Genomic DNA, 57671 nt, shown 5'->3' on the forward strand with positions numbered 1-57671 from the left:
GAGCTGGTCCCACTGGCGCAGACGCCACCAACACCGCGCCAAACAAGCCCACTACCAGCGAAGACAGACACAACATCACGAACTGCGGCTGGAGTACTAAGCCGCCATCATCAAAGCAGGCCACGTCGGTCGGACGACCCGTTTTGCCACGAGCACGGGCATTCGTCCGAACACACACCTGCGTCAAATCACCCGCTGGTACGAGCAGCTGTCCCTAGTTGTTGCGGGTCGTGACGTTGGTGACGGCGGGGCGGGGCTGAACGGGCGGACAGGTCTTCCGACGGCAGGATGAGAAGTGCGACCAACTCGTCCGCCGCGCAGAAAGACCCGTCCGTGAATCTCCTATGTCAAGCGGCGGCAGGCTGACCGTGGGGCGTAGGGCTGGTGTGCCTGAGCCGGTGGTAGACGATGTCGGCCAGGTGGCGTCGCAGGACGCGCAGGGCTTCGGTCTTGGTGTCGCCTTGGCTGATCCGTTTGTGGTTCTCCCGCCTGGCCTACACCGAGGCCCTGCCCGACGAGAAAGCGGTCACCGCGATCGGGTTCCTGCACCGGCCAGGGCGTTCTTCGCCGCCCACGGCATCGGCCACATCCACCGCATCATCACCGACAACGGCTCCTGCTATCGCGCCCACGACTTCGCCAAGGCCCTGCTCGGAGCCCGCCACCAGCGCATCAAGCCCTACACCCCGCGCCACAACGGCAAGGTCGAACGCTACAACCGCATCCTCACCGAAGAATTCCTCCACGCCCACGTCTGGACCAGCGAACAGCAACGCACCGACGCCCTGGCCGTCTGGAACGTGCACTACAACTACCATCGACCCCACACTGCCGCTGGAAACCAACCGCCAGTAACCCGGCTTCTCGACGGCGTCATCAACGTCATGGCCTCGCCTACACGCCGAGGTCGAAGCCCTGCACCGGCCTCCCTCCGCCGACACGCCCACGACGTGACCACCGCCCTGCAGATGGGGTGCGCGGTTCAGCACACCTACTGGGTCTGGTCAGCCAGGCAATCCACGCGCTGCATTCATAACCGAGACGCACGGACCCCACCACATCAACGAACTGCGCCCAACACCCGCCAATGCATGCCAACTGCGGAGAAGTGCAGCTAACAGGAAGCAGAGCCTCACTCCGCCAGTGCTGTTCCACAAGTGTTCTGACCAGCACAAACAGAGAACCAGCACGTCAGCCGGCGCAGTTCACTTCCGTTCGGAGCCGTCGCACGTCGCTGAACTCTTCCGTCTGCTCCAGATTTGCTCCACACACCGCAGTATGAACGGCGCCAAAGGGTGCCGGCCTCAACCGCCGAACACACGGTCCCCACGCGCGGTGTGGAACTCGATCCGCACCGGCAACGCCGCGGCCAACCGCTCAACCAACCGCTCACCCCGCTCATGCCACGCCGCCGTGGTCGCCTCGTCGGGGAAGCCCGAGCTCTCCGGATCGCTGCGGTTGTACACGGCCTGGAACTCGTCGTCCCACACGTCGATCGCCTTCGCCAAGTCCTCAGGTGCACCGAACTCGGCCACGAGCCGCTCGGCAGAGCAGTTGTCAGCGATAACCTCGTCCGCAGTACGGACCCAGAAGGGGTAGCACTCCCACTCCGGCGCCACTCGGACCGAGATCAGTCGGCTCATTCTCCCCATCCTCGGTAGTTCGGATCCGCCTCCGCACGCGGGTCACGTCGCGCGTCCTTGAACGGTGTGGACGCACTGCGGATGTTGGCGCCGACGATGAAGCCGTTGTCGCCCACCGACACCGTGATGTAGTGCGTCTGGCCACCGTACTGGACCTCGAAGATCGGTCGTCCGGGCGGCTTGCCCTGGTAGTAGCCCGTGTACTTGCCTTCGGCGGCCGCTCGGTGCACCACCTCGGCGATCTTGTCCTCAGAAATCCCCGCGGCGGTGAACTCCTCCTTGTGCTTCATCACGTGCGCAAGGCCGGACTCCTTGTTGGTACGCGGATTGACCCCGCCCTCCTCCAGAAAGACGATCTTCCCGTTGGGGTCCCTGCCGATTTCGACGACCTTGTCCGGAGAGATCTTCACGCCGTTGTCCTGAGCTTCGGCGATAAGTTCCTGCTTCTCCTGCTCCCGACGTTGCCGGTCGGCCTCGCGCGGGTCCTTGTGCTGCGGATCCGGGTCCTTCCGACGGAGCCTGTCGACCAACTCCTTGAGCTTGCGCCATGCCATGCGCAGCACCTCGGCGAGCCCGTCGAGCCGTCTTGCCACGTTGGAAATGGTCTTGAGCAGCTTGCGCACCACGTCCGCGATCTTGGCGGCGTACTTGGCAACCAGGCTGGTGGCCTGCATCGCCACCACCGGCGCCGCGGCACCACCCGTGACGAGAAGTTCCAGTCCCCAGACCACGAGCCTGCCGACCGCGTCGGCGATCAGGTCGCGCACGAACTCCCGCACCGCCGCCACGATCTCACCCATGACCGTGACCACCGCGCCCACACCGCTGCACACCCTCGACGCACCACGCAGCGCGTCGACCACTTCTCCGGCACGCGCCCGATACGCGTCACCTGCGGCACCGCGCCACCCGGCAGTGCGGTCACGCGACGTGGTCTCCAGGTCACCTGCCGTCCGTTCGACGCCTTCGCTGATGTTCCGCCAGGTCTGCGCGTAGGCGCGGATGACCGGCGGTGTCCCGGCCAGGTCGTTCAACATGTCCTGCAACGGCTGGACGTGCTCGATCAACCACCCGACCCCGTAGGACGCCAGCGTGCCAACCGGGTCCATGTAGACACCGAGCGCTTCAAGCCCGGCACCGACGATTCCCAGGCCTGCCTCGACCCAATCGCCGTTGTTGATCCCGTCCAGCGCGGCCTGCCCTGCCTCCAGCAGGCCGATCCCGGTGATCGCGGTGGTGTCGTCCTCCGGTTTCGCGACGAACGGGTTGTTCACCCGTGCCCCAACCTGTCGAACCGGTCGACGTTGTCACTCTCGACCTGCTCGTAGACCTCGGCGGTCACCTTCAATGACTCCGCCATCGAGTCCAGTGCCTCGGCCGCCTGGGACAACGCCTCCACGCCCCACTTCTCCAACGGTTCGAGCATCAGCGTGAACGGTTGACACAGCACCCCGTACGCATCCGCGGACATCGACACCTGACGCGCCGCGTCCAACGCCTGCGCCAACACGTCCCCCTGCCCCTGGACCTGCTCGGCGTGCTCCCGAACCTCACCGGGCACCACCTCGAACGCCACCCGAGCCTCCGGTCTCGTCGGCGGTACGAACAGCAGCCTTTGTACGCGACAGGCCGACGGACGACCTTCGGATCGAGGACAGGTAACCCGATCAGTCGAACCGACGTGTCACACATGCCCGGATAGCTCTTGACGACCGGTTCCGCGCCCACCGCAGGTATTACCGATTCGCGTTCGAAGTACCCATCAGCCGTACATACAACTAAAAGCGCCGTGAGTTCTCCTGGAGATCTTGGCCGTTCTCTGCTTTGACAGGAGCAGACGATGCCTACTCGCCGCACGCCGAGGACCAAGCCCGACGCCATCGACTTCGACAAGGTCATCGCCACGTTCGGCCGCGAAGTGACCAAGAAACTGCGGACCCACGACGGCTCAGCCGAGGACCACCTACGCGGTCCTTTCGAGCGCATGGTGTCCAAGATCGCCGAAAGTCTCTTCCTGTCCGTCACCATGATCGGTGAAACGCGGCTGCCCGACCTGTCGGTCCGCCCGGACTACGCAGTGGACGTCAACGGCGCACGCATCGGGTACGTCGAACTGAAGAAGCCCGGCCACGGCACACCGGAGAACTGGACCTCTCCCAGCAAGCACGACCTCAGGCAGTGGGAGGCGCTGCGCTTGCTGCCCAACGTCCTCTACACGGACGGCGAGCAGTTCACGCGCTACACCTTCGGGAAGCTCCAAGGCAGGGTGGCGCGTCTGGAGCCGGGCCTCGATCAAGCCGGAAGCAGGCTGCGGGCGGTCGGCATGGACTTCGCCCAAGTGATGACCGGCTTCCTGTTCTGGCAGCCCGAACAACCCCGTTCACTGGACGAACTGGTACGGGTCGTCGCCAACCTCTGTCGCCTCCTGCGGGACGACGTCGCCGCCGAACTGGCACGAGAGCTGTCCGGGGCGTCGACCAGCGGAACGTTCACCGGGCTGGCGATGGACTGGCGCCAAGCGCTGTTCCCCAACGTGACCGACCTCGAGTTCGCCGACCAATACTCGCAGACCGTGACCTTCGCCCTCCTGCTCGCTCGAGTAGAGGGCGTCGACTTCAACGGCAAGCCGATCCGGGAGATCGCGAGGCTGCTGGGCAAGAAGCACTCGTTGATGGGCCGCGCGCTCACCGTCCTCACCGACCAACCCGAAGACGAGCACAGCGTGGCGCTGACCACGATGCTCAGGGTGCTCGAAGTAGTGGACTGGGCACCGTTCCCGGACGACTCCTACGCCACGTTGTACGAGAACTTCCTGGCCGAGTACGACCCAAAGCTCCGCAAGAAGAGCGGCGTCTACTACACACCCGCGGAGCTGGTCTCGTTCACCACGAGGTTCGTCGACGACATCCTTCGCTCACGGCTCGGCCGCAACCGGGGCTTCGCCGACCGGGACGTCATCGTGGTCGACCCGGCCATGGGCACCGGCAGCTTCCTCGCGGAGGTCGTCAACACGGTGGCGCACACCGTGGAGGCCGAGGAAGGCCCTGGGGCCGTCGCACCCCACTTGCGCGAGTTCTCCGACCGCTTGATCGGTTTCGAGAACCAAGCCGCCCCCTACGCCGTCGCCGAGCTGCGCATCCACAGCCTGCTGAAGAAGCGGCATCAGGCCGAAGCTCCGGCCAAGGAACGTCGCTTCCTCGCCGACACCCTGGACGACCCTCGCGTGCAGATACTCCAGATGGGAAGCATGTACGGAGCGATGGAGAAGTCGCGCCGCGGCGCGAACCGCGTCAAACAGGAAGAGCCGGTCATGGTCGTGATAGGCAACCCGCCATACGTGGACAAGGTGCGTGGCACGGCGCCGTGGATCGAAGGCCGGTCGAACAACAGGATCGCGGTGCCCACCCTGGACGCGTTCCGGACGGCCGACAACGGCAGCCGCGAGTACACACTGCACAACAAGTACGTCTACTTCTGGCGCTGGGCGACGTGGAAGGTCTTCGACGCCCACCCCAAGCACCCCGCCGGGATGGTCGCGTTCGTCTGCTCAGCCGGTTTCACCACCTCTCCCGGGCTCGCGGGCATGCGGCGGTACCTGAGAGAGACAGCCGACGAAGGCTGGATCATCGACCTCACTCCCGAAGGCCACCAACCTCCGGTGAACACCCGCTTCTTCCCGGAGAACCAGCAACCCATCTGCGTGGCGGTCTTCGTCCGCCGTGGCCAAGCCGACACCACTACCCCAGCCCGCATCCGGCGCATCGCCGTGACCGGGACCGTCGCAGAAAAGGCGGCCGCCCTGAATGCCCTTCACCCGGACTCGACGGGATGGCAAGCCTGCTCCGACGGGTGGCATGATCCGTTCCAAGCACCCGCCCGCACGCAGTGGCTCTCCATGCCGACCATGACAGATCTCATGCCCTGGGCGTCCCCTGGCGTCAAACCCAACCGGACCTGGGTCTACGCACCCGACAAGGAAACACTGGCCCAACGGTGGCGCACCCTGGTGTCAGCGCCCCTGGCAGCCAAAACCGCTTTGTTCCGAGAAAGCCGTGACGCGAGCCTTCGCCGAATCAATCCACCTCTTCCAGGCTTCCCTCACAACCCAACGGCCTTCCTCTACGAGCAGAGCGAAATACCCAATCCGGTTCGTGTTGGTTACCGGAGTTTCGATCGCCAATGGTTGATCCCCGATGCGCGTTTGATCGCGACGCCACGCACAGCGCTCTGGTCGACGCTCAGCGACCAACAGATCTTCCTCATCGAGCGACACGCGGACCCGATCAAGACCGGTCCTGCCTTGGTCTTCACCTCGCTCCTACCCGACATGGACCACCATTCGGGTCACGGAGGCGGCCGTACACTACCTCTGTACCTGAATGCCGGGGCATCTGCTCCGAACATCACGCCAGGACTGCTCGCCTGCCTCGAAAGCCGGCTTGAGACCCAGGTGACGGCCACCGATCTGGTCGCCTACATCGCCGGAATTACCGCTCACCAGGCGTTCACCCGTCACTTCGCGGCAGACCTCGCGACACCGGGCGTCCGTGTTCCACTAACCTCCAATCCCCGCCTGTGGGACAACGCTGTACGCACCGGCAAAGAGGTGGTTTGGCTCCACACCTACGGCGAGCGCTTCGTCGACCCCGCAGCTGGCCGCCGCAGTGGACCTCCTCGGATGCCTGATGATCGACCTAAGGTTCGGCTTGGCATACCGGACACCGAACACGGCATGCCGGAACGCATCACCTACGACGAAAGCACGAGAACACTCCACATCGGTGCCGGCACCGTTGCCCCGGTCGCGCCCGAGGTGTGGAACTACGAGGTCGGCGGCATGCGGGTGGTCAGACACTGGTTCGGATACCGCAAGAAGAACCCCTCCGGCAACCGCAGGTCAGACCTTGACCACATCGTCCCCACCACTTGGACTTCCTCGAACACGAGCGAACTGCTCGACCTCATCCACGTGCTTGGACTCCTCGGAGCGCTCGAACCTCGCCAGGACCGCCTGCTCCGAGACATCCTCGAAGAGCCGCTCATCACCGTGGACGACCTGTCAACCGCAGGCGTCCTCCCGGTACCGATCACCGCGAAGAAGCCGCCCAGGCCAAGCACGCAACCCGACCTGTTCTCAACAGATTAGGTCTCGGAACCTACTTACCGGTCGGTCGTCAGGTATCCGGTGAACCTTGTCGTCTTTGCGGACCTCGTCACCCCGCGTCATACCTTCGACATGCCGGCCAGCAGTTCGAGCACGTCGAACGCGGACTGCCGGGTCAGCTCCTCATGAAACCGCTGGTTCCGATATCCGCGCAAGCAGCCGTAACAAGAGGTCTCGGCACCGCAGTCGCAGTCGCGGACCCGATCCCGCGCCGCCTCGACGACCCCGTCCAGCGCCTCGGCGATGCGCAGTACCCCACCGGCACCTCCGGGAACGGTGTCGAACAGGACGATGCCGATACCGCCGCCCGGACGCGGGTGAAGGGTGCCGTCGATGTCATCCCTGTTCAGCTCCAGTCGCTCGGCCGCACCTTCGAGCAGGGCGTACAGCAGCGATCGCCAAGCACCAGGGTCGGGTGTCGGAGGCCCGACCAGGGGACCGAAGGTGATATTCATCAGGTCCGTCTCGTAAGGGTGAGCGAGTGAGCGCTGCCTCATCGGCCCCGTGCACTCGGTGCCCCGGAGCAGGTGCTCGTGCGTCGATTTCGGCCTACTGCCGTCGAGCGCACGACCGGCACCGCACCAATCGCAGATCAGGTATCCCGCGCGGTTAGGCCCCTCGGAAAGGGCGATCAATCGACCGCGCGACCCGGCCACTACATCCAAGGCTCCACCGCTGGGCGCCAGCCAGGTGGTCGTGGTAGTCGCCTCGGCCGCCAGCGCGAGGACGTGGGTCGCCCCGTTCCAGCTCCGCTTCGGCGGCGTGGTGGTGGTTCGACGCGGTTCCGGCTCCGCGACGAAGCCGAACTCGGGGACGTAGTACTGCCTCGGCGCGCGGGTCGCGAGCACCGAGCATGAGGGACAGGTCGGATCGATGTCGTCTTCGCCCTCCCAGTAGTGCCGGCAGTGCTCGCACACGAAGTAGTGCTTGCCGATCAGCTCCCGGTCGGGAAGCCTGTAGACGCCTCCCGAGCGCCACAGGTGGCCACCTGCCACGACCTCGCCACCTGGGGCGTATTCATGAATGGCCGCGGACAGGTCGCGTGTGAGTTCCAGCTTGCGGCCGACCGGGGAGCTCGAGTAGGTGGTGCGCAGCTCGACGGTGTCGACGGGAAACCCGTACTTCGGCAGGACGTTCCGGTTGGCGAGGAAACCCAGAAGATCCCGCTTGGTGAGCGTGTTGATCGCCATCTCGTAGCGGGTGACGAGGTAGCCCTTCCGGTCCTCGAAGGCCCGCAGCCTCCGCTCCTCGAAGATCGAAACGTCCTGAACGAGCTGGGCGCGAACCTCCTCCAGCAGCTTCCCCAACTCGTCCACCCACGCGTCGGTGTCCACGCCAATCTCATCCCGGACTCGTTCGGGAAGGACGCGCACCAACGACTGGCGGACCTCCGGTGGAACAGGCGAGAGGAACGCGTGGACGCGAGTGGACGGCGCCCGGTCACCGAGGAAGAAGTCACCAGCGGTCGACCAGGTCTCACCGGCGGTCCGCTTGGCGTGCCGGAAGAACGCGGACAGCGCGATCGAGTGGGCGTGGCGCCGGTCGATCCGCTCGTTGCCGAGGGGCACGTGTGGCGCCCGGGTCTCGCCCGCGATCATCGAGACGGGGTCGGCGTAGCGCGTGAGGTCGTGGGAGCGCCGCTGCGCGTAGGTCACCACCAACGCCGCCGAGTCGGTGCGCCGGCCCGCCCGACCGGCACGCTGCACGTAGTTCGCGGTCGTCGGGGGCATGTTCCGCAGGACCACAGACTGCAGTTCCCCCACGTCCACACCAAGCTCGAAGGTGGTCGAGCACGACAGGACGTTGACCTGTCCGTTGACGAACCGCTGTTGGATGTCAGCGGCTTCCTGGCTGGTCCACTGCGCGGTGTGCTCCATCGCCAGCATGGGCACCGGGTTCATCGACGCGTACATCAGCCGATAGTGGTTGTCGTCCTCGGCTGCGGGCGGAAGGGTGAACTCGTGGAGCCGCCCTGAGCACCCGAGCGTGGGGCAGACGCCCCGAACCGAGAGTGACGTGATCCGCCGGCAGAGGTGGCAGCGGTGCACGGGACGCGTCGTCGATGCCAGCTTGAGCCAGGTGTGGTCGATTCTGCGGACCGTGCCGAGTCCGCGGATGTTCTCCGTGGTCAACCATCCATCCCGCCAGCTGGTGATCAGTTTCCAACACCCGCGCAGGAGTGCGGCGGCGTCCATGTCCGAACCCAGCGCCCGCAGGACGCGGTCCGCGTAGTCGAGCCGACGGTTCACCCCTCGCGTGGGCAGCCAGCTCAGCACCTTCCGCTTGCGTTCGGCGCCGTCCTCGCGAACGTAGATGGGCCCTCGGCGTGGATCGAACGCCTCGTCGTTCGGGTCGACCCCCTCCGGCATGTCCAGCACACCTTGCTGTCGCAGGCTGCGCAGCAGTTCCTCCAGGAACGCCCACCCCTCGTCCTCCGTGAGCCCGAGGGCACGGAGAGGTGGGGGAAGCTGCCAACCGCGGCCGCGACCCATCTCGACCCGGAGCAGTCCCAAGCCCTCCAAGGACTGGCGGTCGTCGACGGACACCAATTCCTGCATGATCCACAACAGGACTTCGCGCTCCCGCTCTTGACGAGACATGCGGCGGGTGAAGACGCCGGCGCGATCGGCGGCTTTCGCCGTGTGGAAGGCCAGGTCGGGGATACTGGCCGACTCCTCGTCACCGGTCGCCGCAGCCAGTCCTTTCAGCAGGAGCGTGCGGTACTGGATGCTCGAGTAGCTCGTTTCCAGGTAGGGCGCGAAGTACGCGGCAGCTTGCCTGCTGTCGCTGAACGTCAGCAGTTTGCGGCCTTCACCGGGCTGATCGGCCAGGTCGTCGTCGGGTGACGGCGGTTGCGCTTGGTAAAGAGCGGTCGCCAGGACGGATACCGCCGCGTCGTTACCGCTCTCGAACAAGCGCACCATGCCGGACTGGCCCCTCGCGCCGCACGAGGCGCACCCGCTGGGTGAGTCCTCGTGCGTGTCGAGCAGCCGGACGGGCCAATGCAGGTCACCGGTGCAGCCCGCCTTCCCGCAGTCGGTGCGCGGGGTGGTGTGGAGCGTGCCGCAAGACACGCAGAGATAACGGTCCTGAGCGGCGAGGGGTCGAGTGTCCTCGAGCGCGTCGTCGTCCTGGTCCACCAGCATCGGCGCGTCACCGAGCAGCAGCCAACCTTTCCTGCCCTCTCCGCCGGCGCGCGGGACGAACCGGTCACCGTTGAGCACTGTGCCGGTGAGGTGGACGGCTCCGCACCGCTTGCAAGCACCGAACTCGAATACCGCACCATCACAGGACGGGCACGTCTCGTGCCGGCCGAGGGACACGTGCGGCCCGGATGCGGTCAGGCAGGTGAACGCGCCTTCGGTGGCTCGGGCGAACAGGTGGTAGCGAGCGGACAGCACCGGGGAGCCACCGCTGTCGTGGACCGCGCTCCCCACCGCGACCATCGCCGCCAAGACCTCGCGCCGGTGTTCCTCCTCCGGCAGGAGTTCGACGGCGAGCGTGTCTAGAGTGTCCGGACGTTGAGCCAGTTTGGTCCGCAGCTCGGCCATGCCGAGTTCGTGAGCGAGCGCCGCGCCGGCGTCATCGGCGGCGAACCCGTGCTCCTTGGCGAGTCGCAGGATCTCTGCCCCGGGATCGGTTTCGAGGGAGAGTTCGAGGTAGGTGGACCCGGAAAGCGGTCCCCAGAACGGTCCCGCCGGCATGTCCACCCGGGCTGCCCGCACCAGGTCTTGGCGGGTCGTGTCGTCCTCCACCCAATCGAAAGGGGCGTCGAACAGCTTGGTCGCGAAAGTCATCACCTTGACCGGGTCGTCCCCGACGGTCGCGCTCGTGGCAATGCACTGCACTTTCGCATCCGGTGCCACCCGGTCACGCAGCCTGCGCAGCAACATGGCGACCTCGGCGGCCTTGGCCCCGTCGTAGACGTGGGCTTCGTCCAGGACGATGTACCGCCAGCTCCGTCCCTCGAACAGCTCCAGGTCAGCCGGTCGGAGCAGCAGGTACTCCAACATCGCGTAGTTGGTCAACAACAGATGCGGGGGCCGCGCCCGCATCTCCTCGCGGCTGAGCAACTCATTCGGCAGGCGCGACTCCCCTGGGTTGAGCGCCTCGAAGGACTCGACACCTCGACGAACGCTGTCCGGCGTGTCCCCCGTGTAGCGACCGAACGTGATGGCGGGGATGTCCGCCAGCAGACTCCTGAGCCGCTTGAGCTGGTCGTTGGCGAGGGCGTTCATCGGGTACAGAAGTAGGGCGCGCACCCCCGGTCCGAGCTCGCCGCGTGCGTGTTCGCCGACCAACGAGTCCAGGACGGGGAGCAGGAAGCTCTCCGTCTTGCCGGATCCCGTGCCCGTGGCCACCACGAGGTTGCGGCCTTGCGCCGCCTTGTGCAGCGCCTGCTCCTGGTGCCGGTAGAGCGGACGGTCGAGAGGCAACGCCCGGCTCCCCAAGTCAGCGAAGGACGGGCTGAGGACGCCTTGGTCGATCAGCTGGCGCAAGGTGGCCCCGGTGGCGTACGGCGGTGTGGCTTCGAGCAACGGCCCCTTGGTGAGCATGGGGCTCCGGGCGATCTCCTGTGCGAGTGCGTTCGCGATCCGCGGCTCCCGGACCGGGAGCAGGGACCCCAGGTACCGCCGGTAGCTCTCGACGATGAGTTCACTGGTCGCCAGGGAATCCAAGGTGCGGCTCACTCCGCCCCTCCTCTTCATACGTGATCAACAGCTCGGCCAGGACCAGGTCGAGTACGGCCAGTTCGGGAGCGATTTCCGCCAAGCGCGCCCACACTTGACGGAATCCCCGCTCGACACTGCGACAAGCTGGAACCCCTCTCGCCGCGAGCCTCGCGACGATGGCGAACGCGGAGGACGCGGCCGGGATGGCCCACCACCCCGTCCTGCCCACCGGTGGCTTGCGGGCCTCGATCTGGGCCCGGAGCACCGGTCGGTCCGCCACCAGGTCCGGCAAGCTCCTCAGCCACGTCGAGGCCGACTGCCCGACCTTCCTGACACCGTCTTCGTCACGCCGGTCGAACAGCCGGCGGGCGGCCACTGCCCTGTTGTCGGCGTCCAGCAAGCCGTGCGGCACCACTTGTGCGGCCCGCCACAGGCCCTCCAACTGCTGGGGCGACATGGCGGTCAACGGAACCACCTCGGGGCCGAACCGCCCCACACCCGCGTGCGGGTCTTTCCCCTCGGCGACGATCACGTCGACGGAGTCACCGCACTGACGGCGGGCGGAGTGGAGGCACTCTTCGTCCGCGGCGGCTCCAACCAGGGCTCCGGCCAGGGGTGACATCGCCCAGAGCCGCCGTGCCGCTTCCGCGTGGTGGCTACCGGGCACGAGAGACGATGCCAGTCCGGCCGAAATGACGGCGGTCACGGTCTCCTCCGGCGTCAGGTGCAGGCCGACCAGCGCCTCGAGCGCATGGATGGTGTTCCACCGCAACGGGCGCGCGCACGCGTCCCGGAACTCCACGACCTCATGGACTTGGCGCAGCCGGGGTGCCAGGTGGATCAGCGTCCACAGCCGGCTGAGGTCCTGGACGTTCCCTGGGAAGTCGCTCCCACCCGCGACGAACCCGGACAACGCCTCCTCTTCCGGATCCTCGGAGGCCAGGTGTCCTTCGCCGGGCACCGTTGTGTACCGCTCGGGCCAGCTGGGCCACTCGACGGGCACCCAGGGGTCGTCAACGCGCAGCTCCACCAAGAGGGCCCCCGCGTGGCGCAACTCCGGTGGCAGAAGCACACTGCCGTCGCCGGCTACCGGCACGACAGTCGGACCGCGCCACGGCGCCGTGGTCGCATAGATGCCCGCGGTGAGTCCTTCTATCAGGACCGGCTCGACCAGCTGGAGGCGGTCGTCCGCTCGCCGGATGCCCTCCGCGAGCCGGCGTGGCCGGACGGTCGCCACTCTGACCGGCGTCCCACCGAGATCGAGCACCAGCTCCGCGCCGTGGTGTTCGGCGACTGTGTCCGCGATGCGGACCAGGCTGTAGCGCGCCGTACCGGCCTCGACCCGACCACTCGGCGGCACCGTCTGGACGACCGCACCGGGCGCGACCACCTGGAGCGGTGGGATGGTGGCAGCCCCAGGGATGCGGACCAGCAGCTCGCCTGGTTGATCGGCGAACACATCGGCGGCGATGCGCAGCGACCCAGCCGACCAGACCAGCGACTGATCGGCTTGCTCGTGCATCACCTCCAGGTGCGGCGGCATGACGACCAGGGGTTCAGTCTCGGTCGAAGTGCGGTACTCGACGACCTCAGCCTTCACGTCGGAGGCGAAGTCGAGGACGCGTGGAGCAGCCGTGGCCCCGACCGGTGCGATCAGTTCCGCCCGCCCGCGTTCGAGACCGCGTCCCTCGAAAAGGCGGACCCCGGGCTGAAAACGGCTCTCCAGCCCTTCCGCGACGAACAACGTGCGGTTCGCCCCGCGACCCAGCGGTCCGCGCACCGTGATGTCGAAGGACCCCAGGACCGGTCGCGGCAGGTCGTCCCACAATTCCGCGAACGACTCCTGTGCTCTCACGGTACGGCTCGTGGACAACACGGGATTGTCATCACCGCTTCGTCGGAGCTCGATGGTCCACTTCGTTTCCGCGTCCTCACGACCCGGCAGCCAGATGACGGGAAGTTCAGAGTGCACAGGGGTGCCGTACGGGGTGGTGATACCGACGACCGGACGACCGACCTCGATTCGCGGCCGTTCATGACCGCGGATGGGACGCCGCGTGGCCGGGATACCCGCCAGCTCCAGGGAGCGGACGCCGGCCAGGCGCATTTGTCTGAGCCTCCAGCCGATCCATCCGAGTGGGAGTTGGCCCTCGATGGTGATCCGAAGTGGACCGTCCGCGACCAGTTCGTGCTCGTCCGGGTGGACGACCCAGACGTCGTCCGGGGGCAGGGGCATGTTGGCGGCAAAGCGCCTGCCGTCGGCCGCGAAGACCAGGAGCGGTGACTTGGCGTCCACGACCGTCAGCTCTGTCCGGTCGGCGTCACCGTCCGTCGCAACCACCACCGTGCGGACCGGCTGCAACAGCGTGAATGCGGAGGGCGGCACCGACTCCGCCAGGCCTGCCCACTGCGCCTGGCTGCGCACCGTCCTGGTGGTGCCGTCGGCGGTCACCGTCCACGCAGCGGAACCGCCGACCATGTCATAGAGCGCAGGCAGGATCACCTCGACGCCGCGTCCGAACGGGTCGAGCCCGATACGCGGCCGTTCGGCGCGACGGCGGCTGGACGCGCTGGAACGGCGCGGCTGGGGCTGCAGGACGCCGGAGGAAACGAGTTCCTGAGCGCGGAGCACCACCCGTGTCGGCAGTGCCACGCCCTCTAGGTCTGGGGTGAAGTCGCCGAGCCGGTCCAGCAGGTCGTAGGTGCGGCTCACGAAGTCGAGTGCGTAGTCGCTTCCGTACTCCAGGAACCGACGGGCCGGTACGTCCAGTTCGTTGAGCCTGTTGGGCACCGCGGTCGCCCAGTCGAGGAATCCTTCGGGGTCGAGATCCGGGTCGAGGGCCCTGCGGCGCGCGACGAGGTGGAAGTAGTCGTCCAGGCAGTAGGTCGGGATGCCCGTGTGCATGAGGATCGGTCCCACGTACTTGGTGCGCATCTCCGCGAAATCGGGCATGCCGAGCCGTCGGACCGCGCTGTGGAACCCCTGCCCCCAGGTGACCCGATCATGCTGGTCGCCGTCGTACGCCAGGCTTCTCCACAACTCCGGCCACAGTTCACCCTGTCGGTATTCGCGGGCGGCGATCCCCGTGAGGGCAACGGCGACGCAAGCGGGCCAGCGCGTGAAGAGGACTTCCGTGTGTCCTCGAGCGACCCACTTGTCGTACATCCGACCGAGGGCCTTCGCCGCCTGTCGGGAGTGCTCGTCCTTGACCTCCAACTCCGCCACGAGCGAGCACCCCCGAAGGCGGTCAGACCACTGCCTTTCCCGAATGTCGAGCAGCTCGTCGGACGTGACTTTCCGGGGTGTACCGACAGCCGCGCCTCGCCCTACGACCATCGGCAGCCTCCTCGCACGGTCAGGACTGTTGACCGACTCATCGCCAGGGCGGACCTATCGTTACACCGCGCATCCGAAAGACAACGATGCCTCACAACAACAGCAGCAGACAGTCCGTCTGCTCGCAAACCTGGCCAAGCGGTCCGCGAGTGACGACCGGGCCGGCACAGAATCGCGAATATGTCTTTCTTACGACGGAACGAGCCTTATTCACGTCGCGCGCACAACCTGACGGCGGCCCAGCTCACCACCGGCGAAACGAAGGCCGCAGCGACCCACCTAAGGGAGGCAGCCGCCCTGCTCGCAACCTCCGACGATCCGGCGGCGCTGCCCCAGCCGGACTTAGAACACTCTAAAGAGCCTGCCACACCCCGCAAAATGCAATATCCTTAACAGCTCCACAACTGCGCCCAAGATCGATCCGATCCTCACACTGGATCAAAAGAGCGTGAACGAGTTTCACATTCTAGATGCCAATGAACTGCATCCAACATCCGCTAATGCATGCCAACTGCGGCGAAGTGCAGCCAACCAAGCTGAGCCTCAGTCCGCCAGCATGGTCCGGCGGTTTCCCTGACCAGCGCAAACAGAGAACCCGCACGTCAGCCGATGTCGTTCACTGCCGTTCAAAGCCCTCGCACGTCGTTCAACTCCATCGCCTGCTCCAGATCTGCTCCACCAACCGCAGCATGAATGACGGCAGCGCCGACGCCAGCCGCCCGGCCAATCGCGCGCCCCAGTCGTGCGACGCCTCCGACGTCGCCTCGCCGGGAACGCCCGAGCTCGCGGGGTCACTCCGGTCATCGACAGCGGGAACTCCTCGTTCCACGCATCGATTCGCCGCGGCCAGGTCTGGCGGCACAACGGGTTCGACCACGAGCCGCTCAGCAGATCAATTGTCGGCAATCGCCTCTTCCGCAATGCGAACCCAGAACGGGAAGTATCCCACTCCGGTGCCACACGGATCGAGACCAGTCGAATCATTCACCATCCTTGATAATTTGACCAAGTCAAGCTCCATGTCCACCTTCGGCTTCTACCGCTGACGCCTGCGTCCGAGCCAGAACCTTCTCCACCGCAGCCAATGAGGACCTGTGAAAGCACTCGATCGCTCCGGCAACTCTGCCGGAGCGATCGAGTGCTGGAGGCAGCGGATGTCAGCCGATGTTGGCCAACGCTCGGTGGAGGTCCGTCTGCCCCGCATCCGGGCGAACAGGGCTGCCGTAGGGACCCGCAGGGTCGCCGCCCAGCCGGTTGAGGCACTCGGTGAAGATCAGCGCCTTGCCGTTGACCCAGCGAGGAAGGGTCGGGCGCCAGCTCTCGAGTTCGTACGTGGGACCGGTCACCCAGTTTCCTCCCTCACGCGGCATCGGGATCCACGAGTTGAGCTGGTGGCACTCCAGCTGATCCCAGATCGTGTCGGCCAACTTCCCGTGGAGCCCCGGCACGCAGCGCTGGACCGCGTGCCACTGGTCGACCACAGCGTCACGCGGGTTCAACGCGAAGGCGGCGTGTCGCCGAGCCTCGCCCGTCGGCTTGAGCACGATCTGGAAGTGCCCCTTGTCCCACTCGGCGACCTTGATGCTCTCCACGAACTTGCTCGGACCGCAGTACGGGGCGGCACTCGCGGGCGGAGCAAGGATGACCAGACCGAAGGTCGCAGAGGCCAGGCTCGCAGTCCAGGAAATAAGCTTGCGCAAATCGACGCGGAACCTCTTCTTTCGAACCATGGCGACACAAACCCTTTCAGTCGGTGACAGGTTGACGATCTTACCCTGAAGCGCGCACAGCAACCCCTTCTAAAATCGATTGGCGTACTACAGCAGGACAACGTCGATAATTCCATCTTGGCGGCAGATTTCTACCCGCGAACTCGAAGTTCGTACAACTTCGCACACGCCACACAGCCCTTGCCTGCACCTCATGTCATTCGGTGGCGCACGGCGACTGGTACGGCTTCCCCGGGACGTGCTTCGCCCATTCGTCCTCGGTGATCGGGTCGCCGGTGGTGGCGCAGACGAGTTCGGCGGCACGTTCCGGGTCGGTGTGCCACAGCCACGCGGTGTTCGAGGCCGAGCCCGCCGCCAAGACGTCGGTGCGTGGGTGGAAGTCGAGGGTGTAGACCGCGTCCGTCGGCAGGGTGAGAGTCGCCTGGTGCACGGGTCGGTGGCGATCGCGCATGTCCCACAGCCACACCGTCCCGTTCGTGACCGCAGCGGCAAGGGTCGTGCCGTCGGCGTTGAAGGACAGGGCGTGCACATAGTTGGTCGGCCCCGTCAGCGGCGCGCCGAGCACCTCGGGTCGGGCGGGGTCGTCGAGGTCGTACAGCCGGACGGTGCTATCGGCGCTGCTAACCGCCAGCGTCCGCCCGTCGGGACTGAACTCCGCCGAATATGTGTAGTGGTTGGTCGGGGTGAAAGGCTCTCCCAGCAGGGCGGGGCGAGCGGGGTCGGTGACGTCCCACAGCCGCACCGTCTTGTCGAAGCTCGCCGTGGCCAAGAATCGCCCGTTCGGGCTGAAGCTCAACCATGACACGGTGTTCTGGAAACCGGTGAGCGTGGCCAGTCGCACGGGCCGCATGGGGTCGCGGACGTCCCACAGGTGAGCCGCTCCGTCCTGGCCGCCGGTGGCCAGGACGTCGCCGTCCGGGCTGAACCTCAGCGCCTCGACCTGCTGCTCGTGAGCGGGAAGCAGCGGACCGAGCGGAACGGGGTCCGAGGGGTCGGTGACGTCCAGAAGCCGCACCGTACCCGACTTGCCCTGACCCGCGGCCAGCACATGGCCGTCCGGCGCGAAGGCCAGGGTTCCGTTGAACGCGTCTTGGTTGCCCAAAGGTGCGCTCAGCGGTGTGGTGCGCATCGGATCCGCAGTGTCCCACAGCCGGGTTTCCGCGCTCCCGACCGCCAGTGCGTTCCCGTCGGGGCTGAAGGCCACCGCACTCACCAGGTAAGTCATGCCGCCGAGTACCGGCGCCCCGAGCGGCCACAACCTCGCGACGCCGTCGTTGGCCCCGGTCGCGATTGACTTGCCGTCGGGGCTGAACTTGACCGCGGTGGCGGGCGCCGGGTGCGGCATGGTGGCGGTGACCCGCATGGTGGCCGCGTCGAACACCCGCACACCCAAGTCCGCGTCGGAGCTCGCCACGGCCAGGGCGGTGCTGTCCGGGCTGAAGGTGACTGCGTTGATCCAACTCGTCGCACCGGTGATCGGTGGGGTCGACGCTACGGGCGCCCGGGGGTCTTCCACGTTCCACACGTAGGCGGCGAAGTCCGCGCTCCCCGCCGCCAACAGGTGACCGTCGGGGCTGAAGGCCAGTTGGCCGATCGCCTTGGTCGGTCCGGCGGGGCGGGAGACGACCGAGGGGTTCGCCGGGTCGGTGATGTCCCGGATCTCCACCGCGCCACCCTGCGTACCGATGGCCAGGAACCGCCCACTGGCGTGGAAGGACACCGACTTGGCCGCGCTGCCCTCGATCCGGATGGGCGCGCCGGTGGCCCTCACCGATCCATCTTCCTTCACCTGCCACAGCTGCACCGACCCCTGGGAACCGGTCGAGTCCGCCGCAGCGGCGGTGGCGAGCGACCGCCCGTCCTGGCTGAACACCACCGAATACACCTTCCCACCGAGTCCGGTGAGCGGGAGCAGCGGAACCGGCTCGGCAAGCACCCTGGTATCCCACAGCCGGACCGTGCCGTCGGCACACGCCGCCGCGAGCAGGCTTCCATCCGGGGCGAACGACGTCGCGTAGATCTTGGCGTCACCGGCGAGTTGTCCGCCGAGTCGGGGCCGGGCCGGCTCGGCGGTGTCCCACAGGCGCACCGTCGTCTCCGCCGCGGCGGCCACCACCTCGCCCGAGGGGTGGAACGAAACCCCGGACATGATGCCCGTGTCGTCGCCGGCGAGCATCCGTACCGCGGGCCGCATGGCGGACGCGTCCAGCAGCGCCGACCTCGCCTCCGCGGTCGGCGCGGTGCGGTAGGCCGTCAAGGCAAGTTGGCGACTGAGCGTGACGTCCTTGGTGCGCAGTTCGCCGGCGCGGATCGCCAGCATCCGCGACAGCGCGTCGTCGCGTTCCCGGATTGCCGTGGCGCGTTCGGTCAGGGCGCTTTCGCGCTGCTGCCACGCCACCACGCCGGATGCCACGGTAAGCACCAAGAGCGAAACCAGCGCGACGATGGTCCGGTACAGCCTGCGCGTGCGGCGCCGGGCGTGCCGGTTGCTCGCGTCGATGAACTTCACGGCGACCTCGGGCAGCTCGCCGGAATGCTCGGAGGCCCAGGTCCGCGCGGCCACCAGCCTGGCGCCCCGGTACAGCAGGCCGCGCTCCCGGCCGTCCCGGTCCCAGTCGCGCGCGGCGGTCTTGAGCCTCTGGGCGAGCAGCAGACCGGTGCGATCGGATTCCAGCCATTCACGCAGCGTCGGCCAACTGGCGATGAGCGCGTCGTGGGTAATCTCCACCGCGTCCGCGTCGACCGTGATCAGCCGCTCGGCGATGAATCGGTCCAACAGCTCTTCGACGTCGTCGTCCCGCGTTTCTCCACTGCCCCCGGTCAGCTCCTCTGCCAGCTCCACACGTGGTACCCGGCGGCGAGTCTCGGCGCTGTCCGGGTGGATTTGCACCAGGCTCAGGAACAGGCGCCGAGCAAGTTCCCGCTGATCCGGCGCAAGCCCCGTGTAGACCTTCTCCGCGCTGTGCTTGATCGCGCCGTCGAGGCCTCCGATGGCGCGGTAGTTCTCGGCGGTCAGTTCGTTGCCACGGCCCTGCAACCAGGTCATGTGCAGAGCGTGGGACAGCAGGGGGAGCACACCGGCACTGTGCGCCGCGCGGCCGCTGCGGGAGGAGATGTCGTGCAGGAGCGCGGCCATGAACTCCGGGCCCACGTTCACGCCCGCCTTCGTCGCAGGCTGAGTGATCACTTCCTCCAGTTGCCGTTCGTCCATCGGCCCCAGGGTGATTGGGCGCTGGACGGCGGTGGCGAGCGGCGGGTGCGCCAGAGCAGCGGCGTAGAAGTCGGCCCGCAGCCCCACCACGACCAGCGCTGCATCCGGGCCGGTGGCTGCCGCGCAGAGAGCCGCGACGAACGGATCTGCGGTCCCGCTCCCGTTATCAGCCGACCGGCTCTGATCATCGTGCCCAGCGAGGACTTGCTCGAACTGGTCGACCACCAGCACCATTCGCCGCGTCCGGGGTGGTACCGCTCCTTGCGCCTGGGTCAACCTCCGCACGTAGTCGCCCGCCACAGCCGGGTCTGCCCGCAACCGCGCCTCGACGCCCGCCCGATCTTCTCCCAGTGCATCGGCGAAGACCTCGACCAAGTGGTCGAGCGGACGGGGCGCGGCGGGCAGCAGGATGGTGGTCCAGTGTTCGCTGCCAGGCAGCCGGCCCCGCGACAGCGCGGCCATCACCCCGGCACGCAGCAGGGAGGACTTGCCCGCCCCCGAAGCACCGACGATCATCAGCACGCCGCCCGACGCCCGGTCCAGCTCCGCCAACCGGTCCAGCACAGCGGTCACTTGTTCATCCCGGCCGAAGAACCACTCGCTGTCCTCGACCCCGAAGCTCTGCAGCCCCCGGTACGGCTCGACGCCGAACGGGGTGGCGCGGCCCACTCGGCGACGCCGCGCCGACCGAAGCCGCCGCACCGCTTGGAGCCAGCGTTGAACGACGTCGTCACCGGTGACGTCGAGTTCGTACAGGAGCCGGACGAAGACCTGCTCACTGCCCTGTTGCGGCAGGCCGCCTTTGAACCAGTGCTCGATGGTGTTGTGGCTGACGCGGTGCATGCCGGCCGCCTTGGCAACCTGGTCCGCTAACTTCCGCAGCGGCAGGCCGCTGATCTCGCGCAGCAGGACCATCGCGTCGGTGAATTCATTTCGGGAAACAAAACGATCCGGATCGGGTTTTTCTGAGTTGACCTGCAGGACATCGGTCACCGCAACTCCTCATGACTGCCAACCAGCGGATTGCAGTCACGCTACGGCATTGGCCAACCGGCGGGTGTACGAGCCTGCCCGAAACCGAGGCAATTCCTGTTCACAATGGAATATCTGCAGAGTTCCGCGGTTCAGCCTCCGTGGTCGCGGCGCGAGTGCCGCGACCACGGAGCCCGCGTCAGGCGCAGGTACCGACGCCAGGGATCCGGTACGGGTATCCGGTATCCAGGTTAGCGTCCGCCACGTAGCCCTCGGGACGGTTGGGCCCACCCTCCCAGACCACGTAGTTCCACAGGTCAGAGGTGCCGTAGTAGCCGGTGATGGACTGCCCTTGGCGCTGGCATACAACGCGGACCTGAGTCCAGGCCGGCACAGTGATCACGGGCTTGCAGCCGAGGTTCGGTGGCAGGTTGACGGGGTGGTAGCAATCCCTGATCGTCGCTCCGTCCCCGCCTGCGGTGGCCGCGTGCCAAGCCGCGCTCGCGGGCAGGGCGGTGAAGGCGATTACCGATGCCGCCACCGCTCCGACCGCAATAGTGCGGCCGAGCAATTTCCGCAAAAGTCGCATTTCAACTCCTCACTTATTGGATTCAGAACTGATGGGAGTTCGACGCTCCCCGGCGTCGTCCGTTTGATGCGTCGCTCGCTCATTCCACAGCTCGGGTTCCGGCGATTTCAACGATTTCACCGGCTTTCGGACACCTTCGAACTGCCTCGGACGACATCGCGTGACAAGTGCCGCGACGGTTCGGGGAAGGTCGAACCAACGCACGACAGCCCCGTCCAGCGAAGGACACGCCCCACAAGGGACTGCCCAGCCCGGACAGGGCTGTCGTACTCCCGGATGAGCCAGTCGCCTTCCAACGCGACCAGCGATGTCAGTACAGTTTTCGCACTGCCTCCCGGCCGTACCACTCGGGTCGCACGGTTTCGGGCGCGGCCACGTCAGGGGATGGGGGCTGGGACTGCAGGTTCCCCGTCCTGGTCAGCTCGCCCAAGGCGTTGATCTGCACCGTCTCGCCCGCGCGCACTGCTCGTTCGACCGCGTCGGCCAGGCCGTCCCGACCGGGTCCTCCCTCTGCGGCGAGGTCCCGACCGACCTGGTTGTTATGCAGATCCATGGCGTGCCTCACCGGGCCGCCCGCGGCGTTCTGCTCGTGGGCGGTGGTGAACTGCTCAGCGAACCGTTCACCGAACTCCCGCACGAGCAGCGCGTTCCAGTAGGTGTGCCGGAACGCGTCACCCCGGCCGTCAACCGTTTCCTCAGGGAAGCGGTCGACCGCCTCCTGCCTCGCCAGCTGGGAGACCTCGTTGAACCTCAGCAGGTCCGCACCAAGAGGTAACGTGATTCCGGCGATGGTCCCCGCCAAGCCACCGAGCCAGGCGCCTGGGACGTCACGCCCCAAGCTCAGCAGGGCGTCGGTCTCGCCCCGGTTGAGTCGCACGCCTTCATCGCTGCTCGCGAACTCCGCCAGCAGCGAGCCCAAGAGCGTCTGCGGACGGTGGTCGGCCTCGACGTGGAAGTCGTCCAGCAGGCGGGCGTGAAGCACGCTGCCCCACACGTGCCCCGCCGCCGCCGCGTCACCGAGCGAATCCACCTCTTGCGGCACTCGCACGTCGCCTCGCAGCACCTCGTCGAACAGGAAGGAGAGATCCTCGTCGATCCGCTCGGCGCGCTCCAGCACTGCCCGCACCCGCATCCGCACCTGCCACACCGGGGAATCCAGGAACGTGGTGAACAGCAGCGGTTGCCCTCCGTCCTGGGGTCGCACCTCCCCATCGTCGCCGATGGCGTGCTGGGCTCGGCAAGCGAGATCCTCCACCTCTACGACTTCCCGACGAAGCCCTTCAACGCGATCCGCGACGTCGATCAACCCCCTCCTCACGCCGGCAACCGACGCGACGAAGTACTCCATGCGGGTCTCAAGGTCTCCATGAACCTCCGCAGCCTTGTCCGCAGCCTCCGACATCCAGTTGGACAGGGGTTCCGCAGCCGTGATGTCCTCGTTGAGCGCCACCAGGGCCGCTAGCTGGCTATTGAGGACGCGGATGACCTCCTCGAGCGGCTCAGCGGTCCACTCTCGGACCTGCCCGTACGAAAGACCTCTGTTCACTCGTCCGTTCCCCATTCGAGCCGAAGGAAGCTGCGCTGCACCTCTTCTTCCTGCTGTTCATAACAGTCGGCACTGTCGACGAGCTTTTCCGAGTAATCGGAAACAGCCGCACCCCAACTCTTCACGAAGTTCCGCCAAAATTCGGCGAGGTCATCGGCGCAGTCCGCCGACTTAGAACCGGGCAGAGCGCGAGCTATACCCTCGCACAAGACATCGGCCGCATCCAGGACCTCCGCCGCCTCACCGGCGCTGCGCGCGGCGGCGGCGGCTTCCTTCAGCGCCCCGGTGAGCACCTCGTACTTACCCAACACCGTGTTTCCCCTGATCGAAGTGACTGATCCCGGCATGACAGCACCGCTACGCGGTGCAGCGGTAGCACTGGACGCACTCTCGGACAGATTCGAACACGGCCTGCCCGGCGTGAGGCGCAGGTCCCGGGCGATAGGACGAATGCCTGATGTAGTACGAACACCACCAGGATGCTTGAAACCTGACCCTTCACCGAGTTCACTGAGACCAACACTGGATAAGGTTGACCAACCATAAATCAGCACGGACGGACGGGCAAATGAAGATAATATGCTCACCCAGCTTCATAGCACGACTCACAATTATCAGCTTCCTCACAGGCACTCTTACCGCTTCGTTCATCTTCTTGCGATGAACACATCGTCGTGACAATGTTGCCCATCGTTGCCCGCCTCCGAACTGGCGAGATCAGGCGTGGATCATCCGTTTTGAGGACTCGCCACCTGCACTCCCAGCCGCAACGACCTCGAACAGTGAAGACTGCTGGAGGTCAAGCGTGTTCCACATGACGGCGATTTCGACTATCGCCGGATATGAAACCTCGACTGAGTTCACCTGGAACGGTCCGAAGATCCACCCCTGGCCGGACGCGAGCTTCCCAGCCATTCAGCCAGTAATGAACAAGTTTCAAATTCTAGACATCAACGAACTGCACTAAACGCCCGGCAATCCATGACAACTTCAGCGAAGTGCGGCTAACAGGTTGAGCCTCAACCCGCCAGCATGGTCCGGCCGTTCCCTGACCAGCGCAAACAGAAAAGCCGCACGTCAGCCGGTGCCGTTCACCGCCGTTCGAAGCCGTCACACGTCGTTCAACTCCACCGCCTGCTCCAGATTTGCTCCACACACCACAGCATGAATGGCGGCAGGAGCTGAACTCAACCGTCGAACACGCGTTCTCCGCATCCGGCATGAGACTCGGTCCGCACCCCCGGCGCAGCAGCCAACCACTCGCCCGCTGGCACAGCGCCGAAATCGTCCGCTATCCGCTCAGCCGAGCAATTCACCGAGCCCGGATCGCCGCCCTCACGCACCACCAGCGGGTCAGTGGGGAGCGAGCTACACGAAATCACACGCGGTCACAGGCGTGGCAGGTAGGCGGCGACCTCGGCAATGGCATCGAGGGTGTCGTGGTCGAACTGCCCGCCAGCTGCATTTTCTGCCTCGGCGACGGTAACCGCCGCACCGTCGCGGTCGCTGCCGTAGCGCAGCCCGGTGAACTCGACGTGCCCCAACTCCAACAACGCACCGCCGAGCGGAGTGATGTCGCCGCTGCCGTGGATCTCCATGAGGCTGTCGAACTCGCGTGCATTGCGGGCGTTCATCAAGCCGACCCAGGCCACCGACACCACCGCGGTGTTGCCCGCCTCGTCGGCTACCGCGAACAGCACCCGCTCCAGGTGGGTGCAGCGGTGGGCGGTGAAGAACTGCTGCACTTGTCCGAAGGAGACGGCGACGCACTCGGCCTGCTGCTTGGCGGTGCGCTTGACCTGCCTCAGCCCCATCCGCTGCCACGCGCCCTCAGACCCTTCGCGCCGAGCAGCCTTTTGCCCCTCGCTCTTGCGGGCCCGCAACTGCCCCGACGAACCTCCCAGCCGCACCGACCCGACCCCGACCTCAGCCGCCGCTGGCGCCGCCGCCCCGACACCGCCCAGACCGGCAGCTCCCCCGCCGCCGGCGAACGCCGCCATCGCAGTCACGCCGGCAACCACCACCCCGATACCGCTCTTCTTCTTCGTGATCGGTCTGACGCGGCCTTGGCCATCGGTGAAGAAGTCCGGCATGGTCCACCCCTGGATGGATTCAACTGATCGACCCGGTGACCGATCACACACTCAGGGTAGCGACGGGGTCCGACACGGTGAGTGGCGGATCGTCGTCGTTGCGGTCGCACGACTGCTGCGTCTGTTACCAGACCAGGAGGTCCAAGATCGCTTCCGCTTGTTGCCGGACGATTCGAGAGGCACCGTCTCCGCCGATCATCTCGATCACTACGACATGTCCCTTTCGACGTGACGCGACCGGTGAGCAGTCTGTGCTGACGCGCAGTGCTCAGCATCCAATCCAGGTCAGCCGTCGCCGTCCTGTCGGGTGTGCTGCTCGTCGGAGGTCTCCTCCTCGAGGATCTCCGTGATGTGGAGGGTGTCGTCGACCTGGCCGAGATCGGAATCCTTCGTGGTCACGGTGACATCGACCGTGTTCAGGTTGTGCTTCTCACGCAAGAACCGCTCGCGGTAAAGATGCTCGGCATCGCCGGCCAGATTGGACAGCAGCCGGGCGTTGAGCCCTGCGCCGATCGCGATGCCGACGACCGGCACAGCCTGTCCGAGCTTCTGCTTAGTCAGCCGCAGCGCGAATCGCTCGTAGAACGCTTTGACGATCCTCGTGACGCCGTTCTTGTTCAGCTGCGACCACGTCGCCCTCCGGGCAAGGTCGTTCACGATCTTGTTCAACTGGACGTAGGCGATGCTCTTGCCGGTCTGCTGGGCCATCCCGAAGTTGAGGACACCGAGTGCGAAGACCCTCTCCTGCGGCAACTCGGTGTCATAGCCGTAGTACGCGGCGGTGTGCGCGATCGCCCTCGTCATCGTACCCAGCACGAGCACAGCGTCGGCCGCCATCGCCGCGGCGACCGTGCCCGCACCGGGCGCCGCACCGGCGCCCGCGCCGAATATGCCGCCGGCTGTCGCGAGCAATTCGCCGCCGGAGACCGCCAGGCCGGCACCCGCGCCTTCGATCGCGCTGAAGGTCGTGTAGCTCAGACCCAGCCGAGGCTTGACCTTGTCGATGTCGCTCAGGTCGAGGTCGTGGATGTCGCTCAGCTCGCCGACAGTGTGCTCGCGCTTGGCATAGGCCGCGACGACCGCCTTGCGCCGAAGCGTCGCTTCGCTGGCCTTGTTCACCAAGTTCAGCAATCCGTCGACCGAGTTGTGGACGATCGCAGCCATCTGCTCCGAGCCAGGCACTTGCCCTAATCGCTTCTTGGCGATCTCGCGGCCCTTGACCAGGCGATTACGAACGCGCTGCGGTAACACGTGGCGCTCGTCGGCTGCCAGCCGCTCGTCGCGCCAGCGCTGGATGTCCTCCCACGCCGCACGCTCATACGGGCTCATCTGATCGATGCCCACGGCCACCCCTTCGACGGCGAAGACCGCTCCGCCTGCCGCTGACGAACTCATCGGCGCATGGTAGGCGGTTCCGTTGCCGACAGCGCCCAGTGCAGCAGTAGACGCTGCTTCGAGTCTGGTTTGACCACGGCTTGGAACTCGTCGTCCCATGCGTCGACGGCTGCCACGAGGTGAACGGACACGCCGAAGTCCCTCCCGAGCTGTTCGGTGGAGCAGTTGCCGGGATCGGATCGCTGTCCCCGCGCACCCACGACGGGCCAACGCCCCGCGCGGGCGTCAGCTGTATCTGGACCACTCCCTTCAGGGCTTACCTTCGATGGTTACGTTCGCCTCGCCCATTACTTTCATAACCGATCTATCCACTCGGCCACCAACTCGGCGGTTGATCTCTCCAAAAGCACACCCAGTGGTACGCGATCCGGTAACCTTCACGTCTTCGGCAACGACATGCCCACCGCACGTGACATGTCGCCGGAGTAAGAGGAAGAGCCGCTCGTGGCCCTCGACAGCCCAAAGCTGCGCGAACTGCTAAAGAACGTCGCTGCAGCCAAGATCCAATTGCCGGACTTCCAGCGCGAATGGAAGTGGGACGACGAGCGCATCAGGGCGCTCATCGCGACGGTGACCCTGGACTACCCGCTCGGCGTCGTCATGACCCTGGAGACAGGCGGTGCCGCCCAGTTCCGCGCCCGCACGCTCGCCGGTGTCAAGGCCGAAGCCGGCGTCGTCCCCGACCTCCTGCTGCTGGACGGTCAGCAACGGCTGACCTCCCTGGTCCAGGCCCTGTATCTGGACCAACCCGTGGCAACCGTGGACGCACGTGACCGCAAGGTCGAGCGTTGGTACTACCTCAACATCGACAAGGCCATCGACCCGGAGGCCGACCGGGACGATGCAGTCGTTTCGGTGCCGGCCGATCGGGTGCTGCGGGAGGACTTCGCGCGCCGGGTGCGCCTCGACCTGAGCACGAGGGAGGGCGAGTGCCAGGAGGGCTACTTCCCGCTCCGCCTGGTCTTCGACGATGACGCGGTCAGCGCGTGGCAGAAGTCCTTCGTGAAGTTGGCGGATGAGAACTGGGACCGGTGGACGGCGTTCAACGCTCGAGTCCTCAACAACATTCGCGAGTGCCTGATCCCGATGATTCGACTCGACTCCACCACGCCTAACGAAGCGGTCTGCTCCGTGTTCGAGCGGGTCAACACCGGTGGTGTCGCGCTCAACGTCTTCGAACTGCTCACCGCCACGTACGCGGGTGATCGTAAGCACGCCGAGGAGTACGGCACGGAGTACGGCCTTCCGGACGTCTGGCGCGGCACCAAGGAGAAGCTCGTCAGCCAGTACCCGGTGCTCGGTCAGGTGGAGAGCGGTCGTGACGAAGGGCTGACCAACGTCGACTTTCTTCAAGCGGTGAGTCTCGTGCTTTCCTTCGAACGCAAGCAGGCAGGGAAGGCGAACTCGGTGGCCTGCAAGCGGCGCGACCTGCTCGCGCTTCCGCTCGCGGACTTCAGGCGGCTTGAGCCCGTCCTGGCGGAGGCTTTCGCCTGGGTTGGGGAGTTCCTCGGCACCCAGGCGATCTTCGCGATCAGGGACCTGCCCTACCGCACACAACTCGTGCCACTGGCCGCGGTCAGGGCGCTGCTAGGGGACCGGGCCGACGAACCCGACGCGGCGGAGCGGCTTACCCGGTGGTTCTGGTGCGGGGTGCTCGGCGAGATGTACGGCGGGTCGGTCGAGAGCCGCTTCACAAGGGATGTCGAGCAACTGGTGGCGTGGATGAATGGTGATCCGACCGAACCGGACACCGTCGTGGAAGCGGCGTTCCTCGCCGAACGGCTCAACACCCTCACCACCCGCAACAGCGCCGCCTACAAGGGCCTCCAAGCGCTGATCATCAACCAGGGCGCGGTGGACTGGCTCCACCCCGAGGAATTGCAGATGACCGGACCGTTCGTCATCGGGCAGGGCGTGGCGATCCGCCACGTGTTCCCTGCGAGCTGGGTCACGAGAAACGGGCATCCCAAGGCACGTGCCGACTCGATCGTGAACAAGACGCCCATGTCGCACCTCGCGAGCCGTCGGATGACGGGAGCGCCGTCGACCTACGTCAGCGTGCTGGCCCGGGAGACCGGGACACCCGACGAGTGGTTCGACGACATCCTCGGCACCCACCTGGTCGACCCCGTCGCGCTCAGGAGCGATGACTTCAGCACCTTCTACACCGACCGTTACGAGCGCCTCCTGTCCCTGGTGGAGCGCACGATGGGCAAGCGGGTCGTGCGTCGGGCGGGTGAGACGGCGTGACCGACGGTTTCCAGGCGGTCGAGCCCGCAGCGTTGGTGAAGATGGTGGGGAAGACGATCCCGACGGCAGAGTTCCTGACCATGTTCGGCGTACGCGTGCGCAACCACGACAACGTGGCGCGGATCAGCGCGTGCCTTGCAGAGGCGGAGGTGGGCACCATCCCGTCCTTCACCACCTGCGCCGGCACCGCCGAGCTCCACCTCGTCAAAACCAAACCGACTGCCGTGTCCACCGAGCAGGACGAGGACGAGCTGTCCCCGACGGCGATGCCGCACCGCGCGCTCCAGGTCGGCGATCTGCCCAGCGCGCGCAACGGAGTGGAGTCGGTGTCGCCGGACACCGATCTCGCCGCCGCGACCATGTTGATGAGAGTCAAGAACTACTCGCAGTTGCCAGTCATCAACGGCACGGCCGACCTGCGCGGGGTACTCACCTGGAGCAGCATCGCCGTCAACCTGGAGACAGGGAAGCAACCGACCCTGAGCAGCGCGATGGTGAAGAACCCGGTGTCGGCTGAAGTACACCACCAGCTGCTCGCCCACCTGCCCACCATCACGGAGCACGGGTACCTGCTCGTGCGGGCCAACGACGGGAAGTTCTGCGGCATCATCACCTCCGGGGACGTCAGTGGCCACTTCGAGACCATGGCCCGACCGTTCTTCCTCGTCGGCGACATCGAAGCGCGGCTGCGCAAGTGCTTGGCCGTCCTGGACCAGGAGGCCGTCAAAGCCGTCCAGAAGAGGAAGACCGGGAAGATTGCCGACCTGACCTTCGGCGAGTACAAGTACCTCATCAACAATGAGGTCAACTGGAAGCGGATCGGCTGGACAGGGGTGCCCCGCGACCAGTTCGTGCACAGGTTGGACAAGGTGCGCGTGATCCGTAACGAGATCGCCCACTTCCGGCCCCAACCCCTCACCAGCGGTAACCTAGCCACCTTGGAGGAGTTCGCCGGACTGCTCAGGCAATATGTTCCCTGATGTATTGCTCATGAGTCGTCCCGGCCGCACAGGCCGCTGCTCCTTGGCGTCGTGGTGGGAGCAGCGGTCTCGTGGTCAGGTGGTCCTGCCGGAAGCACCGTCGTCCGATTCCGCGTTGGAGAAGTAAAACTTTCCTGCGGATAACTTCTCGACCATCACAGTGGCCTGAACGTGTCCAATAACGATGTTCAGCCCAATTCGCCCATTCCCTAATTTTCGGCACACCGAGCCGCGCCGATGGGTGAATTACCCGCCTACATCCCACCTTTATTCGGACACCGCAGGGCCAAGTGGTGATCATCAACGACACCTTGCTACACGTCGCCGCATTTGACAGGAGCTGCGACCATGGCCGCCATACCCTACGACGGCGACTATCGCGCCGCCTCAACGATCCCCTTATAATCAACTGCCCGATGTCGGCCTGGAGTTTATCACCGCGACTAGCGAGAAGATTGAATAGCACTCGCGAAACTCGAAAGATTCAAATTTTCATTGGTCTTTGATGTATCTGGTGGACAGGTCGACGTAAGTCGCGCACGTCGTTGCATCACCGTTCCGGTCGGTAGAGTGCGCTTGGGGCAGGGGTAACGCCAGGACGCAGGGGGGCGATCAGCAGATCATGAGCACTATGCCCGCAGAGATCGGCCGCTACACGGTCGAGCGGGAACTCGGCTCAGGCGGCATGGGCGAGGTGTATCTGGCATTCTCGCCAGCCGGGGACCCGGTGGCGGTGAAGCTGATCAGGGAGGACAGGCTCGACCCGGTCGCACGCAAGCGCTTCGAGCGGGAAGCCGAGATCGCCCGCACGATCGTCGGCACGAACCGAGTGGCCCGCTTCCTGGAGGCCGACCCGTTCGCCGACCGCCCGTGGCTGGCCATGGAGTACATCCCCGGACGGACACTGCAAGCCTATGTCGAGGCGTACTCACCGTTGTCGCCTGCTCTGACATCGAGCTTGGGTGCGTTGCTCGCCGAGGGACTGGCTGCCGTGCACGACGCCAACCTGCTGCACCGCGATCTGAAACCGCAGAACGTGATCATGGGCGCACATGGTCCGATGTTGATCGACTTCGGCCTCGGAGCATTCCTGGACGCCGGTCACGACTCCCTGTCCCGCGGCGGCATCGTCATCGGCACGGTCCGGTGCATGTCATCTGAGCAGGCGGACGGGGACACCTCGCAGCTCACGACTGCCTCGGACGTGTACGGGCTGGGCGCGGTGCTGTTGTTCGCCGCCACCGGCCACTACCCGTATGAGGGTGCGAGTTGGGGAGTGATCCACGCGCAGGTGGTCAATCCGGATCGGCAACCCGACTTGGACGGTCTGCCGCCCGTGTTGTATCCCCTGGTGTCGACGATGCTGGCACACGATCCGGCGGCACGGCCGACGCTCGACGAGGTCACTGACCACTGCACTCGGGTGATGGCGGAAGCGTCCCTATCGCCGGCGATGGCTCGCCATGCGCTGATCGACCTGACAACCCGTGATGGGATGGCCGCCGCCCACGTGGCACCGTCGGCATCGGTAGCACGGCGCCTGTACCAGGCTGCGGTCGAGGGCAGCGGATCCGTTGAGGAGCAGGCCGCCAACGAAATCGAGTCGGTCGTCGCCGAGGCCGAGGTCGTGGCGGAGACTGGTACGTCCAGCGAAGGCGTGCCATCGACCCCGGTTCGCCGAACGAGGACGCCGGCTTCGCGCAAGGTTGCCGATAACTTGCGGCAGCGGTACGCCATGCAGTCCGGCCTCTGACCGGTACAGGCAGTGGTGGCAGGACAACGTGAATGGAGAGCGGTACTTGACCGGCATGACGGGGACCGAGGACGGCCACCAGGAGACGTCTGAGGCGGCCCAGCTCTCACCGGGCGTTCAGGTCCGAGTCCGGGACGAGCAATGGCTGGTAAGGAAGGTCGTTGGCACCCGGTGTGACGGCTGGATGCTGGAGGTGACCGGCGTTTCCCCGTTTGTCCGGGGCACGGAGGCGGTCTTCTACACCGGACTCGATCACGTCGAGGCGCTTGACCCGCGTCGGACGCGGCTGGTGGCGGACGACTCGCCGAACCACCGACGGGCCCGCCTCCACCTGGAGGCAGCGATCCGGAAGACAGCACTGCCGCAAACCGAGCACGGTCTGGCCTTGGCCGACAGCTTCCTCATGAACCGTCAGACCCACCAGTTGCGGCCGGCGGAACTCGCTTTGTCGATGAAGAATCCGCAGCCCCGCGTTCTCATCGCGGATGTCGTCGGTCTGGGCAAGACGCTGGAAATCGGTCTGCTGTTGGCCGAGCTGATCCGCCGTGGACGTGGAGAGCGAATCCTGGTGGTTACGCCCGCGCATGTGCTGGAGCAGTTCCAACGCGAATTGTGGACGCGATTCTCCCTACCTCTGGTGCGATTGGACTCCACAGGTATCCAGCGCATCCAGCAGGACATTCCGGCGGGACGCAATCCGTTCGCCTATTTCAAACGGGCGATCATCTCGGTCGATACGCTGAAGAGTACGGTGTACGCCTCGCACCTGGCCAACACCGACTGGGACGCGGTGGTCATCGACGAGTCGCATAACCTGGTCAACCGCGGCACCCGAAACAACGACCTGGCCCGGCTGCTCGCACGCCGCACGGATGCCCTAATCCTGGCCTCCGCCACCCCGCACAACGGCAACCCGGAATCGTTCGCGGAGCTGATCGCGCTACTGGACGAGGCCGCCATCGCCAACCCGTCCGACTACGAGGTGCGCAACCTCGAGCACCTCTACATCAGGCGAACGAAGACCTCACCCGAGGTCCGCGACTCGCTCAAGGGCGTGTGGGCTGACCGCGGTCCATCCAGCCCTGTGCTCGTAGAGGCGACCGATCCGGAGCGGAAGGTGTTCGCCGAGTTGGCGGAGCGGTGGATCCCGGCCGACCGAGAGATTCCGTCGGTCAGCGCCGACCCGTTGTTCCCCTACACCCTGTTCAAGGCGTTCCTCTCCTCACACCAGGCGATGCTGGAGACAATCGGGACGCGCCTGACCACCCTCGACAAACCAGCAAACGGCCGCAACGAGCAGGCCAGGCGGGCTGAGCGGGCGGCGTTGCAGGATCTCCAAGCTCTAGGGACGGCGATGACCGATGCCGACTCGGCGAAACGAGCGGCGCTAGTCGAACTGCTGCGGGAGATCGGCGTGGGCCCGAAGTCCGACACCAGGGTCGTCGTGTTCTCCGAGCGCATCGCGACCCTGACGTGGCTCGCCCAGGTGGTCCCCGTCGCGCTGGGTTTCCGCGCGAACGGCCCGCGTGACGACAAGAAGCCATGGTCGTTGTTCTCCGGTGCCGTGCAGGTGATGCACGGCAAGGCGACGTCCGACGACGAGCAGAAGATGATCGTCGAGAAGTTCGGGCTGCGTGACGATCCAGTACGTATCCTGTTCACCGGCGATGTCGCGTCCGAGGGCGTCAACCTGCACCAGCAGTGCCACCAGCTCATCCACTACGACCTGCCGTGGTCGCTCATCCGGATCGAGCAGCGCAACGGCCGGATCGACCGCTACGGACAGGAGTATCCGCCGGAATTCCGGGCGATCCTCCTGACCAGTGACGTCGAGTGGAGGCAGGACGAGAACGAGGAGCCGTTGTGGCTGGATGATCGGCTGGTCGGCCTCAAGCTGCTGCAACGGGAGGAGCAGGCACACCGGATCGAGGGTTCGGCCGAGGCCGTGACCGGTCTCTACCGGGCGTCCGAGGAGGAGAACCGGCTCACCAAGGACCTGGTAGCGGGCAAGACCACGGAGAAGTCCGTCGAGGAGTCCCGTGCTGAAGGCATCGGGTTTCTCGCGGATCTGATGGGCAACGTGGGTACCGAACACGTTCAGGAGGAAGTTCCGATCGCGGACGTGCCGACGCTGTTCGATTCGACTGAGGCGTACTTCGACGAGGCGCTGCGCCAGATCTGCCGGATCAGCCCCGAGGACGAACTGGAGCTGCGCCGCGACGACGATGGCACGATCGCGTTCGAACCGCCCCCGGATCTTCAGTATCGCCTCAAGGCTCTGCCCAAGTCCTACCTGGACGAGCAGGGCATCCTGCCCAAGGCCAACGTGCCCGGCCGGTTGCGGATCACCTTCGACAAGACGCTCGCCGAGCGGCGGCTGAAGATCGCCCGGGACTCGTCGAAGACGTTGTGGCCGAGCGTTGGCTATGTCTCCGACATCCACCCGGTCCTCGACTGGGTCACTGACAAGGCGCTCGCCTCGATCCGGCACGACGAAGCGTTCGTCCTGGCCTTCCAAGCGGATCGGGCCCGTGCGCGCCAGTGGGACGAGCGGTTGGCCGCCGAGTTGGACGGCCCGGTGTTCCTCGTCCAGGGCATTTACTCCAACGCGCTCGGCCGTCCGACCGTGGTCGAGTGGATGGCTGTCCTCGGTTTGCCCGGAACGCCGAGGGTGGTGCCGATGGACAAGCGTTTGCTCGACGTGTGCGGCGTCGGCCCGCAGATGCCGGGACGAGCGCACCTCGGGGACGGAGACGGGCTGAGCCGACTCGTGCCGCAGGCGATCGACGAGGCCGAACAACACCTAGTGCAGCGTAAAGACCAATACGACGCACGGATGGACCGTGTCCTCGAGCCGTACAGCCGCCGGGTGCGGGAATGGCGCCAGGAAGCTTTGTTCGGCCCGGCCAAGACGAACAAGGAACGCGTAGGCCTGACCGCGGACCGCAGGGAAGCGCTCATCAGGTCGCTGAGGACCTCGGGGGCGCCAATGCTGCGTCTGCTTGCAGTCCTGGAGCCGCTGTCCGTCGTGGAGGGAACCGTCCGATGAGCGCCGACTTCGACTCGTTGACCAACCGCGGTGAGTACCTGTCCGCGCACTATTTCGCCGACCAGCTCGCCGTGGACCTCCGCAAGGGCATCCTTGGCCTTTGGACGACGCGGGAAACCGACGAGCACTACGAGATGCCGACGCCGCGGAAGCTGGTGCGCGAGCTGCGCGGCACCTACCTGTCCGAAACGTGCCGGGAGTACTTCGCCGACCTGGTCGACAAGGATGCGGACGACGAACGCGGTGACGTCCGGCTGCACACGTACGGCAACCCGGACTGGGTAAAACGGCTTGCCTCCTGGCACCAAGACGTGCTGACCGCCCTCGGCTACCTCGATCCACCCGCTGAGCCGGACGACGCCGACGGGCCCGCTGACGGTATCTATCAGCAAATCGAACCGACCGCCCCCGAGCCTCCTGTCGAGTTGGCCGTCCACCGGGCCGGTCGCGACCACATCGTGCACACCGCGTGGCACGGCGACGGAATTGTCGCGCTGGACTGCGGCTGGACCGCCGTCAACGACGGTGCCCTCGACGCCGACGGAGCCGGACGTCTTCTGTACCCGCTGAGGGTGAACGCGTCGGAGAGCTACGAGACCGGCGCGGCATTGGCGACCTGGCTGTTCCAAAGCGAACTCGGCGGACCGAGTGGCGAGCCGCCCAGGTTCGTGCTGCTGCTGTGCGGTGGTGTCATCGTGCTGGCCGACCGGAACAGCTGGGGTGAGGGCCGGTACCTTGCCGCGAACCTCGACGCCGCCCTGGAACGCAACGACCGCAAGCAGACTGGCGAACTGGCGACGATCGCCGCCCTGTTCAGCCGCGAGATGCTGCTACCCGCGGAGGGCGACGCAGGGGCGCTGTGGATCGACGAACTGCTCAAGAAGTCCACGGACAACGCGGTCGGCGTATCCGGTGAGTTGCGCGAAGGCCTGCAACGCTCGGTGGAGGTCATTGCCAACGAGGTACTGGCCCGGCTCACCCAGGCCGAGGTAGAGCCGTGGGAGGTCGAGGACACCGCCCTCCCGTTCGCCCGCGAACTCACCCGGGAATCATTGCGCTACCTCTACCGGATCTTGTTCCTCCTCTACGCCGAGGCCCGACCAGAGCTGGGCATTCTGCCGGCCGACGACGGCTCGTACGAGGCGGGCTACTCGGTGGCACGCCTGCGCGAGCTGGTCGCGCGCGACGAGCAGCTCGTCGAGGAGGAGGCCAAGCAGGGCTTCCACCTGTTCGAGTCGCTGGACGTCCTGTGTCGGCAGATCAACGACGGCCACCGCCCGTACGGCACCGAACCCGACACCCCCAAGCCGACGACGACGAGGAGACCGCCGCCGCGAAGACCAGGCGTCGCAGCGAAGACCGCGGTCTGCGCTTCGAGCCGTTGCGCAGCGAGCTGTTCGAACCGAAGGCGATCAGGCTCATCGGTTGGACCCTGTCACACCCCCGCGTGGAGAATCGTCGACTCGATCTGCGGCTGCGCAATGAGGCTCTGCACGAGGTGCTGCGGCTGCTGACGATGAAGAAGGGCGCGCGCAACGGCGAGCGGGGCGGGTTCATCTCCTACCGAAACCTGGGCATCAACCAGCTCGGCGCGGTGTACGAAGGGCTGATGTCCTACACGGGCATCATCGCCGAGGAGGAGCTTTGCGAGGTCGCCAAGGGTGGTGACCCGGAGAAGGGATCGTGGTTGATCCCGGCACGGCGGCAGACCGACTACCCTGAGAAGACGCTCGTCATGTACGACGAGCACGACATGCGCAAAGGTCTGCGCGGCCCGAAGCGCTACCAGCCGGGCACGTTCGTCTACCGGCTCGCCGGTCGAGACCGCGAGACATCCGCGTCGTACTACACGCCCGAGTCGCTGACGAAGGTCACCGTCGAGCTGACCCTGAAGCACCGCCTGGATCAGGAGAAGGACGCCGACAATAATGTAATCCGGACCCGTGCCGCCGAGCTGCTGAAGTACCGGATCTGTGAGCCCGCGCTCGGGTCGGGGGCGTTCCTCAACGAGGCGATCAACCAGGTCGCCGAGGAATACCTGCGGCGGCGGCAGGAGGAACTCGGCAAGTCGGTGCCGACGGCCGACGCGTTGACCGAGAAGCAGAAGGTCAAGGCTTACATCGCGTTGCACAACGCCTACGGCGTCGACTTGAACGCGACCGGTGTCGAACTGGCCGAGGTGTCGTTGTGGCTCAACACCATGCACCCCGGGATGCGCGCGCCGTGGTTCGGTCTGCACTTGAGGCGCGGCAACTCGCTCGTCGGCGCGCGGCGGGCGGTATTCTCGGGCGAGGACGTGACGTCCGCCGAGAAGGCGTGGCTGAAGACCAAGGGCGCACTCGCGCCGACGCCGCTGCCATTCCTGAAGGACGGTGTCGAGCAGCCGCTGCCAGCCAATGCCGTGCACCAGTTCCTGCTGCCCAGCCCTGGGTGGGCAGCGGTGGCCGGGGCGAAGGAGGCGAAGCAACTTGCCAAGGACGATGCGGAACGGCTCGCCAAGTGGAAGCGCGGGGTGCTGCAACGCCCCAAGCACAATCCGGCCGACCTGAAGCCGGACGCCAAGAAACGTGGTGCACCCTCGCAGTTCGCTAGGCTTCGGGATGCCGCGAGGCGGGTCGAGTTCCTGTGGGGGTTGGTCGTAAAGCGGATGGAGATCTCCGAGGACGCGATCGCTCGGAAGATCGACGTGTGGGGTGCCGATCCGGACGAACCGGAGTTCGACTTCCTGCGCAGGCCAGAGCACGCGGTGACGAAGGAGCAGGTGTTCGAGGACCTGTTCAACGCCCCGGACACGCCGTACTGGCGGCTCAAGGTGGTGATGGACGCCTGGTGTGCCCTGTGGTTTTGGCCAGTGGACAAGGCTGGGCTGCTGGACGGAACCGCCAACGACTACACCACCATCCCGAACATCGACCTCAGCGAGTTGCTCGGTGAGACAGCGCCAGCGGCGCCGCCGAATCCTGCTGTATCCGAACCGACGCCCGTCCCCGAGCCGGCCGGTCCGATCGTGGTCGAGCAAGGCGCGTTGTTCGGTGTCGGTGGTGAACAGCTGTCGCTCGGCGGCACCGATGACGAGCTAGTCGAGCGCAAGCTGATCACTCGGTCGGAGCCTGCCAAACCGAAGCCGAAGAAAAAGGAGTTGCGTTCGCGCATTCCGTTGGTGGACTTGGACGACTGGCTGGACTTCGTCGAGGCGATGCTCGGCAGTGAAGACGTGCCGGATGGTTCGGTTATCGACGGGTTCGACACGCTGGACAAGCTGAAGCTGTACGAAAGTTTGCTGCCCTCGTTCATGGGGATGGAACAAGGCGAGCCGGAGCAGCGCTTCCCGTGGCTGCACGAAGTGCGGAACATCGCGTCGCAGCAAAACTTCCTGCATTGGGAGCTGGAGTTCGCATTGGTCTTCGCGCAGGGCGGTGGCTTCGACCTCCAGGTGGGTAACCCGCCCTGGGTTCGCCCGGAGTGGAAAGAGGACAGTGCCCTCGCGGAGCACGAACCCTGGTTCGCGCTGACGGAAAAGCCGAAGGTGGCCGACAAGGCTCAACGTCGTAGTGCGGAACTCGCCAAACCCCGAGTTGAGAAGTACGTGCTCAGGGAGTTGACGCGGACCCTCTCGATGGCTGCTTACCTAGCCGACCCGCAGGTGTACCCGTTGATCACGGGCAGTCAGCCCGACCTCTACCGGGCCTTCATGTGCCAGACGTGGATGCACTCGACGCAGTACGGCTGCACCGGGTTGATCCACCCCGACACCCACTTCAGCGGGGACAAGGAAGCACGGCTGCGCGAGCAGGCGTACCGACGACTACGGCTGCATGCCGACTTCGTCAACGCAGGCAATCGGTTCTTTCCCCCGCCAGTTGGCCGATCAAGCCACTTCGGCGTGCACATCTATGGACAGGTTGGGGAGATCAAGTTTGACCACCTCTCGTGGTTGTTCTCAGTCGACTCGCTGCGCCTGTCCAGGGAACATGATGGCACGGGTGACGCGCCCGGCGTGAAGTACAAGGGCGACTGGGATACACGGCCGCACGCCACGCGAGTTGTCGAAGTGACGGAGGAAACCCTTGCGAGATGGCGGCAACTAGCCGGTGACGAAGAGTGGGCGACCACGCATACGCGTCTCCTCACCCCAGTGAGCACATCAGAGGATCCTGCGATCGACGCCCTTGGCGCCTACCCGCTTCGATTGAGGGCATTCCATCCGCAGATCGCCCGAGGGTTCGATGAATCCGTCGCAAAAAAGTCGAAGCACGGCCCCGATGGCCAGTCTCCCTTGATCGACTACAACAGAGGAGATAGTGATCGGCCGGATTATCAGGTCGAATCCTGGGGTGAAGTAATTCTTCGAGGGCCTCAGCTCGGCGTCGCAAACCCGATGTTCAAACAGCCGAGTCAGGGTGGGGGTGAAGTGCTCGGCTTAAACCATCGGACTCTCGCGGTCAATGCGACGCCAGAGTCGGAGTACCGGCAGGTTGTAGACGACACGATCTATGTCGACGAGCAAGAGAAGTGGGTGGATCGAGAACTTCTTGGCAGGCTCCAAGCCTCCGACGAGGCTGTCGCTGACGCGCGGGCGGAGCTTGCCACAGCGATGGCTGTGGAGCCTAGTGATGTGAACGACGAGGCTGTCGAACTCTACTTGATCGGTCGTGCCACCAAACCCTACACGCAATTCTACCGCGCAGCTTGGCGAGAGATGATTGCACCAGACACGGAGCGGAGTCTTTACGTCGCTTTGCTTCCGCCTGGCCCAACTCAGGTCAATACGGTTCGAAGTTCGACGCTTGGCTCCACGGTCGACACTGCCCTGTTGGCTGGATTCTGGGCATCCATGCCGCTTGATTACCTGTTGCGGACGACCGGCGTTGGGCATTTGGACGTAGCGCGTGCCCAGCGACTGCCTGCGCCCCGCCGTGACCACCCGCTTGCCGGTGCGCTGCTGCTGCGCACGCTGCGGTTGAATTGCCTTACCTCTGCCTACGCCGACCTGTGGAACGAGCTGTACCTGGTGATGGACCAGGAGGGATGGGCATGTGACTGGCGAGGGCTTACGCCTCTCACGCCCGTCTCTCCCACCTGGGAGTACGACACCCCGCTGCGCACAGAGCGTGCTCGGCGGTCGGCGTTGGTAGAAATCGACGCGCTCGTCGCGGTGTGGCTGGGCATCTCCGCCGACACGCTGGTCACCATGTACCGGGCCCGTTTCCCGATCATGCAGGACTTCGATCGGGTCACCTGGTTCGACGCCGACGAGCGGAAGATCGCGGGTGACCGCTACACCTACGGCCACGGGCAGACAAAAGAGCACTGGAAGCAGTTCGAGGAATACCTGGCGAGGGGCGAGAAGCCTCCGGTTCCTGAGGGGTACACGGCTCCCTTCTACAAGGCAGACCGCGAGAAGGAGATGCGGGACGCGCACGCCGTGTTCCAAGCTCGTCTGGACGCCGCCGTCGCTCGTGGCGAGTGGGACCCGGTGAAGCAGGAGGTGCCGCAGCCGTGAGGCCAACGCTGGAAGCGCGCGGGCTGAAAGAGAGCCTGTTGCAGTACCTCTCGACCACCTACGCCCTCACGGACGAGGGCGCGCGTGAGTCGCTGCACCGGTTCCTCGGCGACGAGACCGCTGGCATGTTCCGCGGCCCGTTTCTGCGCATCCGCACGCCATTCACGGCCGCCGCCCCGGGCTGGGAGCGCCTGCTCGACTGGTTCCCGGACAACTGGACCCCGTACTCCCACCAGGCTGCCGCCTTCGCCCGTCTGACCAGCGCCAACGGTCACGACCCACAGCCGACGATCGTGACGACCGGCACGGGTTCGGGTAAGACCGAGGCATTCCTGTACCCCGTGCTCGACCACTGCGTCAGGGAACGTGCCGCTGGCAACCACGGTGTGAAAGCGGTCCTGCTGTACCCAATGAATGCCCTTGCCACGGACCAGGCGGAGCGCATCAACACGCTGCTCGCAGACAATCCGGTGCTCAAGGACCTCCATGCTGGCCTCTATATCGGCGAGCAAGCGGCGAAGCCTCTCTCCCACGTTTACACCCGCCGTTCCGAGATGTGGCTGTCACCGCCGGACATCCTGATCACCAACTACAAGATGCTCGACCTGCTACTGCAACGCTCCTCGGACGATGCGCTGTGGCAGGGCTCGGACATCCGCTACGTCGTGGTGGACGAGTTCCACACCTACGACGGCGCGCAGGGCACCGATGTGGCCATGCTGCTGCGCCGCCTGTCTGCTGCGGTGGGGACGCCCGAACCGGACCGCCCGCTGGGGCGCATGTGCCCGGTCGCGACGTCGGCGACCCTCGCTTCCGGCACGGGTCCGGAAGGAGAGGGCAAGCTCCTCGAGGTTGCGACGCTGGTATTCGGCACGGAGTTCACCGAGGACGCGGTGATCGGCGAGCGCCGTCAATCGGTTGACGACTTCATCCCGGTCGCGTCCTTCGACCCGGAACTGCCGTTGCCCAAGCCGGAGGAATTGGCCGTCCTGCCCGACCCGACGCGGGATGACGGGGCGTTGGCGGACCTGCTCGAAGCCGTCACCGGCGAGCGCGACCTAGATCCGTTCCAGCTCGGCGCGATCCTCAAGCGGCACGTGCTGACCGCGGCCGTCATGAAAGCTCTTGCCGATAGCGGGGTGTACTCGAACGACGACATCCTCAACGTGATGTGGCGGCATGGCGCCCAGCCGTGGGCCCGGGACATCACACAGCGGCCCGAGATGGCGGCGGTGGCGTTGGCCCGGTTCGTCGCGTTGCTGTCGATCGCACGAAATCCGGACTCGACACCGGCAGAACCGCGTCCCCTGGTGCACGTCGAGGTCCACCAATGGGCACGTGCGGTGTCCCGGTTGGTGCGTGGCGTGCTGCCATGGCCACAGGCAGAGTTTCGGTGGGACGCGGCGGGTGCGGTCGACGTCTATGGCGGAGGTCATGCCCGTACTGCACCAGCGACGGTGATGACGTCCGGGCAGTCGGCGAACGTGTTCCTGCCCGCGATCTACTGCCGTGACTGCGGCCGTTCGGGTTGGGCGGTGTTCTCGCCGGAGAGCGACGACCAGGCAGTCGAGTTCGACACGTTCAAGATCCGTCGCGCGTCCACCAGCCAGGACAAGGTGCGGGTGCGCAACCTGATCGCGGCGACGAACTTGGAGGCCAAGGAGGTCGTCGCGCCCAAGCCGATGGCGGTGTCGGCGCGCACGCGCGGGAACCGCTCGCCGCTCGACCACGGTTCCGGTGGAACGCTGATGGTGCTCGACGGACCGGGCTCGCAACTGCGCCCGCCCAACCAAGCAACCGACTACGACGAGGACGGCCAACCGCGCCTCAAGGCGGCAGACTCGGCGTTCGTGCTGGTCATAACCGGTCCGACGGCGAACACCGCAGCCGGGCAGGACTGGTGTCCGGCCTGCGGCGAACACAATGCGATCCGCTACCTCGGTACCGGGTCGGCGGCACTCGCGGCGGCGTCGATCACCCAGCTGTTCACCGGCGGCGAGCTGAACGAGGCGCTGAAGGAGGACAAGCTGCTGATGTTCAACGACTCGGTGCAGGACGCCGCGCACCGGGCCGGGTTCGTCGCCAGCCGCTCCTACACGTTCTCATTGCGCGCGCTGCTGAAGAAGCACCTCTCCGAGGAGCGACCAACCGCGCTCAACGACCTCATCGCCAACGTGATCGACAAGACCACGGACCCGAGGACGCTGAGAGCGGTCGTGCCGACGGACCTGCACGACATGAGAGGCGTGACTCGGCTGCTCACTGGAAAGGGACGCGGCGGTGATCTGGCAACGTGGGAGCTGATCGGCGAACGCTTGGCCTTCGAGGCGTTGATGGAGTTCGGTTTCCGCTCCCGCAACGGCCGGACGCTGGAGCTGACGCGCACTGCAGCTGCCCAGGTGTTCATTCCGGATCCGGCGGCCGCGGTGGCGCTGGTCAAGGAGATCCACCTCGAACTCGGGCACAGCACCGCGATCCCAGCACCGCAGAGTGACGCGCGCTATCTCGCCTTCCTCCGGATCTTCCTGGAGCGCCTGCGGTCTCGCGGCGCGGTCAAGCACACCTGGCTGAAGGGCTATCTCCGGGAGAGCGGCACCAGCCGCTACCAGGTCTGGGGCGGCCGGCCACCGGGCATGCGCGCTTTCCCGAAGGGCGTCGCGGCCCCGCGGTTCCTGCTAGCCCACCCCAAGGCGGGTAGCGAGTTCGACGTGGCGACAGGCCGACTGTCCTGGCACGAGCGTTGGGCGCAGCGCTGCCTCTTGATACCACGTGAGCAGGTGCCGGAGCTGTGGAACCGGCTGCTGCCTGCGTTGGCATCCGCGGGCATCCTGTCCGTAGGCACCCCGAATGACAGTTCGGTGCGGATCTATGGCCTGCAACCGGGCAACATCGAGATCCAGTTGCTCACCGACGACGAGGTGAACCTCGCGTTCGTACGCTGCAAGGTGTGCTTCTGGGAGCAAACCGTGCACCCGTCGCTGCTCGACCAGTGGCACGCCCAGCCGTGCCCGTCCTACCGGTGCCAGACCGGCCGGCTCGTCGCCGGCGACCGGCCGGAGGAGCTGGGTATCCACCTGCGTGACCGTGACTACCGCAACGACTACTACCGCCACCTGTATCGGCGAGCAGGCACGTACCAGGTCATCACCGCCGAACACACCGGCATGCTGAAGCGGGCCGATCGGGAGCGGGTCGAGGCCGCGTTCAAACGCGGCGACGGGTTCAAGGACCCCAACGTGCTGTCGTGTACGCCCACGTTGGAAATGGGCATCGACATCGGTGACCTGTCTGCGGTGGTGCTCGCCGCGTTGCCCCGCCGTCCCGCGAACTACGCGCAGCAGGTCGGCCGGGCCGGACGCCGCACCGGCAACGCGTTCCTGCTGACGGTGCCCGGCCGAAGCAGACGGGACCTGTACTTCCTGGACCAGCCGAAGGAGATGATCGCGGGACAGGTAGTGCCGCCCGGCTGCCATCTGTCAGCGATCGAGATTCTGCGCCGCCAGTACCTCGCACACCTGCTGGACCTCGCCGCGCGGCAACGCCTGATGCGGACCGAGGACTCGCCGCTGCGCGCCGTGCCGGGGAAGGCTCCGGACTTGTTCGGCCCTTCGGGCTACCTGAACGACCTGGTCGAACTCGCCTTGGAGCAGGGAGAACGATTGGTCGACGGCTTCCTCAGGTTGTTCCCGACCGGAGTGACCGACGAGGTCAAAGCCGAACTCGAGCAGTACGCGACACATGATCTGCGTGGCGCCGTCGAGCACGCCGAACGTGAGTGGCACCGCCGTCTCGACGCCTTGCGGACGCGTGCGCGGCTGATCGGCGAGGCGATCGCCGAACTGCACGACACCGACCCGGAGCAGGCCGCGCGGAAGCGAGAGCTGGAGGCGGATCTTCGGAGCACCGGCAAGCAGCTCGGCGCACTCGGACAAACCACCGCCCAGAACGCCCTGTGCGACCTCGGGCTGCTGCCCAACTACGCACTCCTCGACGCGGTGACCACGCTCAACGCGACGCTGTACTGGTCGGAGGACACCGCCGACGGCGGGAAGCGGTACGGGGCCAAGATGTACCCCTACGAACGTCCCCAGCGCTACGCGTTGTCCGAGCTCGCGCCGGGCAACACCTTCTACGTCAACGGGTACCGGCACCAGATCACCGGCATGGAGATCGGGACCAGCGCGGACCGGCAGTGGAAGGAGTGGCGGTTCTGCCCGGACTGCGGCTACGTGCGCACCGAGAACGCCCGTGAGGACCGGACACCATGCTCGCGGTGCGGCAGCGTGCGGATCGCCGACGACGGCTCCTGCTTGCACAACGTGGTCAAGCCGACTGTCGTCACGTCTCGGGACAAGCGGGAGGACGCCCGCATCAGCGACGACAAGGACGACCGCGACCAGCGGTACTACACGGTCGTGGACGCGGTCGACATCGAGGTGGCGGACATCGAACCCGGCACGTCGTGGCGGCACACAGGCCAGACGTTCGGGATCGACTACTGCCGCAAGGCGATGATCCGGCGGGTCAATGTCGGCCCGGCCCGGTTCGACAAGCACACCGAGGACCAGTTGGCGGGCAAGTCGGTCCGGCTCAGCCCGTTCCACGTGTGCACCGGGTGCGGTGCGGCCACCGCTGACGGCAAGCCGGTGTTCGACCACGACACCGACGCGCTGGCCTCGTCGGTGGCCCGAGACCCGAAGCTCAAGCACCACCTGCCCTGGTGCCCATTGCGGCGTGGCAAGCGGCCCGCCGACGTGCCTCAGGAACCGGTGTTGCTCGTCCACGAACTGCGCACCGAGGCGCTGCGAGTCCTGCTGCCGGCGTCCACGGTGCTCGTCGACCAAAAGGTGCACTCGTTCCGAGCGGCGCTGCGGCTCGGCGTGGACCGGCAGTTCGGCGGCGATCCGCAGCACCTCGACACCACGGTCGCGTCGATGCCCGATCCCGGCACCGGTGAACGGCGCCACTTCCTGGTCCTGTTCGACAGGCTGCCCGGCGGCACCGGCTACCTGCACAAGCTCACCGATGAAAAGGCGTTCAAGGAGACCCTGACCCATGCGCGGCGCGCGCTGAAGAAGTGCCCATGCGCTGGTGAGGGACGTCGAGCTTGCCACCGCTGCCTGCACCGGCACACCGAAGAGGCCTATCAGGACATCGTGTCCCGGCAGGAGGCTTTGAAGATCCTGGACGGACTGCTGGGGCCCTGTGACGACGACGGCGAGATGGTTGTCGACGAATGGGACGTCGACCCTCTGCCGAACACCCAGGACATCGGCCTCGACCAGCAACTGGAGTCGGACCTTGAGACCAGGTTCCTCGCGGCCCTGCGGCAGTGGGTCGCCCGTGAGGACCACGTCGCGCTTGACGAAGACGGCCAGTCCAGTAATTACCTGCGGTTCGCCGATCCTCGCGGTGTGGTCAGTTGGCGACTGACCGCACAGCGGGTCATGGCGCACACCCGCACCGATTTTACGTTCGAACGGATTGACGGCCCGAGGCAGACCGTCACCGCCTACCTGGACGGCTACCGGTTCCACGCGACGAGCGAGCACAACCGCATCGCGAGCGATTGCGACAAGCGGAACGAACTCAGGGCGGACGGCCGGGTCGTCTTCCAGATCACCTGGGACGACGTCGAACTGTTCGAGCAGCGACCCACTCGCGCCGAACCGGTGTGGCCGCCCTACCAGGGGCGTGCGCAGGACAAGGCCAAGGACGTGTACGAACAGCTCGGTGGGCAGCGCGCGCACTTGGCAGACGCCGTGTTCGGTAATCCGATCGCCTCGCTACTGGCGTACCTGCGTCAACCTGACCCGGAGAACTGGGGACGGCGAGCCAAGGCGTTGATCGCCGGTCTGACCATCGCGTCGACCCCGGTCGCGACACAGGTGGACCGTGCCAAGGTGCCAGCAGTACTGCGGGCTGCGCTGGGCGATAGCCGTGCTCGTGCCGTGTCCGGCGGCGGCCCGGTGAACGTGCTGCGTGGCACTGATCTACGCGGCCTGCCGATCGTCTACATACTCGACGCTGCACGGGGCACGACGCCGGGAGAACTCAGGTGGACCGCACTCACCGTGCTCGACGATGACGGTGACGCCCTCGACACACCAGCGCACAAGCTGCGCTGGCGGGCGTGGCTGTACTGGTCGAACTTGGTGCAGTTTCTCGCCTACGTCGGTGGTGACGGTGTACAGCTGGCAGAGAGTAGGGCACGGTCCTATCCCGTGGAGACGCTCGCGGTGTGCGGCGGCGTGGGCGAACTGGAATCAGTGGCCGCAGCACGTCCTGATGCGGAACCGACAGTGCTCCAGCGTAAGTCGTCCACCGTCGGTGAGTCGTCGCCTGCGGAACAGGGCGTGGCGGAGCTGCTAAGGGACGCCGTCTGGTACGACGACATCCTGGACCTGCTGGAAGAGGACGAGCCGGAGTCGGACCTCACCACGCTCGCCCGCGTGCTCGCCGCCCAGGGCAAACGCGCACCGGTATTCGGACACGAGCTGGGCGAGCGACGGTGGCAGATCGATTTCGGCTGGCCGAGCCTCGGGCCAAAGATCGGTGTGCTGGGCAAGCGGGGGGAAGACGAGGAAGCGCGGAAGCGCGACGAGGCCTACGCCTCGGCAGGATGGACCGTTCGCACGGCGGCGGAATGGCTCGACCACCTCGAATCGCTGCTCGACCTGCTGCCCGATGCGACCCCCGACCTGGAAGGCTCCGCACACCGATGACCGCGCGCATCAGCCTGCACCCGAAAGCCGAGCATGAGCTGTACAAGCTCGACCGGTCGGTGAAGGGCGTCTTCTTCGACTTCTGTCACTTCTTCCGGGACAACCCACACCATCCGAAGTTCGACCTCAAACCCCTCAAGGGCAACGGTCGGGTGTTCCGTGCCAGGATCGACCCGTCGTACCGGGCACTGCTCACGAAGGCCGGTGTCGACGAGGCGGGAGTGGAGAGCTGGGTCGTCATCGCAGTTCGTCACCGCAAGCACGTGTACGAGGAGCTGTCGGTTGCGGTGAACCGGATCACCGGCGAGATCGAGTTCGTGGACCTCTCGATCGTCGGGGACAGCGTCCTTCACCGGGCGGGCATCACGCTGACGCCGGCCGAGCCGGACGTCGCCGCAGCGGGGAACACCGAGGGTGAAGCTGTCGCGGTGCCTGACCGTCCAGCGGCGCCACCGTTGCTCACCGGAGTCACCGCGGCGGACCTGCGTTCCCTTGGTGTCAGCGAGTCGCTCGTCGACCTGGCCCTCCTCGTCACCAGCAGTGAGGAGTTGGATCAGTTGGTCGCCGGAGCACCGCTGCTGTCCAACGACATCCTCACCGGCCTGGCCGCGGGCATGACCCTGGACGACGTGCGCCGCGAGATCACCTCCGAGGTCGAGGTCGAGCTGGACGACGACTACGCGGACGATTTCGGCGCGGCCTTGGCGCGGACCACCGTCACGACCGTCGACGAAGCCCTGAAGTTCGCCATCGAAGAGGGCGACTTCCGGGCCTGGAAGGTCTTCCTGCATCCCAGCCAGGCAAAACTGGTCCACCGGCGCTACAACGGCCCGGCCAGGGTGTCCGGCGGCCCAGGCACGGGCAAGACGATCGTCGCCCTGCACCGTGTGAAGTACTTGGCCGAGCAGTTGCCACCCGGGTCGAACCGTCCCATCCTGCTGACCACCTTCACCAAGAACCTCGCCACGGACCTGCAGGCACGCCTCGCGTCACTGCTCGAACCCGAGTTGTCGGCACGCGTCGAGGTCGCCCACATCGACCAACTCGCAGCGCGGGTCCTCAGCGAGAACAGCGGTTCCGGTGCGGCCAAGCAGAGGGTGCACGAAGCGGCGGCGACGACCGTCCTGCGCCAGGTGTTGGCAGAGACGGGCAACGACAACTGGGATGTCGAGTTCCTTTTCGAAGAGTGGGACCAGGTGGTCCTCGGACAGTCGTTGACCACTCGCAAGGAGTACTTCGAAGCCCGTCGTGCCGGCCGCGGTCGTTCGCTGACTCGCCCCGAGCGCAACCAGGTCTGGAAGCTGCTGGAGCAGTTCACCGCACGCCTCGACAAGGAGGGCATCGAAACCTGGGGCCAGGCAGCTGAACGTGCCGCTCGCTTCGAAAGGGAACGAGCGGCCAGGATCGAGGCGGCCAACGGAACTGGGCAGCAAGATGACAACTCGTGCGGGCGCCACCTCCAGCACCGTTACCGGCACATCGTCGTGGACGAGGCCCAGGACCTCCGCGCCGCGCACTGGAGGATGTTGCGTGCGATGGCGCCCCCCGCGCCGAATGACTTCTTCATCGCGGGAGACACCCATCAGCGCATCTACGACCACCAGGTCACGCTCGGCACGGTCGGGGTCAACATTCGCGGTCGGTCGTCCAAGCTGACGTTGAGCTACCGGACCACAGGAGAGATCCTTGCTCAAGCGGTTGGGATCATCACCTCGGGGCAGGTCGCCTACGACGACCTGGACGACGGAACGGACAACCTTGCAGGGTATCGATCGGTGCTGCGCGGCCCGATCCCCGAACTGGTTCCCTGTGCCTCCTGGCAGGATGAACTCTCACGACTAGGAGAGGCGCTCGAACAGTGGCGTGAAGAGGTTGCGGTGAGCGACGACGGTACCCGGCGCGACGCTCGCGGTAGTCTGGCCGTGTGCGTGGCGGATCGCGAAATGGTTAGCCAGGTCGTCAATCACCTGACGAATGTCGGCATCACCTGCGCCGAACTGACAAAAGAGGGCCCAAAAGGTGACGGAGAGGTGCACGTCGGAACGATGCACCGGTTCAAAGGGCTCGAGTACCAGCGACTCGCGATCGTCGGCGTGCGGAATGGCATTCTTCCACGTAGTCATCGCATCGACGACCCACGTCGCCGGGAACGGGAAGAGCGCAAGGCTCGGTCGTTGCTGTTCGTCGCCGTGACCCGAGCCAGAGATACGCTACGCATCAGTTGGTATGGACAACCCAGTCCTTATCTGCCGATTGTGCGGTAAGGCTTGTCTGCAGGTGGCAATTACAGGATTGCGCCTGTAGTCGATGTCGGATGTCCGGCCGTTGACCAGCTTGCGGTCGTTATGATGGCGCGCTTGCCAAGACCGACCACTGCAGCAGGAACAGCCTCCGCCATCCGCCCTGGATGCGTCCAGGGCGGATGACGTACAGGGTCCGCTCGATCCGTTCGATAGTGCGGAGCCAGCGGTGTCAGTGGAATAAGGCAACGAAGCCGGTGTATTGACCAGGCCTTCTGTAGCCAGTTCAGTCAACTACAGGGCAGATCGAGTGACCGCTGAAGACCAGCCCGCCCCCGATGTGTCACCGGCTTGTGGACAAGCGAGTCTGGGATACCAGCGGATCCCTCTACAGCCCTTATAAGCAGGCTCTTCGCCGGTCGGAGGGGGTGGCGCTCTAACAGGATCCCCAACCTGATCCCCAATGTGATCCCCCGTATGAACCCCCGACGGAAGTCACCGTACGCGCAAGCGATCTTCAAATGTTGCTACATAGAGTGATCGGTCGAGAGGTTCGCCGCATAGACACAATTCTATGCCAGCGCCGTGCCTACAACACTAGTGCACCGACGATCAAAACTTGATGCGCCACACAAGGAGAGGTGTCAGCATGATAGCGGGAGCGTCTCCCGAATATGGGGCCAATTATACCGTTTAACTGCTGCACTGGGCCTGCGACAGGCAATGATCCTCGTACAGACAGGGGCCAGAAACAGGTGTGGCGGGAATCGACGGGCTTGGCTGCCGGTTGGATCAGGTGCGCGTTGGACGGCGACTTTCGCGGGGCTGCGTCGTCTTCCGGTTGGTGTCGCGCTGCTGCGGTAGAATGAGGGGGATGCCCTCGGCAAGGCGCCAGGCGGCGTCGCACGCCGCACAGGTAGGCCAGCACCACTGCTGCTTGGTGGGGCGCACAGCGGGAACGGTCAACTCCACCCCGCACAGCGTGGTCGTCTCCTTGGTCGGTATGGCGTTGTCGCCGATGGCATGACGCTTGCCGTCGTGGGGTTGCCAGCGGAACGGGCGCGGTCCCATCAGCGGACCCCCTTGTCATAGGCGTCGGCCCAGTGGGCGATCACCTCGCCGGACTGGGTTGCGGGCAGGGCGCGGGCGTGGAGCTCGCGGAGTCGACGCTGGTGGTGTTCGACGGCGTGGGGGTTGTCCTGAAAGACGGTGGTGATGCCGTTTTCGCTATAGGACAGCGGGCGCAGTGGTGGGGCGAAGGTGAACAGTGCAGCGTGGTGGCGCAGGGCGGGGTGGGCTGGTGCGGTCATGGGGATGACGTGGACGGTGATGTGAGGCTGACCGGCTTGCAGGGTGAGGTGGAGCAGTTGGTCGCGCATGACGGCGCGGTTGCCGACGACCAGCCGCAGCGCGGTTTCGTGGACGTAGAGCGTGGTGTTCGGCAGGGTGCGGCGGTATAGGAGACGGTCCTGACGCGCGACACGCGTGGCAGCCAGATTCTGGTCACCAATCAGCGCGCCGGCGTAGGCCGCGGTCTGGGCAAGGGCCGGGACGGTGAGCGGTTCGTAGGCGGTGACGCTGTGGGCGAGGTGTTCGTGCAGTGTCAGGGCTGTGAGGGTGTCGGGGCTGCCGTGGTGGGTGCGGGTGAAGGTGCCGGTGTCGGGCTCGTGGGCGATGGCCATGACGCGATCGCGGGTGGCCTTGTCGGCGACGCAGCGGCCAAGGAGGGTGGCGATCTCCCAAGGGCTGGTGCCGCGGCTGCCGGTCTCGAGTTTGCTGAGCTTGCCCAGCGACCAGCCCAGGCTCTCGGCGACGACTGCGGAGGACAGGCGAGCGGTGTGGCGGATGCGGCGTAGTTCCTCGCCGAGCTCACGGCTGTGAGCGGTACTCAACCTCGTGCTGGCGGGCGACTTCTCGTCGTCGGTGTCCATCGACGTTCCTCAGTTGTACTCGGGGCCGCTACACGGTCGGCGGCGATGATCAAGCTTCGGTCTGGCGTGGTGCAGAACAGGCCGATAAGTCCGACCGAGTCCGGCTGCACACGAGCGGCATGGCGCGGCCACGTTCGGCGCGCGAGCTTGCGTCGACCCATCCGTCGGATGTCGAGGTCCTGCCGGTGCGTGGAAGGCGAGCGAAGACGAGGCCGAAGGCAACTTCGAGGACTCGGTCGTGATCGCCGGTGGACAGCAACTCCGGTCGGAATCTGGCCGTCTCCGCGCCATCGAGCATCCGGACACCCGCCCAGTCGCGCGTCCTGACGAGACCAGCATCCATCGCCTTCCCTTTCGACCCGCCGAAATCGGTAGATACGCATTTCAACCAGGACCGGTACGATCAGGGAACAACGCAAACAGCCGACACGCGGATTTGCCCCTTATTTGCCCCCTAGCGCAGGCGGAGGCGACATGAGCAACGATGAGCACTCGAACATGACCGAACCGGCTGGTGTCCGACTTGCCCACGAGATCCGCCGACGCCGCACCGAGGCCCGACTCAGCCAGCCACAACTGGCTCGAATGATCGGCTACACCAGGCAGTACGTATCGCTGGCCGAACGCCCCAACCACAACCTCCCTTCAGCCGAGATAGTCAGAGCTCTCGATCAAGCCTTGGGAACCGAAGGTGCACTGATCGCACTGCGAGAAGAAGGAAGGAATGAACAAAAGCGACTTCGCCGACAATCTAGTCGAGCAGTCAACGAACAGCAGAAAATCCTACTAGAAGACCTTTCCGACGTTCGCTATGCAGACAGCCGCGCACGACTTGACTTTCACTCAGATGACACCTCCGCGCCAGTGCCGACGGGCGATGTGACGCTCTCCTGCGTGAGGACGACAACTGATTGGTCCGGATTGGCCAAGCTCATCGTTCCAGTCCAGCCTGAGCCTCTTCCTTCGGTGGTCGGCTTGACGGAAGTCGAGGAGGTGCGGGCCGCTGCACGGTCTTTCGAGGACTGGGACGCTCTCTACGGTGGAGGGCTGGTCCGCACGGCCGTCACCGCGCAACTGCGGTATTGCGCGGACCTGCTGGGCGCACGGTGCTCGGACAAGGTCCGCCCAGCCCTGTTCTCGGCCGTGGGGTACCTCGGTCACGTCACCGGGTTCATGGCTTTCGATGCCTACGCCCACGACGACGCGCGTCGCATGTTCCGCTTCGCCCTGGCGTGCGCCGAGGAGGCAGGGGACTGGCACCTGCGCGCCAAGGTGCTCTCCTCGATGGCACGCCAGGCGATCTGGTGCGGCGATCCCGACAGTGGGCTGACGTTCACCGAGTTGGCACTGGTGCGTGCCGATCGGTTGACCGCCACCGAGCGGGCCATGCTGCACACCGGTCGTGCCCGCGCGCTGGCCAAGCTCGCCAAGATGCAGGAGACGGCGAGCGCGGTCGGTGCCGCCGACGAGGAGTTCGGCCACAGCCGCCCGGACGACGATCCGCCGTGGATGCGGTACTACGACACCGCGCAACATGCCGGGGATACCGGGCACGCCTTGTGGGACACCGCCGTCCGAGGACACTTCTACGCAGAAGCCCGGGACAGGCTCGCCTCGGCGGTGACTGGACACGGTGACGAGTTCGCCCGTGCCCGTGCGATCAGCCAGACCAAGCTCGCCTCCCTGGTCATGGCCGTCGGAGATCCGGCGGAAGCCGCCGTGCTCGGTAGCCTGGCGCTGGACTGGGCGGGCACCGTGAAGTCACGACGCGCTGCGGATGACCTGCGCGATCTTCACCGCTTCGCGCTTGTGCATGACAACGTCACGGAGGTGGCCGAGTTGCGGCACCGCATCGGCACAGCGGTGGTCGGATGACCGACGCCCAACAGGAAACCAGCCGTGCGGCCCTCGATAGCGCCGCCGCGAAGGCGGGCTTGGACACGGCAGGCGCCGCGGTGATCCGGCTCGGGGAGAACGACCTCTACCGGCTGCCCGGATCCCTGGTGGCCAGGGTCGCGCGCGTCGGGCAAGACGTCGCGGCGGCCAAAGAGGTACAGGTAGCCCGGTGGCTTGAGGACGGCGGCGTGCCGGCCGTACGCGTGCTGCGGGAGGTGGAACAACCGGTCGTGGTCGAGGGCAGAGCCGTGACGTTTTGGCACGAACTGCCCCCGCACGAGCCCGGCTCCAGTGACGACGTGGCTGCCGTCCTGCACCGCTTTCACGCCCTTGCTCTGCCGGAGGACTTCGAACTGCCCGAACTGGACCCATTCGTGCGGCTCGCCGAACGCATCCAGGCCGCGTCCGTGCTGAGCGACGACGACCGGGCATGGATATTGAGGCGGCTGGTCGAACTCCAGAACGCCTACGACGCCCTGCCACCCGGCCTACCACGCGCGGTGGTCCACGGCGACGCCTGGGAAGGCAACGTGGTCCGTACTCGTGATGGCGACGTGGTGCTGCTGGACTTCGAGCGCTGCGCGCTCGGCCCACCGGAGTGGGACCTGGTCTCCACCGCCGTCTCGCACGTCACCACCGACTGGATGAACACCGCCGAATGGGCCGCCTACAGCAGGGCCTACGGCTTCGACGTCACCACTTGGGCCGGATTTGACATCCTGCGTGACATCCGCGAACTGCGCATGACCACCATGGCCATCCAAGTAGCAAGCACCAACCCGACACGCTATGCCGACCAGGCCGCACACCGACTCGCCTGCCTACGCGGTCAACACGGCTCGCGGCCGTGGAACGGCTGGCATGCGGTGCCATGACACTCACCTGCCACCGCTGAGACAATGCTGTACCCGAGTCATTCTTCGTCACCCCGAAGACCGAAATTAGTCGCCCAGCACCCCCAACCGGCAAGCACTATGAAATACATGGCGACCGATTCAAATAACTTCACTCGCCCCATACCGGATCTTCGACACAAGCGAAATGCGGCAAGTCTCCATTGAGCAGACGTGAGACTTACTGCAGCAGGATTTACCCGTCGGAGGGAAGAGCGGATCATTGACTTGGCGGATCTGCCTCAGAGCTTACTGATTGCCGGGCCCAGCCTCGAGCACTGAAGGCCGTAGCGGTGCGGTAGGCGTGGATGCCGGCAGCCGGGTAGTCGATGAGCCGGTCGGGCAAGGCGTCCAGGGAGAACCAGCGGACCGCGGAGCACTTGTCGGGTTCTCGGTTGGTCGGCGTCCCGGTCCAGTGGCGGGTTTCGAAGAAGAGGCCGAGGCGGGGTTCGGGACCGGAGCCGTTGACGTGCAAGGTGTGCACCAGGCGCAGGTCCGCGGGGTCGACGTGGACGCCGACTTCCTCCTTCGCCTCGCGGACAGCAGCATCGAGAACGGACTCTCCCGCGTCGAGCTTGCCTGAGGGCAGGTGCCGCAGGCCGTCGAAGAGCGGGTTGGTGTCGCGGCGGCGGGTAAGCAGAATGTCGTCGTCGCGGACGAGGAGGACGTGCACGTCGATCAGGTGTCGGTCAGCCATGGATCCTCGTCGGTTCTCACGCGGTCTGGAACCCGGCGCAGCTTACGAGGTATGTAACTATTCGGATGCGCCCGGTCGCCGACCGTGCGATCCGTGTCGGTCATGTCGCTGATCCAGACACGAACAGAAGGCGCTGAGCAGCGGTTACCAAGCGCGGTACCAGTTCGGTAAGCGGTTGGTACCCGCCTTACGGGCCGGTCCACACGACCGTTTGGGCGGAAGTCGGCGAAAAGATCTTGTCGGCGCGTGTCCCCCAACGGTCCTTATTCCGGAGTTAAAGGGTGTCATCGCACCCTCGACCACCTCCGGAGGGCCCCGTGCCTCGACACGACGCCGACACCCACCGCCTCCTGTACACCCCCGCTGAAGCGGCGGCCCTGCTGGCCCTCCGCGAGTCGTGGCTTCGACGCAAGGCAGGACGCCGGGAGATCCCGTGCACCTTCCTCGGCAAGCACCTGCGCTTCTCCAGCGACGACCTCACCTCGATCGCCCAGACAGGCGCCCGACCCGCACGCTCCACACGACCACCCGCCAGGCACACCAAGTCCTTTCGGAACTAACGAAAGTTCTTGTGCCGCAACGCTTGCATTACTCGACCGCAGGAGCGTTCATCCACCTGTCACACCGTGACCACCACACCACCACCGAACGAAGGAGCAGCACACATGGCCTGGGTGGAGCAGTCGGGAAACAACCACTGGCGCGTCCGGTTCCGCCGCGACGACGCCACCATCGGATCCATCCCCGGCTTCAGAAGCGAGAAAGCCGCCCAGGACCACGCCAACGACCTCGAATCCGACCAACGCCGCGGCACCTGGCTCGACCCCACCGGCGGACGCACCACCCTGGAGGAGTGGCTCACCGACTGGTGGGACGCCCTCGACGTCGACACCCGCACCGAGGACAACTACCGCAGCATCGTGCGAAACCACATCACGCCCCATTGGGGCGACACCGCCCTGGCCGACATCACCAACCTCAAAGTCCAAGCTTGGGCCAAGCAGCTGCGCGCCGGACACCTGTCACCGGTGACCGTCACCGGGTTCGTCAAGCTGCTCTCCCAGATCCTCACCGACGCCGCCGAGGACAAGCTCATCGTCGCCAACCCCATCCGGCCGCGACGACGCGGACGCCGCAACCACGCCGCCCGCATCCCCGAGAAAGTCTGGGCCGAGCCCACCGAGGTGCTGCGCATCGCCGACCAGGTCGCCGCCTTCTACGGACCCATCGGAGCAGTGCTCGTCGTCACCGCAGGCTGGACCGGCGCACGCTGGGGCGAGCTGACCGGCTTGCAACGCCATAACCTCCACCTCTTCGACGACGACACCGGCTTCCTCGTCATCGACCCCCAGAACGGCGCCCTGCACGAATCCGCCGGCGGCAAGCTCTGGCTCGGCCAGCCCAAGACCGACGCCTCCGCCCGCACCATCAGCCTCAACCCGTCACTCGTCCGACTCCTGCGGGCGCACCTGGACAACCACGTCCACCCGCACGTCTTCACCACCCCGGAAGGCGCGCTCCAGCGCCGCAGCAACTTCAGCAAACGCGCCCTGCGCCTCGCCGCCGACGGCAACCTCAACCAGCCCCGCGCCGTCCTCCGCCTCCAACCGATCAAGCCCGGCCTGACCTTCCACGGACTGCGCCACAGCCACAAGACCTGGATGATCGCCGACACCATCCCCGAGATCGCCCAATCACTCCGACTCGGCCACATCCTCAAAGACCCGGTCCAACGCACCTACTCCCACGTCGCCCCCGAAGTCACCACCCGCCTACTCCAGTGCCTGCAGGACCGCTGGGACAAAGCCGTCGTCGAAGTCGGTGACAGCTCCTGGCGCAGGATGGCGTAGCCGATGCGTGGTCTTCTCATCTATCACTTCTACGGCGACAACCACGCCGACGAGCCGGTCGTCATGCACTCCGAGGCCACCCTCGACGACGTCCTGATCGACATTCTGGCCACCCGCAGCCGCACCCGACCATGTTGTACGCCCAGACCCACCAACGGTCGGCCCGGCTGGGCTGCCCGCCCTTCAATTCACATCGCGCAGGCGGAAGCGACATGCGCGACGGACGAACACTCCGACATGATCGCCACCGGCCGCATCACGCCGACGCCCTCGGCCAAGCGGCAGTGGACGCACTCGCCTCCTTACTACGGCAAGCGCCGGATTCAGCATCAGCAGGGCCACCGCGCACACCGCTACCACGACGAGGCCGTCACCGTGCTCGCCGACCAGGCCCTGGACCCGCACGACGCCCTTCGACGCGCCGAGGACAAGGGACTGGGCCACGTGCTCCTCGACGGGAAGCCCTCTCCGCCGAACGCCTTCGCGAGAAGACCACCAGCGCGAAAGGGAGTCCTCAGTGACCGAGCAACGTTCGTGCGTGTCTTTCGAGCGGTTCGGCGAGGTCGGGGAACTCTCCGCCGCCGATTCGACGCGACAGCCGGGCGATGGTGTAGAGCTGCGCGAACCGACCCGCGTCCGTATCGAGGATGTCGGCGTAAACGTCGTGTACTCGCTGCGCGATCGTGGGCGTCAGGAGGCTGTAGCACAGCAGGGTCGCCGCGTCGGTGCCCGCGGGTCCGCGTCCCCACCATTCCCAGTCGAGCAGGCCGAACCGTGGACGCAGCAGGTTCGCCCAGTGGACATCGCCGTGGACGGTCTCCCATTCGGGCACGGTGGGGTCGACGGCGTCGCCGAAGCGTTGCACGATCCGGTCGGTGATCTTGTCCTGGCTGCTGTTGACGCGTGCGGTCGGTGTCGCCGCGACAGTGTTGGTGGTGCGGCGCAGCTCGGCCCACCACTCGTCGGGCAGTTCGACCGCGGTGCGCAGTGCGTCGGTGGGTGAGCAAGGTTGGCCAGGCATGCGGGTCATGAGTTCGGCGCGTTGCTGTCGCCATTCCTCCCACTCGACCACGTCCAGGACGCGCGGTTTGGCGAGGTCGGCGAGGACGTTCGCGTCGAGGTTGCCGGTCCAGAAGTCGCCGGAGATCCACTGCTTGTCCTCGGACACGACGCGCAGCCAGTACTCGGCGTCGCCCTTGCGGACGGGGGTGTTGATCGACCGGTCGTGCCAGCCGAGCAGCGGGTCCCCGGTTACGACCACGCCGAAGTGTTCGGCAGCGCGGTCGAGGTTGTCGCGCATCCACTGCCTGAACCGCGCGTCGGCTTCACTGGTGTCGACCGGCACCTCGCCCCCATTCACTGTTCGGTGACGTACCGCAGGTAGGCGGCCGGATTGTTCATGTACCGGCGCCAATGGTCGACCAGTGCGAGGTCTTCCCACTTCGTCCGACCGAACCCGTGGTCGCCCACTTCGACGATGTCGGCGCCCGGCGTGGCGGCCAGGACCGGCGAGTGCGTCGCGCAGATCACCTGCGCTCCCGATTCACCGAG

General features: G+C 65.9%; 31 protein-coding genes and 1 pseudogene (1 of these 32 running past the window's edge). 13 read left to right on the top strand and 19 right to left on the bottom strand.

Going from position 1 to position 57671, the window contains the following annotated elements:
• Positions 1–480 precede the first annotated feature (480 nt).
• Positions 481–893, top strand: a pseudogene (locus tag ADK67_RS49030) (integrase core domain-containing protein); the annotation flags it as partial.
• A gap of 411 nt (positions 894–1304) precedes the next feature.
• Here ADK67_RS49030 and ADK67_RS16675 read toward each other — a convergent pair.
• From ADK67_RS16675 to ADK67_RS16685, 3 genes are read right to left on the bottom strand one after another with little or no spacing between them, the layout of a single operon-like run.
• The gene (locus tag ADK67_RS16675) at positions 1305–1643 is read right to left on the bottom strand and encodes a hypothetical protein (protein ID WP_157620467.1); all 339 of its coding nucleotides are present in this window, start codon (positions 1641–1643) and stop codon (positions 1305–1307) included.
• The gene (locus tag ADK67_RS16680) at positions 1640–2917 is read right to left on the bottom strand and encodes a WXG100 family type VII secretion target (protein WP_053717353.1); all 1278 of its coding nucleotides are present in this window, start codon (positions 2915–2917) and stop codon (positions 1640–1642) included. The genes ADK67_RS16675 and ADK67_RS16680 overlap by 4 nt, the downstream gene beginning before the upstream one ends.
• Entirely contained in the window at positions 2914–3219 is a 306-nt protein-coding gene (locus ADK67_RS16685; RefSeq protein ID WP_053717354.1) for a type VII secretion target, read from the bottom strand. The genes ADK67_RS16680 and ADK67_RS16685 overlap by 4 nt, the downstream gene beginning before the upstream one ends.
• 264 nt (positions 3220–3483) lie before the next feature.
• Here ADK67_RS16685 and ADK67_RS16690 point away from each other — a divergent pair, with 264 nt between their 5' ends.
• Complete coding sequence (locus ADK67_RS16690) at positions 3484–6789, top strand: type ISP restriction/modification enzyme (RefSeq protein ID WP_053717355.1); 3306 nt, start codon at positions 3484–3486, stop codon at positions 6787–6789.
• A 77-nt stretch (positions 6790–6866) separates the two neighbouring features.
• On the opposite strand, the gene ADK67_RS16695 is transcribed toward ADK67_RS16690, so the two are convergent.
• The 10 genes from ADK67_RS16695 to ADK67_RS16740 all read right to left on the bottom strand — a co-directional run bounded on the left by ADK67_RS16695 (position 6867) and on the right by ADK67_RS16740 (position 26353).
• Complete coding sequence (locus tag ADK67_RS16695; RefSeq protein WP_053717356.1) at positions 6867–11498, bottom strand: DEAD/DEAH box helicase; 4632 nt, start codon at positions 11496–11498, stop codon at positions 6867–6869.
• Entirely contained in the window at positions 11464–14706 is a 3243-nt protein-coding gene (locus tag ADK67_RS16700; RefSeq protein WP_157620468.1) for a hypothetical protein, read from the bottom strand. The genes ADK67_RS16695 and ADK67_RS16700 overlap by 35 nt, the downstream gene beginning before the upstream one ends.
• A 1268-nt stretch (positions 14707–15974) precedes the next feature.
• Complete coding sequence (locus ADK67_RS16705; RefSeq protein ID WP_053717358.1) at positions 15975–16409, bottom strand: hypothetical protein; 435 nt, start codon at positions 16407–16409, stop codon at positions 15975–15977.
• Positions 16410–16743: 334 nt separating this feature from the next.
• Complete coding sequence (locus ADK67_RS16710) at positions 16744–20751, bottom strand: nSTAND1 domain-containing NTPase (RefSeq protein ID WP_157620469.1); 4008 nt, start codon at positions 20749–20751, stop codon at positions 16744–16746.
• A 178-nt stretch (positions 20752–20929) separates the two neighbouring features.
• Positions 20930–21319, bottom strand: coding sequence for a hypothetical protein (locus ADK67_RS16715; protein ID WP_053717360.1), 390 nt, complete (start codon positions 21317–21319; stop codon positions 20930–20932).
• A 310-nt stretch (positions 21320–21629) separates the two neighbouring features.
• Positions 21630–22865 carry a DUF6973 domain-containing protein gene (locus ADK67_RS16720; RefSeq protein WP_053717361.1) on the bottom strand — a complete coding sequence of 412 codons (1236 nt, stop codon included), beginning with the start codon at positions 22863–22865 and terminating at the stop codon, positions 21630–21632.
• The gene (locus tag ADK67_RS16725) at positions 22862–23176 is read right to left on the bottom strand and encodes a hypothetical protein (protein ID WP_053717362.1); all 315 of its coding nucleotides are present in this window, start codon (positions 23174–23176) and stop codon (positions 22862–22864) included. Before ADK67_RS16725 ends, ADK67_RS16720 begins: the two co-directional genes overlap by 4 nt.
• Before the next feature lie 406 nt (positions 23177–23582).
• Entirely contained in the window at positions 23583–23780 is a 198-nt protein-coding gene (locus ADK67_RS16730; RefSeq protein ID WP_053717363.1) for a hypothetical protein, read from the bottom strand.
• Positions 23781–24253: 473 nt separating this feature from the next.
• Entirely contained in the window at positions 24254–24958 is a 705-nt protein-coding gene (locus ADK67_RS49035; protein ID WP_053717364.1) for a hypothetical protein, read from the bottom strand.
• Positions 24959–25243: 285 nt separating this feature from the next.
• Positions 25244–26353, bottom strand: a complete 1110-nt coding sequence (locus ADK67_RS16740; protein WP_197289486.1) for an EcsC family protein — start codon at positions 26351–26353, stop codon at positions 25244–25246.
• 444 nt (positions 26354–26797) lie between these two features.
• Between ADK67_RS16740 and ADK67_RS16745 the strand changes: the two genes are divergently transcribed.
• The 7 genes from ADK67_RS16745 to ADK67_RS16775 all read left to right on the top strand — a co-directional run bounded on the left by ADK67_RS16745 (position 26798) and on the right by ADK67_RS16775 (position 48877).
• A complete protein-coding gene (locus tag ADK67_RS16745; protein WP_053717366.1) occupies positions 26798–28603 on the top strand; it encodes a DUF262 domain-containing protein in 1806 nt (601 codons plus the stop codon).
• A complete protein-coding gene (locus ADK67_RS16750) occupies positions 28600–29583 on the top strand; it encodes a CBS domain-containing protein (RefSeq protein WP_053717367.1) in 984 nt (327 codons plus the stop codon). Before ADK67_RS16745 ends, ADK67_RS16750 begins: the two co-directional genes overlap by 4 nt.
• A gap of 631 nt (positions 29584–30214) precedes the next feature.
• Positions 30215–31336 carry a serine/threonine-protein kinase gene (locus tag ADK67_RS16755; RefSeq protein ID WP_197289487.1) on the top strand — a complete coding sequence of 374 codons (1122 nt, stop codon included), beginning with the start codon at positions 30215–30217 and terminating at the stop codon, positions 31334–31336.
• A 55-nt stretch (positions 31337–31391) separates the two neighbouring features.
• The gene (locus ADK67_RS16760) at positions 31392–34385 is read left to right on the top strand and encodes a DEAD/DEAH box helicase (RefSeq protein ID WP_053717369.1); all 2994 of its coding nucleotides are present in this window, start codon (positions 31392–31394) and stop codon (positions 34383–34385) included.
• Positions 34386–35766: 1381 nt separating this feature from the next.
• The gene (locus ADK67_RS16765; RefSeq protein ID WP_197289488.1) at positions 35767–39888 is read left to right on the top strand and encodes a class I SAM-dependent DNA methyltransferase; all 4122 of its coding nucleotides are present in this window, start codon (positions 35767–35769) and stop codon (positions 39886–39888) included.
• Positions 39885–46613, top strand: coding sequence for a DEAD/DEAH box helicase (locus ADK67_RS16770; RefSeq protein WP_053717370.1), 6729 nt, complete (start codon positions 39885–39887; stop codon positions 46611–46613). Before ADK67_RS16765 ends, ADK67_RS16770 begins: the two co-directional genes overlap by 4 nt.
• Positions 46610–48877 carry a UvrD-helicase domain-containing protein gene (locus ADK67_RS16775; protein ID WP_053717371.1) on the top strand — a complete coding sequence of 756 codons (2268 nt, stop codon included), beginning with the start codon at positions 46610–46612 and terminating at the stop codon, positions 48875–48877. Before ADK67_RS16770 ends, ADK67_RS16775 begins: the two co-directional genes overlap by 4 nt.
• Positions 48878–49645: 768 nt before the next feature.
• On the opposite strand, the gene ADK67_RS49040 is transcribed toward ADK67_RS16775, so the two are convergent.
• Together ADK67_RS49040 and ADK67_RS54660 are read right to left on the bottom strand one after the other, a co-directional pair.
• A complete protein-coding gene (locus ADK67_RS49040; protein WP_082403531.1) occupies positions 49646–49924 on the bottom strand; it encodes a zinc finger protein in 279 nt (92 codons plus the stop codon).
• Entirely contained in the window at positions 49924–50784 is an 861-nt protein-coding gene (locus tag ADK67_RS54660) for a helix-turn-helix domain-containing protein (RefSeq protein WP_053717372.1), read from the bottom strand. Before ADK67_RS54660 ends, ADK67_RS49040 begins: the two co-directional genes overlap by 1 nt.
• A gap of 474 nt (positions 50785–51258) precedes the next feature.
• Between ADK67_RS54660 and ADK67_RS49045 the strand changes: the two genes are divergently transcribed.
• Together ADK67_RS49045 and ADK67_RS16790 are read left to right on the top strand one after the other, a co-directional pair.
• A complete protein-coding gene (locus ADK67_RS49045; protein WP_082403532.1) occupies positions 51259–52659 on the top strand; it encodes a helix-turn-helix transcriptional regulator in 1401 nt (466 codons plus the stop codon).
• On the top strand, positions 52656–53555 hold the full coding sequence (locus ADK67_RS16790; protein WP_053717374.1) for a phosphotransferase family protein: 900 nt from the start codon (positions 52656–52658) through the stop codon (positions 53553–53555). The genes ADK67_RS49045 and ADK67_RS16790 overlap by 4 nt, the downstream gene beginning before the upstream one ends.
• Before the next feature lie 238 nt (positions 53556–53793).
• Here the strand turns inward: ADK67_RS16790 and ADK67_RS16795 are convergent, their stop codons facing one another.
• On the bottom strand, positions 53794–54270 hold the full coding sequence (locus ADK67_RS16795; protein ID WP_053717375.1) for an NUDIX hydrolase: 477 nt from the start codon (positions 54268–54270) through the stop codon (positions 53794–53796).
• Between the two features lie 317 nt (positions 54271–54587).
• On the opposite strand from ADK67_RS16795, the gene ADK67_RS49050 reads away from it, so the two are divergent.
• Both ADK67_RS49050 and ADK67_RS16800 read left to right on the top strand, forming a co-directional pair.
• Complete coding sequence (locus ADK67_RS49050) at positions 54588–54830, top strand: helix-turn-helix domain-containing protein (RefSeq protein WP_231648217.1); 243 nt, start codon at positions 54588–54590, stop codon at positions 54828–54830.
• A 105-nt stretch (positions 54831–54935) separates the two neighbouring features.
• Positions 54936–56120 carry a tyrosine-type recombinase/integrase gene (locus ADK67_RS16800; RefSeq protein ID WP_053717376.1) on the top strand — a complete coding sequence of 395 codons (1185 nt, stop codon included), beginning with the start codon at positions 54936–54938 and terminating at the stop codon, positions 56118–56120.
• A gap of 183 nt (positions 56121–56303) precedes the next feature.
• Here ADK67_RS16800 and ADK67_RS50970 read toward each other — a convergent pair whose 3' ends face one another.
• From ADK67_RS50970 to ADK67_RS16810, 3 genes are all read right to left on the bottom strand, one after another.
• Positions 56304–56564, bottom strand: a complete 261-nt coding sequence (locus ADK67_RS50970; protein WP_157620470.1) for a hypothetical protein — start codon at positions 56562–56564, stop codon at positions 56304–56306.
• 70 nt (positions 56565–56634) lie between these two features.
• Entirely contained in the window at positions 56635–57420 is a 786-nt protein-coding gene (locus tag ADK67_RS16805; protein ID WP_053717425.1) for an aminoglycoside phosphotransferase, read from the bottom strand.
• Between the two features lie 56 nt (positions 57421–57476).
• A protein-coding gene (locus tag ADK67_RS16810; protein WP_053717377.1) for an AAA family ATPase crosses the window boundary here: on the bottom strand, positions 57477–57671 show its end. The gene runs 555 nt beyond the window's last position; the window shows 195 of its 750 coding nt (coding positions 556–750); its start codon lies beyond the right edge, outside the window; its stop codon occupies positions 57477–57479.

Source organism: Saccharothrix sp. NRRL B-16348 (genome assembly GCF_001280085.1).
GTDB lineage: Bacteria > Actinomycetota > Actinomycetes > Mycobacteriales > Pseudonocardiaceae > Actinosynnema.

Coding starts and splice junctions, on each gene's coding strand:
- ADK67_RS49045 (WP_082403532.1), top strand. CDS start 51,259: ATGAGCAACGATGAGCACTCGAACATGACCGAACCGGCTGGTGTCCGA.
- ADK67_RS16800 (WP_053717376.1), top strand. CDS start 54,936: ATGGCCTGGGTGGAGCAGTCGGGAAACAACCACTGGCGCGTCCGGTTC.
- ADK67_RS16805 (WP_053717425.1), bottom strand. CDS start 57,420: ATGCGCGACAACCTCGACCGCGCTGCCGAACACTTCGGCGTGGTCGTA.
- ADK67_RS54660 (WP_053717372.1), bottom strand. CDS start 50,784: ATGGACACCGACGACGAGAAGTCGCCCGCCAGCACGAGGTTGAGTACC.
- ADK67_RS16755 (WP_197289487.1), top strand. CDS start 30,215: ATGCCCGCAGAGATCGGCCGCTACACGGTCGAGCGGGAACTCGGCTCA.
- ADK67_RS16740 (WP_197289486.1), bottom strand. CDS start 26,353: ATGAGTTCGTCAGCGGCAGGCGGAGCGGTCTTCGCCGTCGAAGGGGTG.
- ADK67_RS16715 (WP_053717360.1), bottom strand. CDS start 21,319: ATGCGACTTTTGCGGAAATTGCTCGGCCGCACTATTGCGGTCGGAGCG.
- ADK67_RS49035 (WP_053717364.1), bottom strand. CDS start 24,958: ATGCCGGACTTCTTCACCGATGGCCAAGGCCGCGTCAGACCGATCACG.
- ADK67_RS49040 (WP_082403531.1), bottom strand. CDS start 49,924: ATGGGACCGCGCCCGTTCCGCTGGCAACCCCACGACGGCAAGCGTCAT.
- ADK67_RS16730 (WP_053717363.1), bottom strand. CDS start 23,780: ATGGCTGGGAAGCTCGCGTCCGGCCAGGGGTGGATCTTCGGACCGTTC.
- ADK67_RS16690 (WP_053717355.1), top strand. CDS start 3,484: ATGCCTACTCGCCGCACGCCGAGGACCAAGCCCGACGCCATCGACTTC.
- ADK67_RS16675 (WP_157620467.1), bottom strand. CDS start 1,643: ATGAGCCGACTGATCTCGGTCCGAGTGGCGCCGGAGTGGGAGTGCTAC.
- ADK67_RS16795 (WP_053717375.1), bottom strand. CDS start 54,270: ATGGCTGACCGACACCTGATCGACGTGCACGTCCTCCTCGTCCGCGAC.
- ADK67_RS16790 (WP_053717374.1), top strand. CDS start 52,656: ATGACCGACGCCCAACAGGAAACCAGCCGTGCGGCCCTCGATAGCGCC.
- ADK67_RS16760 (WP_053717369.1), top strand. CDS start 31,392: ATGACGGGGACCGAGGACGGCCACCAGGAGACGTCTGAGGCGGCCCAG.
- ADK67_RS16775 (WP_053717371.1), top strand. CDS start 46,610: ATGACCGCGCGCATCAGCCTGCACCCGAAAGCCGAGCATGAGCTGTAC.